The sequence below is a fragment of the Vibrio amylolyticus genome (genome assembly GCF_023145695.1).
Taxonomy (GTDB): Bacteria; Pseudomonadota; Gammaproteobacteria; order Enterobacterales; family Vibrionaceae; genus Vibrio; species Vibrio amylolyticus.
On sequence record NZ_JAJHVV010000019.1, the window covers coordinates 1 to 46,993 of the forward strand.

A 46,993-nucleotide genomic window follows, 5' to 3' on the forward strand; every position below is an offset into this window, starting at 1 on the left:
TACTTATCAAACTCGCATTAGTTGGCGCTTATATAGAAAGGAAATTTATAAGATTTCTTATGAAAGCACTACTATCTTGCTTCTAAGTCGTAGTGAATAAGTCTTGATGAGGCTTCTAGAGCACTTTATAGGGGATATATTTCAGATGCACTAGAGTCATTCTACGTAGACTGTTGATACATTTTTTGCAACATAGAGGTGCAAGCAGACGATTTATTATTAGATCTGGCCTATTTGTTGGGTGTTGTTGCGGATTTACTGAATAGGTTCAATTGGGTCTAAAGTAAATAGAGTGCTTAGACTTTATTGGCAGCTCTTTCGTTTGCCTTATCTGACAGGAATTAGAAATAAAAAAAGACCAGCATTATAAGCTGGCCTATTAAGATTAAAAGCGACGACTTAGATTTGATGCACGAGTTTCAACGCTTTTTTCGAAACTTCATGAGCAGCCTTAGAGAGATCTTGTTTTTCTAAGGCATCTGCTAAATAAGCATAATCTGAAACACTTGAGCGAATAGATAACGCTTTTTCTAGGTGCTCTTGTGCCTCTTTCCATTGGCTTTCTCTCAGATAAAACTGAGCTAGAGCACTATGAGCAGCAGCATTGCCATCATCCTTCGTTAATGTTTTCTTTAATAGCTCGGTTGGCGGGTGACTGTCTGAAAGATTGATCTCTGGAAGTAGCGAATAGAGTTCAGGATCTGGATTTTTCTTCAGAGCCTCTTTTAGTACCGTATAGGCTTGGTTATCTGCTTTACGGGAAATGAGCTGTCTTATGAAGCAACTAATAAGATGAGTCTCTAATTTTATCTTCTTAGGCAGTTTATCCCAATGATCTATAAGTCCCTCACTGCCTTTCTGCTCAGCAACATCACTTAATAATCCGCATTGGGCTTTTTGTAAAATAGCTTCTTGCTCTTTTACATCGATAAGTTTTTGTTTCGCTAGCTTAGGGATGATCTCCAATAGCGGTTGCCATAACTTTAGCTCTAGGTAGACTGTTTTTAACAAGTTTAGCAAAATAGAGTTTGCTGGATAATCATTCTTTAAGTTAGATAATGTATCAAAAGCGAGTTCATATTCAGCTTCACGAACCTGCTGTTTTGCTTTGGTCAACTCTACCGCAAGGTGTGCGTTCTCTTGTTCGCTTGCTTTACTTAAGTAATGGTCACGCTTCTTTTTATCGCCCATGCCTTGAGCGGCTTCAGAAGCGACTAAGTAACAGAGTAGAGGCATGTCATGATGATTAGCCCATCGAGTTACTTTTTTTTCTGCAACCTTCCAGTCCCCCTCTAATAACTTGATGATACCTTCATTAGTATAGCGGCGAGAGCGTTTCAACTTTCGAACGCTAAACCAATTCCAAGTGGTTGAACTGGTGCGGAGTGCCTTTTTAATTAAAAACTCAAGGGAAAACAACGCTGCTAATGTGACGATGATGAATATAATCAATGTAGTCACACTCATTTCAATGGTTTTATTAGCCACTGAAATTAGTACGTAACCTTGTTGTCCTGCAAATTGTGTCCCTGCAAAGAGTCCAAGTCCGAGAATGACAAAGAGAAAAATCGATCTAAACATTACTTATCCTCCGTCACAAGCGTCGTAACCTCACGACGTAAACGTTCGGTTATTACATCAGATAAAATATTCTGTGTTTCCAGCTTTACTGGATATTTAACTTGAATGTTCTGTTTGCCTAAAAATTCAATAGACGCAGTGAACTCTTTTACACTGTTTTCTTCTGCATTGAAAAATGAGCTAGACCATTGATGGGCGGTTGTTAAAGCTGTGCTATAGATTTCTTGTTGTTCAACGTATGTTGCCTTAATCGCCGTTTCTAACTTAGCTTTAACGTTCTCGCGTAAATAGAAATCTTGTTTCGGTGAAAGTAGCGGGATAACGTTGCCATCACGAGTGCGGTACGTAATGAAGTTCTCGGAAAAATCTTTAAGAGAGGTTATTAGGTTTTGCTGCCAATCATAGACATCGTTAGTGACCACTTGCTTTTCTTGTACTTGAGCTTCTGGAAGGATTGCATTCGCCAGTGGCAAAGTATCAACTTGCTGCTGTAGTGAGGTAAGGCGCAAGATCAGTCCATCTCGGTCAATAATAGGCACGGACTTTAAATGGGTGATGTCATTAGCCATAGCCTTACGCAGAGGAACTAAGCTTGGGTCGTTAAGAGAAGCGATACGTTGGTCGGCGCTCTCCATTAATTTTGTCGCACTCACGACATCTTGCTCCAAAAATAGCTTTCTTCCCGCCAATTTCACCAAGTAGTCTGCTTCAGCGAGTAGCCAATCATTAGGTCTTCGGCCTTTTACATCTGCGATAGCGAGCTGCAAGCTTTCAATACTTTTATGCTGTTGATTAAGAACCACTTCACTGCGATTAACAATTTTAGAGGTTTGATTAATCGTCTCTTCTTGAATGGACTCTATCCGTTCAATGAGGTCGGATTGAGACTGTTTTAACTCACTTTTTAACGCTTCTATCTGTGATAAATGGTCTTGATTTTGCTGCTGAATTTTAAAAGTGAGTGCGCCACCAACAAGTAGCGAGATGATAATGGCAGCAATGCTTAGTTTACGTGATTTCTTTGCTGGTGCTTGGGTCGTCGCTGGCTTCTTACTATTCGTTGATTCGTCTACTTTCTTTTCTATATTCGTGGGAGTTTCTTTTTTATCAGCTTTAGAGTCTTTGGCTTTATCTGATTTTTCATTGGATGCTTTATCAGAGCTCTTCACATCAGAGCCATCAGTTACCACAGCCCCTGTTTTGCTTGGCTTCTGTTTGTTCTCAGGTTCAATATGCTCATTATTGTTTTTACTTGTCATTGCTTATAGTCCTGTTTTTAAGCTGGAGAGCAGCCACTAATTGGTGGTTTGAAGCGCTACCGGTATTAATGACTGAGTGAAATCCTAGTTGTTTTGCTTCGTTAGCGATTCGTTCACTCGGTACAAAAAGGTGTAAGTCCAGTAACCATGAGTGAGATGGTTCAGTTACCTGAGAAGTGAAAAAGTGGAGCTGTCCACTACTAGTAATAACTAGTGAGTCGATGCCTTTTTGCTGCCATTTAGTCACTTGCTGGGCAGATGAGAAAGCAAGGTAATGTCGTTGATAGACTTCTCGATATTCAACGAGTGCATTACGCTCCACTAAGGTGTCATAAATCAGTTCACGCCCACCATTACCCCGCAAAATAACAATACGTTTGTCATCAACAGATTGAAGGACACTAAGCTTTAGAAGGTGTTCACTGTCTCCAATCTCTGGGTAGTGTACTTTTTGTTGAGTATATTTGCTTAAATTGTGTGCGGTTTTTTGACCGACAGCAATATAGGTCGGATGAGCTGGCCAATTTAATGCGTTATTAGAGAGTGATTGATCAGTCATATCAGCAGCGTGTTGGCTTACAACAATCACAATGTCGAAATCATTTAGGTGGCGAGTGAGGTCATCAAGGTTTGGAGCGGGGGTAATAGTAATAAGTGGATGGTGGAGAGAATCAATCCCCACCTCCAATAGTTTTTGGCAAAGCTGAAGCCCTTGTGAACCAGGGCGAGTTACCAATACTGTCATAAATTATTCGTGCTCAGCGTACAACTTAGAAAGAATCTCTTTAGCGCCATCATCGAGTAGTTGATTAGCTAGTGTAACACCAAGCGCTTCAGCTTCTTTTCTTGGGCCCCGAATCTCGCCGCGAACCATTTTAGATCCATCTGGCTCACCGACTAACGCTCTTAGCCAAATTTCATCACCTTCAAGTAAAGAATAGCTACCAATAGGAACCTGACAACCACCTTCTAAAGTTAAGTTCATCGCACGCTCACACAGTACACGATCTGCAGTGTCTGCGTGATTAAGTGGTTCAAGCAGCTTAATTAGACGTTCATCATCTAGGCGACATTCAATTCCTACTGCACCTTGGCCTACAGCTGGAAGAGACTGTTCTGGCTCAATGAAGCTACGAATGCGATCTTCAAGTTCTAAACGCTTTAGACCAGCAGCCGCTAAAACGATGGCATCGTAGTCTCCAGCATCAAGCTTTCCTAAGCGAGTACCTACATTACCACGCAACTCTTTGATGATTAGATCTGGGCGAGCTTCAAGTAGTTGACATTGACGACGTAGGCTACAAGTACCAACAACAGCGCCTTGTGGCAGCTCATCGATATTTTGATAGTGATGTGAGACAAACGCATCGCGCGGATCTTCACGCTCACAGATAGTGACAAGCCCTAGGCCGTCTGGAAAATCGACAGGAACATCTTTCATTGAGTGAACCGCTAGATCTGCACGATCTTCAAGCATCGCAACTTCTAGTTCTTTAACGAAAAGCCCTTTACCGCCTACCTTTGCTAAAGGAGTGTCTAAAATGATGTCTCCTTTGGTGACCATAGTCACGAGTTCTACCTCTAAACCAGGGTGAGCGTTTTGAAGGGCATCTCTAACAAAGTAAGCTTGCCAGAGAGCAAGGGGGCTTTTGCGTGTAGCAATACGAATAGGGGCGGTCTGACTCATGTCTTTCTCAACTGATTGAAGTTTTGCATTTATCCTACCATCCCCAAAGTGAAACTCTTACTACTAGATCGCATGGTTTTAATATTGGCGGTGGGATAGCATAAATAGGTCAAAATTGTGTGATCTGGTTCTCGTTTGTAGCTTGAGCTATTATTAGAAATGCGAGTTAACTACGACACTATGTAAAAAATAAATACCGATGATGATGGTAAAGGGCTTTAAGGGTCATGACATGTTCATTTCTTTACCAAATCGAATAAAAGTGTTAGATTGATCACGTTTCGGTGTTGTGTTTTGCTCGAAAGATGAACGAAATACAAAATTATAATTCAATCAAGGAATTACCTTGCAGGCTTACACACAGACTTTAATCCAACGATTAGATAGCTTAAACCAGCAACGCACCGAGCGTGCGCTGGCGCTAATGGATCTGCAAGGTCAGCGTGTATTCAATCTCATTCCACTGCTTTTTCACTTCAACCATCCCATCATTCCAGGCTATAAAGATTGCAATATTCCTTATGGTATTAACGGCTTTGAGGCGAACTCGATACAGCGCAGCTATATTGAAGATACTGAAAAAACGATCAATCAAACTCTAGAGACTTCAGATACTCCTGCCATTCTTGGTTTGTATACCATGGGTAGCACTTCTTCTATTGGTCAGAGTACCTCAAGTGATCTAGATATTTGGGTGTGCGTTTCGCCAGAGATGAGCACCGAAGATAGAGAGAATCTTACTGGAAAGTGTTTAGGTATCACTGAGTGGGCAAAAACTCAGGGGATTGAAGCTAACTTCTTCTTGATGGATGAGACACGTTTTAAAAGCAATTATTCTGAAGAGATGACTGGTGATAACTGTGGCTCTTCTCAACACCTATTACTTCTAGACGAATTTTATCGCTCAGCAGTTCGATTGGCAGGGCAGCGCTTATTGTGGCAGATCGTGCCGCCAGAAATGGAAGAGTGTTACGAAGATTACATTAAAGATCTCTGCAATAAAGATGAGATCAACTGCGATGAATGGATTGATTTTGGTAAGCTAAACCGAATTCCTGCTGAAGAATATTTTGGTTCCAACTTGTGGCAGCTTTATAAAAGTATTGATTCACCCTACAAGTCTGTATTGAAAGCCATTTTGCTTGAGGCTTATTCTTGGGAATACCCAAATACGCAATTATTGAGCCTTGATACAAAACGTCGCTTCTTTGCTCATGAGCCTGACCTGTATGGTATGGATGCCTACTACCTAATGTTAGAGAAAGTGACTCGCTACCTCGAACGTATCGGTGATGAAGCTCGGCTCGATTTAGTGAGACGCTGTTTTTACTTAAAAACGCACGAAAAACTTTCTCGTGAGCCTGGTGCTGGTTCAGTGGCTTGGCGCCGTGAAGCGTTGACGGAGATGACTCAGAGCTGGAATTGGGACACCTCGGTCATTTCTGAGCTTGATGATCGTCGTCATTGGAAGGTTGAGCAAGTTAAGGTCGTGCATCATGCGTTACTTGACGCCTTAATGCTTAGCTATCGAAACTTAATTCAGTTTGCTCGAAAAAATGATATTACCTCAGCAATCAGCCCGCAAGATATTAGTATTCTCGCACGTAAGTTGTATGCCGCCTTTGAAATACTACCAGGTAAAGTCACGCTCCTGAATCCACAGATTTCTCCTGATTTACATGAATCAGATCTGACATTTATAGAAGTTCAAGGCAGCCGCTCAAATTTACCGGGTTGGTATTTGTACAAGCAACCATTGATTCCCCATCGCATTATTGGTCAGCCTAGCCTAGAGCACCATGAGTATCTAAGTAAGCTAGTAGCATGGGCGTTCTTTAATGGCATGATTACAGAATCGACACGCTTACACTCTGTCGTGCGCAGAGCACAGCTTGATATCGATAAGTTTTACCAAATGGTGAGTGATTTACGTAATACGTTCTCTTTGCGTAAACGTCGCCCAAGCATGCAAGCATTGGCTAGCCCATGTGAGATTAGCCAGCTCGCTATGTTTATCAACTTTGAGCGTGACCCTACGGCTGATATCAATACCAAGAGTACGCGTATTGATATGAAAGACATCGATATCTTTAGCTTTGGTGAGCAGCAGCAAAGTTTAGTTGGAAGTGTTGATTTAGTTTATCGAAATTCTTGGCATGAAGTTCGAACTCTGCACTTCCAAGGTGAGACGGCAATTTTAGATGCATTGAAAACCGTATTAGGAAAAATGCACCAAGATGCGATACCACCAGAATCTGTGGATGTTTTTTGTTATGCAAAAAACTTTCGTGGTGTGATTCGAAATACCGTGTACCAATTACTTGCTGAGTGTATCGAGTTACGATTGAAGCCGATTGAGCAAGAAAAGCGTCGTCGCTTTAAAGCCATGCGTATTGGTCAGCAAATGTATGGACTGTTTTTTGAACGACGAGGTGTGTCAGTTCAAAAACTCGAAAATTCCATCGACTTCTATCGCAGCATTTCAACCAATAAACTTAATGGTTCACCTCTGCTCATGCTTGATAAAGAGCAGGACCTTGAACTGCCAGAGGTTATTGACGGCTTTGCAAGTGAAGGTTTAGTTCAGTTTTTCTTTGAAGACACTGCCAACGGCTTCAATATTTATGTATTGGACGAAAGCAATCAAAGTGAAGTTTATCATCAGTTCAGTGGCGAAAAAGATGAGATGATAGCGAGTGTCAACAGCTTCTACACTTCTGCTAAGGATGAAAATGTGGTGCCTTCAAACAGGATTAACTTTAATCTTCCACAATATTACCAAGTGGTGCATCCAGAAGAGGGCGAGAGCTATGTTGTGCCATATCGTAATGACAACACAACGTATTCCAAGCCATCGCGAGCAGTAAACGCCTAAGATTATGTGAATATAAAAAAGAGTACCTTTAAGGTACTCTTTTTTTGATCATGAAGCAAAAAATCTAGAGTAAAGGCTACGGCCACTCGATGGCTTCACCAGCGTGCTTTTCACACTCTTGCTTAACCATTGAAAAGAACTCTTGCCCAGTTTTAGAGCATATCCATTGGTCATCGATGTGTTTAAAGTGAAAGCCGCCCGATTTTGACGCTAACCAAATCTCATGCATAGGCTCTTGGCGGTTAATAATGATCTGGCTTCGGTCATCAAACTCAAGAGTTAGCACATTGCCTGAGCTTTCAAAATCAATATCTGCACCTGACTCATCTATCGCATCTTCAATGCATTGCATTTGTAAATCGACGATCTGATGAAATTCCGTATCGTTCATCTCTTCTATCCTATTGCTTTTCTTGATTGTGGTGCGATTATAGGGGGCATTGAATCAATAATCACGAGATGCAAAATGAAAAAATCGATTGTAGCACTATTTATGCTTTCTATTTTTACACTTGCAGGCTGTGGGCAGACTGGCGGTCTTTACATGCCAGAAGAAGCAGCACAGAATGAACAAGCTCAATAACCAATAAAGATTATAGAAAAAGATCAGTCAAACTTAGTAAGGAAAACACTTTGGATTATTTCAACTACCAGGAAGATGGCCAGCTATGGGCTGAAGATACAGCGCTAACTAGCTTAGTTGAGCAATACGGCTCACCTCTATATGTTTATTCTCGAGCAACGCTTGAGCGCCATTGGAACGCATTTGATAAATCCGTTGGTGAGCATCCTCATCTGGTCTGTTACGCCGTTAAAGCAAACTCAAACCTCGGTGTGCTCAATGCACTTGCTCGCATTGGCTCAGGCTTTGATATCGTCTCAGGTGGTGAATTAGAGCGTGTTATTGCTGCGGGTGGCGATCCAAAGAAGGTGGTTTTCTCAGGTGTTGGCAAAACTGAAGCAGAGATGCAGCGTGCATTAGAGCTTGGTATCAAGTGTTTTAATGTAGAATCTGAGCCTGAATTAAAGCGTTTAAACAAGGTGGCAAAGTCACTTAATGTGATTGCTCCAATTTCTTTACGTATTAATCCCGATGTTGATGCCAATACGCACCCATACATTTCTACGGGTTTACGTGATAATAAATTCGGTATCGCATTTGATAGAGCCCCTGCAGTTTACAAGTTTGCTCAAACTCTTGAGAATCTAAACATTCAAGGTATTGATTGCCATATCGGTTCTCAACTGACTGACCTTGCCCCATTTATTGATGCAACGGACCGTCTACTTGCTTTGATTGACCAATTGAAAGCGGATGGCATTAACATCGAGCATCTCGATGTTGGTGGTGGCTTGGGCGTTGTTTATCGTGATGAGCAGCCACCTCAACCATCAGACTATGCGAAAGCACTGCTTTCTCGTTTATCGAATCACCCTGATATTGAACTTATCTTCGAACCAGGTCGCGCGATTGCTGCCAACGCTGGGATTCTGCTGACTAAAGTTGAATTCCTGAAGCATACCGAACATAAAAACTTCGCTATTATCGATGCAGCGATGAATGATCTGATGCGCCCGGCACTGTATCAAGCGTGGCAAGATATTGTCCCTGTAGTACCAAAAGAGGGTGAAACTCAAGTGTACGATATCGTCGGGCCAATATGTGAAACGGGCGACTGTCTTGGTAAAGATCGTAGTTTAGTACTCGCAGAAGGCGATTTACTTGCGATTCGCTCAGCAGGTGCATATGGTTTTGTTATGTCATCAAACTACAACACGCGAGCTCGCGTTGCTGAAGTTATGGTGGATGGAGACAAAACACATTTAGTTCGCAAGCGTGAAGAGCTATCGAGCCTATGGGCTCTTGAAAACATCTTACCGGAGTAACGGCAGCACTATGCATTTCCACTTTTCTAAAATGCACGGATTGGGTAATGACTTTATGGTCGTTGATTGCATTACCCAAAACATCTTTTTCTCACCGGACTTGATTCGTCGTCTATCGAATCGCCATACGGGCGTCGGTTTTGACCAGCTGTTGGTGGTCGAGGCACCCTATGATCCTGAAACGGATTTCCACTACCGTATCTTTAACGCGGATGGCAGTGAAGTAGAACAATGCGGTAATGGGGCACGCTGTTTTGCACGTTTCGTCAGAATGAAAGGATTGACCAACAAATTTACCGTTAGTGTCAGTACTAAAAAAGGCAAAATGGTACTTAACCTTGAAGAGGATGATCAAGTCACCGTCAACATGGGTGAACCAGTCTTTGAACCTGGGCAGATCCCCTTTAAAGCGAAGCAGACAGAGAAAACCTACATCTTACGCACAGAAGAGCACACACTCTTCTGTGGTGCGGTGAGTATGGGGAACCCTCATGTCGTGACTGTGGTGGATGATGTTGATACGACTGACGTGGAAACGTTAGGTCCTTTACTAGAGTCCCATGAGCGCTTTCCTGAGCGTGTTAATGCTGGCTTTATGCAAGTGGTTAATCGTGATGAAGTTCGTTTACGTGTTTACGAGCGTGGTGCGGGTGAAACGAATGCATGTGGAAGTGGGGCGTGTGGAGCGGTTGCCGTTGGCATCACTCAAGGTCTGCTCGATAGTTTTGTCACTGTTCACCTACCTGGTGGTGCATTACAAATAGAGTGGCAGGGACCAGGGCATCCTCTTTATATGACAGGCCCAGCAACGCATGTCTTTGATGGCCAACTCTCTTGTTAATAAGAGGGTTTAAATACCCTCATTAACACCGTTATTTTTAATTAAGGAATAATTTTGTCACATATTGAAGCGGACGCCTTAACCGCTGAAGTGGTTGCCGAGTATTTACAAGACAACCCAGATTTTTTTCTACAACGTCGTAATCTCGTCGATCGCCTCTCTTTGCCACATCAAGAGCAAGGCGCAGTATCACTTGTCCATGTTCAGCTAAATCGACAGCGAAACCGCATTGAAGAACTTGAAGAAGAGATCACGACATTAATGTCACTTGCTGCGAAGAATGATCGTACCTTCCATGAGTTTATGGACCTGCAAGAACAAGTATTGAAATGCGCCGACCTCGATAGCGTGTTTGCTGCGATTGAACAGAAAGCTAAATCTCTCTCTTTACTCGCTTATATACGTTTGATTGATTCGCCGACCGCCACTTATGGAATTAGTCAGGAATCAATTCAACGATTTTCTGTGAATCATTTGAATGGTAAAGAGGCTTACTTAGGACGCTTGCGCAAAGCCGATAGAGCGGAATTATTAGGTGATGATACACGAGCGCCTGAGCTAGGCTCCTATGTTGTGCTGCCTTTAGTTCAAGATAAGACAGTGGGTGTGCTGGCGTTTTCTAGCGAGGATGGTGGTCATTTCCAGCCTCATATGGATACTCTATTTTTGCGTCATTTAGCGTTAGTGGTTTCTCACTTAATGCTCTCTCTTCCATGGCAAGCCGTCGATAATGAACGAGTCTACAGCAACACTTCCAAATAGCTTACAAAAGCCCTTAGACCGTTTCTATGAATTCCTTAGAAGCGAAAAAGGGCTGAGCCTACACACTCAGCGCAACTATAAACAGCAGCTCGAAGCGATGGCAGAGCACTTAGTCTCTATGGGGCTAGATGACTGGCAAAAAATCGATGCAGGCTGGGTAAGACAACTTGCGAGTAAAGGTATGCGTGATGGTATGAAAGCCAGCAGCATTGCCACTCGACTCTCTTCTTTAAGAAGCTTTTTTGATTTCCTTATCCTAAGAGGGGAGCTGAGTGCAAACCCTGCTAAAGGTGTTTCTGCGCCGCGTAAGCAAAGGCCTTTGCCAAAGAACCTTGATGTCGATGAAGTCGGCCAGCTGTTGGAAGTGGATAGTGATGATGACCCGCTTTCAGTCCGAGATCGCGCGATGATGGAGCTGATGTATGGTGCGGGACTTCGTTTAGCTGAACTTGTGGATATTAATCTAAAAGATATTCGTGCTGGTGCAGGTGAAATTCGCGTTGTTGGTAAAGGGGACAAAGAAAGAAAAGTCCCTTTTTCTGGTGAAGCGAAAGAGTGGGTAGGAAAGTGGCTTAAATACCGCTCAGATCTTGCGAATAGTGGCGAGAAAGCGTTGTTCGTATCAAAACAAGGCGTTCGAATCTCACATAGAAACGTACAGAAACGGATGGCTGAATGGGGACTAAAACAGGGGGTTGCTAGCCATATTAGCCCGCATAAATTGCGTCACTCATTTGCTACTCACATGCTGGAATCGAGCAATAACCTGAGAGCGGTTCAGGAGCTTCTTGGGCATGAAAATATCTCGACCACGCAGATCTATACCCATTTAGACTTTCAGCATCTTGCTCAGGCTTATGATCAAGCTCATCCAAGAGCAAAGAAAAAAGAGGATAAATAGATGCGTTTCTATCGTGGTATCTCTCCTATTAAGGCCATGACCTTTGATCTTGATGATACGCTGTATGATAACAGACCGGTTATACAACGAGTCGAGCAAAAGATAACGCAATGGCTCCATCGTCATCACCCTGTAAGTGCCACACGCAACTATGGCTGGTGGCAACAGGTTAAAAGAGACGCTGCTATCGCAGATCCCATGTTGAAGCACGATGTGACACGTTGGCGCTTTGAGCAGATCCTTCAAGGCTTTTTACAACTCGGTTATAGTGAAGAGCAAGCAAGTCGGACTGCGCAGCAAACGATAGAAGAAGTTTTAGTGCTTCGTAGCCAATTTGATGTCCCTGAAGAGTCGCATCGAGTATTAAGCTTATTGAGTGAACGTTACCCATTGGTGGCGATTACCAACGGTAATGTGGATGTGGGCAAGATAGGATTAGAGCAGTACTTTTCCTTAGTCTTAAAGGCTGGGCCTGATGGGCGAGCAAAGCCTGATGCCGACCTTTATATCAAGGCGGCTAGCTTCCTTGAATTAGCACCTCAAAGCATTCTGCATGTTGGCGATCATTTAGTGACCGATGTGGCAGGAGCAAAACGTAGTGGGTTTCAAGCGTGTTGGTATAACAATCAAGACACGGACTTGATTCGACACTCGCGAAGTAAAACGCTGCCGGATATAGAAATTGACCGGCTGGACTCGCTACTGTTACTTTAATTATAGAATGATGTTGATACCGAGCGATTCATCTTAGTCGCTCGAGTTATCGTTATTTGCTGGCGCGGTATTGATGACCACATTTATCGGCGTGAAAAACGTTCATATAGTGATTGAGAAATTCATTGAGTTGCGCCGCCTCTTTTTCCTTGCCAACCTTTTTAAGCAGCTCAGCACCGACCTCAAGCGTGCATAAGTGCCCGTCAGCTTGGTTTCTTCTTAGTTGATAATGAGAGCGAGAGTCAGGCGATAGATGGATATGCTGACACCCATCTAGCCACGGGATCTTATTGGCCATTTTCTTCGCTTCTTGCCATGTGCCATCCAATATAATAAATACAGGAATTGTCTCACTGGACTTATCCAAACCGGCCTTTTTCTGTTGGATATTGGCGATGGCCTCTTCAGCACTGATGCTCTGCTCACTAGGAAATAGAAGCATAGGAACAACATTAGGCTGCTTGATTAGTTCAATCAGTGATGCAGTTGGGGACTTTCGCTGCCATACATGGGATGAACACTGATCCAAAGCTGCGAGTAGCCACTGACCCGTGTTTGTCTCTCTTCTTAATTCATTCTCATGCATTAGTAGTGCGATATGGATAGGTGACTTAATCTGTGGAATTAAGTCACAAACGCAATGAAGCGTTAAATGGCAGCGAAGACAAGGGGCTGGATGAGTCATAGAAGGCGATTACTCAGCAGGCGAGATTGAATAAAGAGTAAGTCCACCATTAGCGATTGGATACACAACATCGCCAATCTTTTCATGAGTAGCATTGAGCTGCTGAGTATCTTGCGTATTATCACGGGTAAAGATTCTTTCCGAACGTAAAACCTGTCTTTGATGGTGCGTCATAACAACTTGTACTTGATCAGGGTTTAGCTGTTGCCAGAAACCGGCTTCAACGATTGCAGGTTCCCCATTGTTGTAGTCATATCGGGTTGTGGCCGTATGATCTGAAAAAAGCGCCATCTCGACACTGAAGTTAGTACTTTGAGTGGAGGTTGCGTGATAAACCCCACTCCAGCCTTGAGTCGCATCTTTATTTGAAAGGGTTGCACACCCTTGATAATGCTGTTCCCCAATGGTCAGGTTAGCTTTCCAACCGTAAAGGCTATCGCTCATGGTGTCATTGCAGAGTGACTCTTCAAGCAATAGGTGACCGTTGTCGAGGTGATATTCTCGTTGCTTTACTGAGATGGTGCTGCTTTCAATCTTCATAGATTGAGCATCGAAACCCATTCGTTGAAAAATAAATGCGTTATTTTTAAAACTGCCAGACCAGTTTGGTTCCAAGCCAAAAACGCGGGTTGGTTTAATTGGTTGATCGCATCGGTTAGGGTTTTCTGCGGTTAGAAAATTAATTTGGTCGACGACAAAGCGAGCATCAAAATCCGAATCAAACCCATACTGATTTGGGGTAACAAGGTGACCAATAACTTCACCGTACAGTGGTTGATAGGGTGAACGCACCAATTGACTTGCTTGTGGGTTTTGCGTTTGATCTAATGCTAACCACAGTTGTTTGTTACTCCCACATGGCTTGATACTGCTGACTTCATGTCCGAGTACGACCTCACCACGCAGTACAAACGTTTGTGGTTGAATCGTTTCTGGCTTTTCCAGTGTTGCTTTAATTGGTTCTACCGGTTCAGGTGTAATTGAGTTGGTGGAGCACGCTTGTAAGGCCGCAAGAGATAAGAGTAGAGCGGAAAGTTTGAATGCATTCATGCGATTGTCACCTGTTAGGAAGTCAGTGCTGCATTATGGCATATCGAAGATTAAAAATAGAGGTAGGATGTTAGGGCAGTGAGTGACCGCCCTAATGTACATTTATTGACGAAAAATTGATGCAGCTAAGTCCTAATAGCGATAAATATCTGTTTAGAGTTAAGGCTTAGCAAGGTACTTTAAATATGCACCTTAAATTAGGTGTTCTTTCAAATAGTGCGCAACGGCATCATCGGCGTTACTGCCAATAACTGGATTGTCAGGTAGCGCTTTCATCACCTTATGGTGAGAGGTTCCCATGACAAGACCAAGCCCTGCCATTGAAAGCATCTCAACATCATTCATGCCGTCCCCAAACGCGATACAGTTATCAAGCTGAAGATCAATGGATTGAGCGACAACGTTGAGCGCTTCTCCTTTCGAAACTTCAGCGGCCATCACCTCTAAGCACCAAGGTGTAGAGAAGGCGATATTTGTTTCTTCGCCAAACAGTTCATTCAGCTTGTCTTCAAATTGCACTAAGTAGTCATGATCATGTTCAGGGTGGGTGAAGAAGATCTTTGCAATACCATCAACAGGCGCATTATCCACATCAAATACTGTGTAGGTAAAGCCAGACTCATCGTGGAAATTCTTTAGAACTTTGTCTTCTTTATTCAGTAGCCACTCATCATTTTGGTAGAGGTGGATCATAATGTCAGGGTCTTGCTTAATAACATCAATCACTGGCTGAACCAGATGTTCAGGGACATTTTTACTGTACATCAGTTTGTCATTTTGGTCGTGCACACGAGCGCCATTGGAAGTGACCATATAAGCTGGAATACCAACCTGTTCGCGAATACCTGCAACATCAACATGGTGTCGGCCCGTAGCAAAGACAAACGTCAGTCCTTTTTCGTGCAACTGTTTTAAAGTTTGCTTAGTGAAGTCACTGAGTTTGTGGTTAGGGGCGAGCAAAGTGCCATCGAGATCGGAAGCAACAATTTGAAACTGTGAATATTGGTTAGCGGTAGTCATAGTACCCTCATAATGCGGTAAGTGGGTCGTTCACGTTTTTATAGGCTTAGTTTACGTCAAAAATAAGGAAAAAAAGAGGGTAACTTGATTCTTCTGTTTTTCCTCATTTAACCCTCATTAGTTGATAAGTTAGTGCTGAGAGAAGAACTCAAGCGTCGCGTCTAGGGCTGAATTTCGATGGCAATCTTGCTCAAACAGCAGCTCATGCTTAGAACCATAAACAATTTTGAGTGCGCACTGTTTATTGCTTCGAGCGAGTTTTTTAATAAATCGGATCTGGGCGTTATTATCGACAATGCTTTCTTCACCCGCTTGCAAGAGCAATAAAGGCAGCTTTATCTGTCTGGTTTGCTGAATACATTGCTTTGCAGCCATTAAGCCTTGACCAACCCAATGGTGGCTAGGCCCCCCGAGTTTGAGTTCTGGTTTGTCTTCATAGAGATCACGGAACCAGTGATAACGAGACTTACTTTGAGTCAATGGATTAACGTCAAAAGGCTTAGGATAATACCCTTGCTGTCCTGGAGCATAGCGAGGTTGAGCAGACGCCATGCTCATGACTTGAGCGAAAGGTATCGCAATTGGGCGAAGCAAGGTAGACATATTGACGCCAAACATAGGAGCGCTTAATGCAATGGCATCAAATGGGTGGTCTGATTGCGTTTGTATATAGCGAGTGGCGATAGCGCCTCCCATGGAGTGAGCAAGAAGAAATCGTTTCTCATAATTATCGAGTGAGAAAGAATCTACGATTAACGCCATATCGTCGATGTAGTCATCAAACTGTTCAACATAGCCCATCTCTTTGTTCTCAATCAGCCGATCTGACATTCCTTGACCTCGATGGTCAAAAGAGTAGATGTCATAGCCTTGATAGAAGAGATCATGGAAAAGTTCTTGATACTTCCAAGCGGATTCGATTCGTCCATTAACAACCACGATCGCTTTGGTATGCTTGGGATCGGTTATCTTGCACCAATAGAGCTGTCGTTTATCTTTAGCGGTGAGGTAACCCTCTTCCCTAAATTGCCAAAGTTGAGAGATATTGGTATTGATCGCTTGCTCAAAGGAGGACTCTTGAGTATAAGATGAGTTATTCGAGCTCGATTGATTCATAGCATCCCTAGTCAGTATTCACGTATTGCAGTGATGTAAATTATGTGGGGCTAACTTCATTTAGTCGAGGAAAATTCTATGGATATGCATATTTGGCTAGCGTATGTCGTTACGGCAATCGTATTTAGTTTGGCACCAGGGTCTGGTACGGTTAATTCAATCAGTAACGGTTTGAATTACGGAACAAAAAAATCATTAGCAGCGATTGCTGGCCTACAACTTGGTTTGGCTTTTCATATCATTTTAGTTGGAGCTGGCATCGGAGCGCTTGTCGCCCAGTCAGCACTCGCATTTACCATTATTAAGTGGGTAGGTGTGGTTTATCTTATCTGGCTTGGTATTCAAAAATGGCGCGACCAATCGAGTTTAGAAGCTCGAGCTGATAATGCTGAACTGTCTAACCTCGTGTTAATGCGTAATGCCGTTTTAATTAACCTAACAAACCCTAAGTCTATCGTCTTCTTAGTGGCTCTATTTCCTCAGTTCATTGATCCAACTAAAGACCAATTTACTCAGTTATTGGTCTTAGGTGTTACCACCGTCATTATTGATAGTATTGTGATGCTGGGTTATACCTCTGTGGCCGCTAAAATGGGGCGTTTTATCCGTTCTGAAAGTGTGATGGGTAAGGTAAATCGTGTGTTTGGGTCGATGTTTATGGGATGTGGCGCGCTGTTAGCAACGTCTAAATTATGATGAAATGCACTATTCGCTCATAGATTAAGAATGACTATGAATAATATATATGTTGCTCGTCAGCCAATTTTGAATTCAAAGCGGCAGACTTTAGGGTATGAGCTGCTGTTTCGTGATGGGGAAAACAACGCTTTCCCTGCACATATTGACTCTAACCGAGCAACGTATCGTCTCATTGCTGAAAACTTCCTCTCTATTGGTACTAACCCTTCTGTTGAGCGTTCACGCTGTTTCATCAACTTTCCCTACTTAAGCCTTATAAATGGTCTTCCGTATACTTTGCCAAAAGATAAAGTTGTCATTGAAGTATTAGAAAGCTGTGAGCCGTCTAATGAGCTATTAGAGGCGATTAAAGGTCTCAATGCCAAAGGCTACTTGATCGCACTTGACGACTTTGTTTACCAAACTCAGTGGCGGGCATTTTTACCTTATGTACAGATAGTAAAAATTGACATTATGGCGATGGGACTGGCAAAAGCGTGTTTGATGGTTAAAGAACTTAAGGCGAGCAATAGCCGCTTGAAGTTTCTAGCCGAACGTGTAGAAACAGCCGATGAATTTTATGCCACACGCTCCGCTGGGTTCACTCTTTTTCAAGGCTACTTTTTTAGTAAGCCGGAGATTGTTAAGCAACGCTATGTGAGCCCCGATCAAATTATAGCGATGGAGCTGTTCCATGAGGTGTGCAAGCCCGTTGTCGACTTTGACAAGGTGGAGCGAATCATCGCAAAAGACGCCAAGCTCTCTTATAAGTTGCTTAAGTTTGTGAATACCATGTCGGAACGTTTAACCGTTCCGATATCCTCTTTTCGTCAGGCGCTATTATATCTAGGGCAAGATAAGCTGAAGTCATTTGTCTCACTGACGGTGGCCTCCTTTGTTTCTCGGCACAAACCTCAAGAGCTCACTAAGCTTTCACTTCAACGAGCCCAATTCTGCCTATTGATGTCGAGGCACCCATTGTTTGCTGCTTATCGCGACCAAGCTTTTTTGATCGGCTTATTCTCAATGCTCGACGCTCTGCTCGACTTATCCTTAGACGACCTTATGGAACAGCTTCCGCTTTGTGATGGCGTCAAAGGGATACTACTGGAGCGAAGTGGCCCATATGGCTCACTTCTGCATTTGGAAGAGTGTTTTGAGAATGCAGATTGGCAAGGGTTACAGAGCTTTTGTCATACGTTAGAGCTCAATGTGGAGGAAGTGATTGTTGCGTTATCATCCGCTCAACAGTGGAGCCAACAGGTCAATCAAATCTCCTAGCCATTCCTTGCTTCCTTCTTCTATAACTCGGTTAATTGAGCTTTTGATACATGATGTGCTAAAAGCTTTCATCGCTATCGATAACGCACTTGCATCAGACTCGATATGATTGATTCAGCATTGATAAATCATCGTTCATATTTATTATCGACAATACTATTATTTAACTGAAAACTGACGAGTGTGTTACATCGTCGATGTTTTTATTGCTATATTCAGTTAGTTACCAAAGTGAATAAGGATATAGTGGTGAGAGAGCGCGTTCAGTTTTTTGATTTATTACGTTGCGTAGCGGCGGTGGCCGTGATCGCTATCCACGTGCTTGCCCCTTATCGTCATGAGCTCGGGAGCATCCCATTTGATCAGTGGGTGACAGCGATAGGGGTTAATGGTATTTCTCGCTGGGCGGTACCTGTATTTATATTGATAACAGGTGCTCTGATGTTAAGTGATCAGCGGCCATTTGATGCGAAGTACTATGTGAAGCGGCGACTAGGTAAGGTACTGCTTCCCTTTATCGTATGGTCACTCTTCTACGCTTATCTATCTGGGTGGACAGCTGGTGGTTATGATTCAGAGGTGACCTCTCAAGTACTATCAGAAAGCTTAACTCACTCTACCTATTACCACTTAGGTTTTTTCTATTACTTTATTCCTCTCTATTTTGTTATTCCGCTACTGCAGATTTTTGTGCGCCGTACTAGCGATGAAGCCGTTTATGCGTTGGTGGTCGTTTGGCTTTTCACTTCAGTACTGTATTTATATAAAATTGATGGCCCATGGAGTAATCAGTTCTGGCTCTACTCGGGTTATTTGCCATTGGGCTATCTGCTTTTTAAGAAAGTACCATTAAACAAGACGACAGTGGGTGTATTCACTGGGTTCGGGGCTACTGCACTATTAATGACCGTGATTTCGGTAATAAATCTTAGCCTTGAAGCGAATGAATACACGGTTGCTCGGTGGCTCTCGTATAAAACGTTTAACGTCATCTTAGCGGCTAGTATGGTATTTATGTTGTGTCGCTATTTTGGAGAAGGTCTATCAGAACGTACTCGTAAAGTCGTTGGTTTGATTAGTCAAAATAGCTTGGGGATTTATATCCTTCATCCCATTTTTTTATGGCCAATGAAAGAGTTTGGTTGGTATCAGGGGCACCCTGTTTGGGTGATTCCTGTATGGATAGTGATAAGTGGTGCTGGGGCATTGTTATTGAGTTGGCTATTTTCTCGATCGGAAAAAACCCAATGGTTGCTGCCATAAGCGAATCTTTGTCGTGAAGGCATTAGCGGCCTTAGAGGTATTACAAATTAATGATGTCACTATTTAGTACCGCTAATCCATTCATAGTGACATTAAAGACGCTATCGCTTAAGAGCAAAGTGAAGAAACTTATCGCCTTGATAGGTCAGTTTGCCTTTATCTCCTGGGTTAAGCGCATGGTAATAGTGAACGCCTATTTGAAATTCACGTTTTGGACCAACAGGGCCTCGTTGAACGTAGATCCAATACTCTTCCTCTTCTCCAGGCTCCGCATCAGGAACTTGGATGGCCTGTTTATCCAAAATAGTAACATTGACAGATTGCTCAGGAGCATTTTCTCCTTGCATATGCTTTCTATAAAACCTGACAAACACCCAGCCGGCAATTAGTGCCAGTAGGGCAATAGCAAAAAACATTGAAACAGGCATGATGCTCTCCATAGTATCGACGCGATATTGTAACGTTGAGATTGATGCGGTTTCCTAATGGAGATCATGAATCGTGACCTAGGTATGAATCTAGTCATTAATTTGTATAGGTGATTATCTTTTCAATGAGTTATGGATCTATATTTGTCACTTTTTCAGCAATAAACCTCGAAAAAGTGATCCTTATATAGAAGAATGGAAGTGTGCCTGTCTACAATAAATCATGGAGGAGTGAGATGTCGGATATTGAAAAAGTCGTTCTACGAACGCGTAAGCTTGAATCATTGCTTCGAGGCCAATATCACGCAAAGGGTAAAGGGCTGCATCAGCTAATTACCAGTTGTGAAGAGCGTCTACCGCATGATGTGATTAAAAAGCTGAGATACATAGCGACGATTCGTAATAAAATCGTTCATGAAGATGAATATGAGCTAGAAGACCGTAAGGCTTTTTTATTAACTTGTGATGAATGTGAACAAGAGCTCACACCAAGAAGCAGCCGTTTTATTTGGCGAGTAGCGATTACACTGATGGCTCTGATCACGTTAGTTGCGTTAGGTTTCTATTACGTTCATTGGGATGAGCTATCTAAACATTTATAATAAATATTAATCAGTTAGCTTTGAATTTTAGTAAGGCTAATTGATAGACATTACAAATAAACAAAAGGGACGCAATTGCGTCCCTTTTGTTTATTTGTAAGTTTAGTAATACATCATAGGTAGTATCATTAAGCCTGTTACTACAGCGATCATTACAAGTCCTTGTTTTTGTGAAGAAGTAATCATAACTTTGCTCCTATATTCTGATGTTAGTTACTATGCTTATTAGAATAGCACTACTTTAAAGGTTTGATCAAGCTCAACTTGCCCTAGCTTGCAAAATACTAACTTTAATGGTGTTTATTTGACGTGATTTAGGGGTTTATTGATGATGTTTGTTGGTGGTTTTAAATTGAGCGTATTGTTCTATTATTTGTCTATTTATTCTTAAGTTATTGTTTTTTAGGTATAAATATTGGGTTGTTTTTTGTTCTCTTAATGGCTTGTTGTGTTTGTGGTGCTTTCGTTGCTCAGTCTTCTTCTGTCTCTTTAAATCTGGTTTTTAATCTATGTTATTCTGCAATTTTTAAGTAACTGGTCGTAACATTTGCACCATGCAATAGTGTTGGTTGCTATTTTATCAATAATTAATCCGTTGGGATTGACGGGATCGCTCTATCTTTATTATGTACTTTTATGTTCCGTATCTTTTTGTATTTTAGTGTTTTTGTGTTTTTGTTTTATTGGGTTGCTTAGTGATCAGTTAAGGGTTTTTGCTAAGTTTTGGCTTTAACTGGTTAGACTAATGAGCAGTCTATAGGCTCAACGACGAGTAGACCTGATTTCTTAAATGTTTGTTCAAACTAGGTAAACAACGGACGATATTCCTAATAAAGGAATCACTATCCAGATCCAAGTTTTGTTACACGCCTCTAGACAACATTGATTACAAGCCTAAACTGGCGGCGTAATAAATAGAGGTAATGGTATGTGGAGTTGGGTGTCTGTCGCCTTGGCAGGCTTTGTAAGCATTTCAGCAAATGAGAATAGTAATAGTCGACAAGCTATGGTTTTTAGAGCCGTGAGCTTCGCGTTTCTATTGGTTATTTTATACCAGCAAAATACAGAGCTGAGTGAAGTTCAATTTTGGGTTGCTCTTGGGCTAGGCGTATCGATGATCGCCGATACGCTTTATTTGCTTAAAAAAAATGGCCGCCTTTGCTTTGCGAGCTTTCTAATCGCACAGATCTGTTTAAGTAAATCATTTTGGGTGCAGTTATACGGTGGTATTGAGTGGTGGCTCCCGGCATTCTTACTCGCTGCGAGTGTTGTGGCGTTCTTCTTATTATTACCTCAAATCGATAGACTCATTTTTCCTGTCACGATAATGGGGCTTGTTCTTATCCAGCTCGCGTGGGCTGCAGGTGCTGTATGGCTACTGGAGTCAACCGCTCTGAGCTTATTAGGGTTTATTGGCTCACTGATGCTGATTATCTCTGCGGCACTTCTTGCTATCCATGATTATCGTCGCCCGATAATTGGTGGGCGTTACTTGATCTCTGGTGCTTATTTACTGGCGTATTCGCTCATCACCGCGTCAGCTGTAGTATAATTCGGCTTAATTCTATTGTTAGATAATTAAAGGAAACCCTGATGTCGAAAGAAATCCATGCGCACGCTATTCTTAATATGTTACGTGAACAGTCGATGACGGAAGAAGCATTACGAGAAGCGGTGATGAAAGAGTACGGAAGTGACGTTAAGTTTCGTACCTGTAGCCAAAATGGTTTTGATTTAGAAGCGTTGCTCGCATTCTTCCAGCAGAGAGAGAAAGTATTTGTTGCTGATGGTGTTTGGACATTAAACGCTGAGCGTGTGTGTAGTCACTAATCGCACTCGTTATTCCGGGTAAATTAAAGCTGGTTTCTTAAACGCGTTGAAGTCGCTATACTGCGCCAACTATTTTTAAGAGATCAGTTTGTTATGGAAATTTTATCTGCTGCGACCATGTTATTTCTTATCATGGATCCCCTTGGCAACCTTCCTATTGTTCTTTCTATACTCAAACACCTAGATCCAAAGCGTCGTCGTAAAGTCCTATTTAGAGAGCTTTTATTTGCTCTTGGTATCTTGCTGCTTTTCTTGTTTGCTGGCCAAAGCATCATGAATTTCTTGCAGGTAGAGCCTGAAACATTAAGTATTTCTGGTGGTATTATTCTCTTTATCATCGCGATTAAAATGATCTTCCCAAGTGCAGGCAGCATCACAGGTCTGGCTGCAGGTGAAGAGCCTTTTATTGTTCCAATGGCGATTCCAATGATTGCTGGGCCTTCAGTGATTGCCGCATTGCTTTTGTTATCCAGTCAGCACCCAGACAATATGCTTGAGCTTTCTGCAGCGGTGATGCTGGCTTGGGGAGCCACCTTCTTCATTCTCATGTTCTCAGGCTTTTTCCATAGAATATTGGGCGAAAGGGGGCTTAAAGCCATTGAACGCTTGATGGGGCTCTTACTCGTGATGATCTCTACCCAGATGTTCCTTAACGGTGTCAAAGGTTATATGACCGTCGTTAGTTAAGACAAAAGTAAGTTAATAACAAAAACAAGTTAAGCAGAAATAGATATAAAAAAACGCTCATTAATGAGCGTTTTTTTGTTTGAAAGAGTGGCGGTTATCGCTATACAACAAGTTAAGTTTAAACCTGCTCTTCTGAAGTGTCTTTGCCTTTCTCTACTTCAGGAATAACCCGTTTGTTACGAATATCAATTAACGCACATACACCAAAAACAAGAATCGATAACTTATCACCAAGGGTAAGTTTCAGCTGTTTTGAAAAAGCCGCTGAGAAAATAACGGTTTGCAGAATATGGGTAAACAGTAAGAACCCCATAATGATATAGAGCACTAAATTGAGCGGGTAATGAAAAGGAGCAATAAGATTGTAGATTAGTACCCCCCACACAACAGCAATTACTGCTTTGGCGATTATAATGCCAGCATTCATAGCGTTCTCCTTGTATTCATGAACTTATCCTTCAATTTGAGTCGTTGAAATCATAGTCTGTAGCAGTGAACTATTGAGCCTTTCGAGTAAATAAGCGGTAACTCAACTGCCCTGTCGTTTTTTCCCTGTAGGTATGCCAATGAGTCGGGATCCCTTCCAAAGTAAGCTCTTTCTCTGTTTCTACATAAATTAGTGCGTCTTCACTGAGCCAATTATTCTCTTCAAGTAGAGCAATAGCCTCTGCGAGCATCCCTTTTCTAAAAGGGGGATCGATAAAGACAATATCAAAGGGTGTCCCTGCCTGCTTTAAATAGACTAAGCTGTCGCTATTTACGACGTTGATATTCTTAGCTTTGACAGTCTCTGCATTGGTTTTCAGCTGCCGATATGCCTGATTATTCATCTCAATGAGAGTGACAGATTCTGCTTGCCTAGAAGCCGCTTCAAAGCCCAATCCACCAGAGCCTGCAAAAAGGTCGAGACATTTTGCTTGGGGAACATCTTGAGCCAGCCAGTTAAACAGGGTTTCTTTGACTCGATCTGTGGTTGGCCTTAACCCTTCAAGGTCATGGACAGGCAGTTTTCTCCCTCTCCATAGGCCGCTGATAATACGAACAAAGCCAGTGGAAGGCTTTTTTTGTGATGTGTTTTGCTGGCGACGTCTTACCATAGATTTTTTGACCGCTAATTAAGTGTTACTATACACCGCTACCTTAAATACATCGTTAGGGTGTAAATCTGAATTTAATAATGACAGAGTGTACCAACCTAATTAAAGGTTTTTCACTGCTTTGTCATTTTCTTTTCTATAGAAGTGATAATTCTATAAGAAAAGTGTTGTTGTTAGTTTAGTAGATCTAGGAAATCATCCAGATGACGGAAAAAAAGAAACGCGGCTTACTCTCTTGGCTTGGCTTTGGTGATGAAGAGCAAAAACCACAATCACCACAAACAGACGTAACAGAGCAGCAAGAAGAGCCAGAAACGTTACAAGAATCATCTCTTGATGAGCAGCCTGAAATAGAGAGTATCTCTGAAACAAATGAAGAGTCTGCAGTATCGACGTCTGTTGAAGAGACGGTTGACGTTACCAACGAAACCGATGAGCCTGTTAAAGCAGAAGCAGAAGCAGAAGCAGAAGCAGAACCGCAAAGTAGAGTTGAAGAGCAAGAGAAGCCAACAGAAAGCTTCTTTACTCGTTTAAAGCGCAGCTTGAGCCGTACCAAAGCGAATATTGGGGCTGGTTTCTTTGGTCTGTTTAAAGATAAGCAGATCGACGATGAACTATTTGAAGAGTTAGAAGAGCAGTTGCTAATCGCTGATGTAGGCATGACCACCACAGTGAAGATCATCGATAGCTTAACTGAAAAAGCATCACGCCAAGATCTCAAAGATGGTGAAGCGCTGTATGGGCTACTAAAAGAAGAGATGACAGATATTCTATCTACCGTAGATAAACCTCTTGTTGTGGATACCACGAAAACACCTTACGTTATCTTGATGGTTGGTGTGAATGGCGTTGGCAAAACAACAACCATTGGTAAGCTTGCAAAACAATTCCAAAATGACGGTAAAAAAGTCATGCTAGCGGCTGGTGACACTTTCCGTGCGGCGGCTGTAGAGCAACTTCAAGTATGGGGTGAGCGAAATAGCGTTCCTGTCATCGCTCAGCATACTGGTGCTGATAGTGCGTCGGTGATTTATGATGCGATTGAAGCGGCGAAAGCACGTGGTGTGGATGTCGTGATTGCCGATACGGCAGGGCGCTTGCAAAATAAAGCTAACCTAATGGAAGAGCTGAAAAAAATCGTCCGCGTAATGAAGAAAATTGATGATTCAGCACCGCATGAAATTATGCTGACGCTTGATGCAGGTACAGGACAGAACGCCATTAGCCAAGCGAAGCTTTTCAGTGATGTCGCACCCGTAACGGGCATCACTCTGACGAAATTAGATGGCACAGCAAAAGGTGGTGTTATCTTTGCTATTGCGGATCAGTTTCAAATCCCAATTCGTTATATTGGTGTTGGTGAAGGAATTAATGATCTTCGTCCATTTAAAACTGATGAGTTTGTTGAAGCTCTGTTCAGCCGAGAAGAATAGTCGTCGTTTTATCACAATGGATAAATAGATTGTAAGAGGAAAGACAGGTGATTAGTTTTCAGCAAGTGAGTAAAGCGTATCGTGGTGGGCGTCAAGCACTCCAAAAAGTCGATTTTAGCCTTAAACGAGGCGAAATGGCTTTTTTGGGTGGTCACTCAGGTGCTGGTAAAAGTACCTTGTTGAAACTCATCTGTGCGATTGAACGACCGACCGACGGAAAGGTGAGCTTTAACGGGCACGATATTACTCGTATTCCGAATAAAGATATTCCTTTCCTGCGTCGTAATATTGGTATTGTTTTTCAAGATCACCGACTGCTTATGGATCGCAGCGTTTTTGATAATGTTGCGCTCCCAATGCGTATTGAGTCTATTTCAGAGAACGACATCAAACGCAGAGTGAGTGCCGCGTTGGATAAAACTGGCTTGCTTGATAAGGCTCGTTGTTTACCCAGTCAGTTATCAGGTGGAGAACAACAAAGAGTTGGCATTGCTCGTGCTGTCGTGAATCGACCAACACTACTATTAGCCGATGAACCGACTGGTAACCTTGATCCTGAGCTTTCTAATCGTGTGCTTAGACTCTTTGAAGAGTTTAACCGAGCAGGTGTCACCATCATGCTGGCGACGCACGATATTGGATTAGTGAATACACGTCCACAATACCGTCATCTTGAATTGAACCAAGGCTTTTTAAGTGAGGTTTCAGACTATGAGCGGTAATGTTAGAAACAAGAAAGCAGCGAAAAAACGGACTCAAAGCCCATTTAAAACGGTTGGCTTTTTTCGCGCTCACGTTAATCAAGCCAAAAGCTCTTTCTTTTCAATGTGGGTTAGGCCGTTAGGTAATATCCTGACTTTAGCGGTTATCTCTATGGCACTGGCTATGCCATCGTGTTTGTATTTACTCGGTAAAAATATCGCGGCGGTTGCTGATACGGTTGTGAGCCCCTCACAAGTGAGTGCTTATCTGGTTGAGCAGACGCCCGAAGCGCGCATTATGGTGCTTAAAGATGAAATTGAAAGCCGCGCTGAAGTTGCCCATGTAGAATATATTTCATCTCAGCAAGGGTTAGATGATCTTAGCCAGTATTCAGGCTTCGAACAGGCGATTAGCTTACTGGATGACTATTCATTGCCTAGTGTGCTTGTCATCACGCCAACCGCTGATGAAAAGGCGTTAATTGAAGCAATCGTAGATGGTCTTCAAGAACATAATGAGATAACCGATATTCGTCTAGATGAAGACTGGTTAACTCGGCTTGATGCGATTCAAGCACTTATTACCGTTATTGTCGTTACTCTGTCGGCATTGATGCTGGCTTCTGTTTTTCTTATTGTCGGCAATACTCTGCGCTTCAATGTGCTTGCCAATAAAGATGAAATTCAAACCATGAAGCTGATTGGTGCAACCGATAGCTTCATTTTACGACCTTATATATACTCGGGTATGTGGTTTGGGCTGCTTGGAGCATTATCCGCTTGGGTGCTGACGGCATTAATTACCGTATTGCTTAACGGCACGGTGAAAGATCTTGCGATGCTCTATGATAGTCACTTTAGATTGATTGGTTTAAGTTGGGATGAGTCACTATTACTTGTTATGCTAGGCTTACTTCTTGGTTGCGCTGCAGCAAAAGTGTCAGCAAAACGTCATCTAAAAGAAATTGAACCGGTTTAGCCTGCCATTGTCGTAATAGAGGTAGTTGAGAGTTGGGGCTTAAGGGCATCCAAAATCGACGAATAATGAGAGTCTATTAAGATCGTAACTGTGATAGAAACGGATAAGTGTGATCTTTTTTGACTTGTAACAACGATAGGTTTGTGCATAATAATTGTCCCCTGTTTGAAACCTGTTCACATTTGGTTCAAGTTAAATAGGGTAAACCTATAGTCCAGATCAGAGATTGATGAGGAATTGAATGACAACTAAAGCGTATTCAATGGCGGTCGTATCGCAAGATAGCTTAGATAGCTATATTCGTTCAGCACATAGCTACCCAATGCTAAAGCCGGAAGAAGAGCGAGAGCTCGCGGAACGATTACATTACAAAGGTGAACTAGACGCTGCGAAAGGTCTTATTTTGTCACACCTTCGATTTGTTGTTCATGTTGCTCGTGGATACTCAGGTTATGGCTTACCAATGGCTGACCTTGTACAAGAAGGTAATATTGGTTTGATGAAAGCGGTAAAACGCTTTAATCCTGAAGTCGGTGTACGTTTGGTCTCATTTGCCGTGCATTGGATCAAAGCTGAGATTCATGAGTACGTATTGCGTAACTGGCGTATCGTTAAGATTGCGACCACGAAAGCGCAGCGTAAACTGTTTTTCAACTTACGTAAGTCTAAAAAACGTTTAGGTTGGTTTAATAACGGCGAAGTTGAAACCGTTGCTCGCGAACTAGGTGTTGAGCCTTCTGAAGTTCGTGAAATGGAATCCCGTTTAGCAGCCCAAGATTCGACGTTTGAAATGCCAAATGATGATGATGAAAGTGGTCACTCATACACGGCTCCGGTACTTTATTTAGAAGATCAGACATCTGATCTTGCTGATAATGTCGAAGCGTCTAACTGGGAAACACATACAACGAATCGTTTGAGTTCAGCATTGGCAACCTTGGATGATCGTAGTCAGCATATTGTTCGTTCACGTTGGCTCGATGACAACAAGACGACTCTGCAAGAGCTAGCAGAAGTATACGATGTTTCTGCTGAACGTATTCGACAGTTAGAAAAGAATGCGATGAAGAAGCTTAAAGCAGCCGTCGGCGAGTTTTAAGACGTCAATTTGATGGCGAGTGATATAACGCTCGCAAACTAGAATTAGAGAAAGCCGAGATCAAATGATCTCGGCTTTTTTGTTTTTTTGATCCAGATATCAATATAATTTAGGGGCTTCCCTGTGGGTAACTCTGTGCAAACTTTATTAAGCACCTGTCAGCAAGCGGGGTAAATAAAGGCTCTATGAGTAAAGTGCCCATGGGGATACTTTTGCTTTTACACACAAAAAAATAAAGATCAACACTATATCTAGTGGATCAAAGGATCCAAAACCACGTTATCAACGCAATCCACAGAGTTATGCACAATCTAGATGATTCAACGAGGTAGTGGATAACCCTACCGTATGTTGGTACTTATCAGGCTTGGGATAGGTTACAATCCTCGTAATATGGATTAACGAGATGAAGAGTAAAAATGGACCAGTTTCAAACCATCAATATTGAACAGGCAAAAGAGCTATTACAGCAGCCAGAAGTGATTTTGGCCGATACCCGTGATAGCCAATCCTTTACTAACGAGCATGTTGAAGGCGCTTTTTCATTAAACAACGACACCATTGTTGAGTTTATGAATGAAGTCGAGTTTGAGCAGCCAATATTAGTGATGTGTTACCACGGCATCAGTAGCCAAAATGTCGCACAATATTTAATTAATCAAGGCTACAGTGAAGTGTATAGTGTTGATGGTGGTATTGAAGCATGGCGACGAGCGGGTTTTCCTTTGACTCAATAAGGGCTCGACTCATTTGAGCCTTTAGGATTGAGAAGCAGTACCCAAATTGAAATGCAACGTAGTAGGTAGCAGATGATTCGATTATTGACAGCAAATAACCCGAGAGCGGCTCAAGCCTTCATTGATTATATGGCGTCAAGGGACATCGAAATACGTATGATGCCAGAAGGTGAAGGGCAGTTCGCACTTTGGCTCTTGGATGAGCAATACCAAGTAGAAGCTGAGGCAGAGCTTGAGCATTTCCTCAGCAACCCGACCGACAATAAATACCAAGCCGCTTCTTGGGCAATGGCTGAGACAAGAACGACGGCTTTCTCTTATCACACGCCAAGCTTTATCAATATGATTAAGGCAAAAGCAGGTCCGGTTACCTTAATAGGTATGGTGGTGTGCTTACTTGTGTTTGCGCTATTACAGCTTGGTTTTCAAAATAGCCTGTTTTCACTGCTTCATTTTCCTGCTGAAGATGGCCAGCAAGTCCAAATCTGGCGTTGGTTTACCCATGCAATATTGCACTTTTCTGCAATGCACATTGTGTTCAATATTTTATGGTGGTGGCAGCTAGGCGGTGATATTGAAAAACGGCTTGGGTCATTAAAGCTACTACAGATCTTTGCGATTTCTGCAGCACTATCTGGTGCGGGGCAATATTGGGTTGAAGGGGCAAACTTTGGCGGCTTATCTGGAGTGGTCTACGCACTCGTTGGGTACTTATGGATGGTAGGTGCTAAAGCCCCTCATCTTGGACTGAGCATGCCAAGGCCTATTATTGGATTCATGTTAGTTTGGCTTGTGCTTGGCTTTATCCAACCATACATGGCCATTGCGAACACGGCCCATTTAGTGGGGCTAATGTCAGGTGTTGTGCTTGGGCTGATTGATGCAAGCACTAAGAAGAGTGCTAAGTAGTCGTTATAGTTTACTAGCGAGAAAAGACGAAAGATGAGTTTGAGGCTTACATTCTGGTGTAAGCCTGATTGAAAGAGCTATTCAGCGCTGTAGTGAAGAATTACTGGTATAAGTATTTAGTAAAAAGAAGATCCGCAATAATGGTGCGCCCAGTTTCAGGTAGCAGTGTTGCGTTGAGCTGATCAACTAATATTTTACGTAAATCTTCTCTTCCCGCTAATGACTTTATCGTATCTTCAGATTGCTGACCTAGTAGCTCAATGACCGCGTCTCGAATTAACGGCTGATGTTGCTCAACAATAGGTAAGTCAGCCGCACTTGCGACCATAATATCGATTCGTACCTGAATATAGCCTAGCTTTTTACCTTTTGTATAAAAGTTAGTGGTGAGATCGGGCTCGAGAGTGAAATACGCAAGCTGTGGCGCAGCTTCTTGTTCTGCGTAACTTGGCAGCGAAACAAGTAGACTAAAAATAGCAATAATTTGGACTAGGTAACGTTTAAGCATATTTATGACTTTTCTTTTTTATAATGATGATACTCGTATCTACAGAGTCTTGTTACAATGGAGTATCTGTTTGTAATGAAATGCGGTTTGCATCCCTCGGTTGGTTTTGACCAATCTTTGCAGCTTTATTCTACGATGTTAAAGCTAATAATTGAATACTAGTATGAATCTATCAACTTCGCTCTATCTATCTGCTTTACTTCAAGTAAATTGGCAAGATCCATCAGATTTCGACTATCCGTCCGAGCAATCTAAACAATGGTTGCTAGAGCTTGGGTCTTTATCTCGTTTGCTTGAGCTTCACTGTCAGGAGTTAAGCGTTGACTTGCTGCATAATCGGATAGTGAAGTCGGAGCGACTTAACCAGCAAGAAATTGAACTGCTGTCTCAAGAACAGTGTCTATTGCGTAAAGTGGTTCTTAAAGGAGATAGCATCCCGTGGGTATTGGGACGAACACTCATTCCAAGCTCGTCTATTACGACTCAGCAGCACGACTTAAGTGAACAGGGCGAAATTCCCTTAGGGTTAACCGTATTTAGCACCAATGACGTGAAGCGAGATGCGCTTCAAGTGGGTTGGGCAATCACAGAGCAAGGGCGGTTTTTAGCCAGGCGCTCACGTTTATGGATGAATAATAAACCGATGTTGGTTGCAGAATTGTTTTTGCCAGAGTCGCCGGTTTATTTACAAGAGTGCGAATCATGACGGTAATGAATGGCAGTAGTAAACTGCCTAGCAAGGTGAAAGCTTATTGGCAATTAACTCGAATGAACCGTCCTATCGGTTCACTTCTATTGCTATGGCCAACCCTATGGGCACTCATTGTTGCAGCCGAAGGCCTACCACGTTGGGATGTTGTGGTGGTATTTACCCTCGGTGTAATTTTGATGCGTTCTGCAGGGTGTGTCATCAATGACTTTGCCGATCGTAAAGTCGATGGTCATGTAAAGCGGACAAAGGATCGACCGCTTCCTTCTGGTGCGGTGTCGAGCCGAGAGGCTGTAGGGCTCTTCCTTGTTTTAGGTGTGGTGTCATTTTTACTTGTACTGACGATGAACCCATTAACAATAAAGCTCTCGTTTGCTGGTATTGTCTTAGCTTTTATCTATCCATTTATGAAGCGCTACACCCATCTCCCACAACTCTTTTTAGCGTTAGCATTTAGTTGGGCTATACCAATGGCCTGGGCGGCACAAACCAATGAGCTAGCACTGATGGTTTGGTACCTCTTTGTTATCAATGCGGTTTGGACGATTGCTTACGACACCCAATATGCGATGGTAGACCGAGATGATGATGTCAAAATTGGCATTAAATCGACGGCAATTCTATTTGGCCGCTTTGATAAGATGATCATTGGTGCATTACAGCTAGTGACACTGATTATGTTAATGCTGCTAGGTGACTATTACGCATTAGGGACGATCTTTTACTGGACGCTACTTATCGTCGGAGGGTTATTTGTTTTTCAACAGCACTTGATTCGACACCGTGAGAGATCGTCGTGTTTTACTGCTTTTCTCAATAATAACTATGTCGGTATGGCTATCACGATTGGATTGCTTCTCGGCTTTCTTATTTAGGTCTACTAAAGATCAAAAAAGGCATCCAATGGGATGCCTTTTTCGTCTTTATAGATTGAGCGTTCACTTCTCTACGAGTGAGCATCTGTTTGGTGGATACTCTCTTGGATAGTGAGGCGTACCTCAGGGTAAAGCATGGAGTAAAGAAGCTGTGCTAACTCTTGGCTTCTCTCTTGATCGCATTCTCCATTTTGATCTAAGTACTCTTGCTGCTTAAGGGTATTAAACATACTTGAGAAAACGCCTTTATCAAAAAACTCTGGTGCATTGATGCCATGTAAACGACCAAGGCGTTGGGCAATGTCTTGGCTTCGTTTCTCAAGGTCTGCCTTACCAAGTTCTGGGTCTGCTGAGAGTAGGTTCAATGCGATGGCATAGCGCTGCAGAGTTTCTGTAATCGTTCTACCCAATAGCATCAACACCTGAGTATTGGCCTGATTAATGGCAACATTATCACCATCAATACAGATGTGCCCCTGATTCGACAGTTCTTCGATATAAGCGCTGACGACTTCCGCAAGCTTCTCTTCCTCAATGCTTAAGAAAAGTTCTTGTTTTAGGAATGGGTAAATCTTTGCAACACGATTTTGAATCGTCGCCATTGGCAGCTGTTGGCTGCGAATCAACATCTGTGCAATTAAAGACGGGATGGCCAGTAAGTGAATGATGTTGTTACGGTAATAAGTCATTAATACCGATTGATGGCGGTCAAGAGAGACAATACTGCCCATTGAGTCGCTATCGATCACAAACTTATCCAAAGACTCAGCGTGGGCAACCAACTCTTCAGCGCTCTCAGTAGGCATAGTGAAGGTCGAAGAGTAAGGGACGTTTTTCAAAAGAGATAAATAACTATCAATTTGATTCACTAAGCTGTCACGAGATAAAGCGCGTTGACGAGAAGCGAGTAGGGCGGTTGCACAAAGTGTTAATGCATTCGTCGCAGCCGCATCATTAATATGCGTCATCATCTTGTTGGCCAGTTTATTGACCACAGGATTCATCCATTGTGGTTTATCGCCACCCAGTGGGTCGATGTCTTTGGTCCACTCCGGAGCGTGTTCATTTAGGTACTGGTTTAAAGGAATCGGTTCTCCGAAGTTTACGTAGCCTTTACCAAAATTACGCAGTTTACGAATCGTACGTAAAACCTGCCCTGCATTCTCTTTTTCTTTATCTTTACCACGAAGCTCTTTTGCATAAGTGCTTACTTCCATTACGTGCTCGTAACCAATGTAAACAGGCACTAACGTGACAGGACGGTTCAAACCACGAAGCATGGCTTGGATAGTCATTGCAAGCATTCCTGTTTTCGCTTGAAGTAGGCGACCTGTACGAGAGCGCCCTCCTTCACTGAAATACTCAACCGAATAACCTTTACTAAACAATTCTGCGAGATATTCACGGAAAATTGTGGAATAGAGTTTGTTGCCTTTAAAGCTGCGGCGAATAAAGAACGCGCCACCGCGTCTGAAGATAGGACCCGCAGGGAAGAAGTTTAGGTTAATGCCCGCCGCAATGTGTGGCGGAACCATCCCTTCATTGTAAAGCACATAAGAGAGCAGTAAGTAGTCCATATGACTGCGATGACACGGGACATAAACAATCTCATGGCCATCTTGTGCAAGGCGTCTTATTTGATTGGCATTGGAAATGTTCAGCCCTTGGTAGATGCGATTCCATAACCAGCCAAGCGTCCGCTGCCCAATCTTGATGAGCGAGTAAGAGAAGTCAGCGGCAATCTCTTCCATGATCGCATGCGCTTCTTTACGTGCTTTTTCAATAGGGATGTTTTTTGCTTTTGCTTCGTCTTCAATCGCCTTTTCAATGGCTTGGGAGTTTAATAAGCGTTGGAACAAAGCCTGACGATTAGGCAGATTCGGCCCTGAAGCTGCGAGCTTTTGACGAGAGAAGTGAATACGAGCAACGCGAGCTAATTTATGTGCGATAGACTTATCGGTGCCATGTGAATCCGCCATATAACGCAGTGACACTACAGGGCTAAAACGAACTAAACAATCTCGACCCGACAGGATCACCGCCGCTGCCTTTTGAGGGCCATTTAAGGCTTGAAGGTAAGGCTTAGTATTTTCTTCCTTGCCTGGTTTTCTTCCCCATAAAACAGTCGTTGGAATAATCTGAACATCCAGATTGCTATCAAACTTGTGCAGTTCAAGCAGTGAAGAGAAAAGCTTGATAGAGGTGCTTGGTACATCTTCATTCGATTGAAACAGTGTCGGGCGAGAAGAGGTAAATACGTAACGAGGGAACGACTGACCATTAATCTCAACTGGGCTTAATGGATCAGGAAGACCAAGCGATATTACGTGCTTTTGCAGAGAGAGTAGGTCAACACTCGATCGAAATGGCAGCGCGTACACAATAGGCTTGTCAGTATCAATATTATGATCTTCAATAGGGTTTGAAGGAATTGCGGTCCCTTTTACCAAGATAGATAAAGGTAACTTAAGGAAAGATCGTGCTAGGGATTGTCCTGAAGACATAAAAGTTCACAGCCTCGTGTGTTTCAAATAAGCATAAGCGAATTTCCACTTATTTGTCATTGTAACGCGAAGTGGGAAGTCGCCTAGGCAGGTCACTCAAAAGAGCGGCAAGGATAACAGAAACTGGTCTAACCTTTTAATCATATTGTGGATGATTAAGTCAGATTCGTGCGAATTTTTTATGAATGTTTGTTTTTTAAAGGAAATAACGTGCCAGATAAAGCTGTACATGGATTGAAACGGATACGAAATGCGTTGGGTTATTCCTATAAAGGGCTGAAAGCAGCGTTTAAAAACGAAGCCGCTTTTAGAGAAGAGCTATTATTGGCGATTGTGTTTATTTCGAGCTCTTTTTATTTTGAGGTAACGGATGTCGAGCGAGTGCTTTTGGTGACATCCGTTCTCTTGGTGCTTGTGGTGGAGCTCATCAACAGTGCGATTGAAGCGGTAGTGGATAGGGTAGGAGAAGAGCACCATGAACTCTCAGGACGAGCCAAAGACATGGGCTCTGCCGCGGTATTTATTACCATCCTGCTCGCCATTTATGTCTGGGTTGAGATCATCATTATTTAGCCAAGTGATGAAACATCGAAAAAACAGTCAATTATCTTTTCATTTTATAACTTACTGGATATACTCACAGTTAACTGTATAAAAAGACAGGTGACTTATGAAGCCGTTGACTGCACGCCAACAACAAGTATTTGATTTAATTAAAAGTAAAATTGACGATTGTGGAATGCCACCGACCCGAGCTGAAATCGCTCGTGAGTTAGGTTTCCGCTCTGCGAATGCCGCAGAAGAACATCTTAAAGCGCTTGCTCGTAAAGAAGCAATAGAGATCATTCCTGGTGCTTCTCGTGGTATTCGAATTCTATTAGAAGCTGCCAATGAAGAAGAGGGTCTACCTCTTATTGGTCAGGTTGCTGCGGGTGAGCCTATCCTTGCTCAAGAGCATGTTGAAACCCATTATAAAGTGGATGCTGGTATGTTTAAGCCGCAAGCGGATTTCCTACTTCGTGTAAATGGCGAAAGTATGAAAAACATCGGTATTATGGATGGCGACTTATTAGCGGTACATAAAACTCAAGACGTTCGCGATGGTCAAGTGGTTGTTGCTCGTGTTGATGATGATGTAACGGTTAAGCGCCTAGAACGAAAAGGTGCAACGGTACTTCTGCATGCTGAAAATGAAGAGTTCTCTCCGATTGAAGTGGATCTAACTGCTCAGCACCTTGCGATTGAAGGTATTGCCGTAGGAATTATCCGAAATACTGATTGGATGTAGCTTCTCATAGAGAAAGCTCTCTAATTTGAGAAAAGCAGTCCAACAGATCTCGTTCTATCGAGCAAATTGTACCGCGATGCTCTCAATGGCTTGTAAGTTTAAATGATATTCATTATCATCTTCTTTCTGGACTCATTAGGAAGATGATAATGCCTCAGCTGACCCCTTCTAAAAAACGACGTTATCAAATCCCCGCGAATTTACTTCAACCTTTATGGCTACGTAGCCGTGAAAGTTTTGTTGATGACGGTCTTGTTTATGATCCTATTGCTGCCAATGCTTGCCGCTATTGTCAGGTTGCTCCCGAGTGCCTATCTGGAGATGTTGACCAAAAGCAGTTATTACATGCAACGCTAACTCAACTTTGTGACCTACAAGTGAAAGCTTTTATCGAGCGCTTTCCTGATGCTTGGGTTATTAATGTGGGTGCCGGTCTAGATACTCGCTTTTATCGTGTTGATAATGGTCTCTGTCATTGGGTCGAACTTGATGTCACAGAGAACCTATTGTGGCGACAGAAACTGTTCCACAAAAGTGAACGTTATCTGCATCACTGTGGCAGTGTTGACGATCTACAATGGCTCGATCAACTCCCTGTCCCAGATAGCGCTAATGTCATGATTGTTTGTGAACATGCCTTATTAGACTCAACACAGAGCCAAGTTGCCCAGTTTGTTCAAGCGCTTGGGCGTCATTTTGATTCAGCCACTGCTTGTTTCGTGATTGCTGGAGACAAAACGTCAACGCAACTTGGACAGAAAATGGGTTCTGCCGATTATGCTCATGGTTACTCTCATCCGGGGGAGTCTATTTTAAATTATCTACCTTGGGCGCAGTGGGTGAAAACCTTCTCTCCCCTTGATAAAAATTGTGGCCGTTGGAAATTCTGGCAGCGATGGCTCACTAAATTCCCTTCTTTAAAGCAACGACTGACACCGGTAGTGGTTCAGCTTCGCTGGTGATCCAGTTACACTTCACTTTCTAATAGTGAGGTGACTGTGACTTTCCAACCAATTCAAGCATTACATACTCTTTATTCAACGCTCAGTAATCTGGCTTTGCACAAAAGAGTACTTTTACTTGCCATCCCGATGGTGCTTTCTAATATCACGGTTCCACTGCTTGGGCTGGTGGATGCTGCGGTTATTGGTCACTTAGATCATGCGTGGTATTTAGGTGGTGTTGCCCTCGGCGGCACCATGATCAGTGTGACTTTTTGGTTGCTCGGCTTCTTGCGTATGTCGACCACTGGGCTAGCGGCTCAGTCTTATGGCGCGGATGATAAACAACAGCTTGCTTTAGTGTTTATTCAAGGCTTATTGATGGCGTTTGGTTTTGCCATTGTATTCCTGCTATTTCATGGTGTGCTGTCAGATGTCATTTTTTCGCTAAGCAGTGCGAGTGAAGAAGTGAAGTTCTACGGTGAGCAATATTTTGCGATTCGAGCATGGAGTGCGCCGGCGTCATTAGCCAACTTTGTTATCTTAGGTTGGCTATTGGGGACGCAAAACGCCAAAGCGCCAATGTGGATGGTGATCATTTCCAATCTAACGAATATCGCTCTCGATGTGCTGTTTGTGATGGGCTTTGATTGGAAGGTTGAAGGTGCGGCATTGGCGTCTGTTATTGCTGACTATATGGGGTTCGCATTTGGTTTGTTCTGTGTTTACCGAACTTGGTGTCAGCGCAAGCTCCCTTCCCCTAGAGCAATCATAGCTAAAAGCGGCAATGACATTGGTCGCTTTATAAAATTAAACCGTGATATTTTCCTACGCTCACTTTGCTTACAAGCCACGTTTAGCTTTATGACGTTTCAAGGGGCGAGTCTTGGGGACGACATCGTTGCAGCCAATGCAGTATTGATGAGTTTTCTGATGATGATCTCTTACGGGATGGATGGCTTTGCTTATGCAATGGAAGCGATGGTTGGCAAAGCGATTGGTGCAAAAGACAGAAAAGAACTGAGTCAGTCATTGATTGGCACGTTTTTCTGGAGCCTGGTCATCTGCGTCGGGCTAACCATCGTCTTTTATCTGTTTGGCTCGAGCCTGATCAGTTTGATCACTAATATTCCGAGTGTTCAGAGCAATGCTCATGTGTATTTGCCTTGGTTGATAGCAATGCCTTTAACGGCCATGTGGTGTTTCTTGTTTGATGGGATCTTTATTGGTGCGACCAAAGGAAAAGAGATGCGTAATAGCATGTTTGTCGCGACGTGTTTTTTCTTTGCCATATTCTTTATGGCAAGTTCAATGGGGAATCATGCCTTATGGTTGGCAATGCTCAGCTTTATGGCGATGCGTGGGGTAGGGCTTGGTGTTTTGTTAGTCTACCAATGGCGTAAAGATACCTTCTTAATAATGAAAAAACCGCAGACTTCGAAAATATACTGAAGTTTGCGGTTTCTCTAGTTATCGTAATGTTGGATAACTTGGCCTCGGATGGAGATCTAGAATAGTCGATTTAAACCATTCAGAGCTGCTACACGGTACGCTTCCGCCATCGTCGGGTAGTTAAAGGTCGTATTTACAAAATACTCGATAGTATTCGCTGACCCTTTTTGTTCCATAATGGCTTGGCCGATGTGAATGATCTCCGCCGCACGCTCACCAAAACAGTGAATGCCAAGAATCTCTTTGGTTTCACGATGGAATAGAATTTTCAAACTACCAATGTCTTTACCCGCAATTTGTGCACGAGCCAGATGTTTGAACGACGAACGTCCAACTTCATACGGAACTTTCGCTGCTGTGAGCTCTTGCTCCGTTTTACCAACTGAGCTGATTTCAGGAATGGTGTAAATACCTGTTGGGATGTCTTCAATCAAGTAGCCTGATGCTTGCCCATGAGTAATTGCTTGAGCAACGAATCGCCCTTGATCGTAAGCGGCGCTAGCTAGGCTTGGGTAACCAATCACATCCCCAACGGCATAAACATGCTCAATACTCGTTTGGTAATTACTGTTCACTGAAACTTGTCCACGAGAGTCCGCTGCGAGACCAACCGCATCTAGATTCAGTTTATCGGTGTTACCTGTTCGACCATTTGCATACAGGATGCAATCAGCGCGCATTTTCTTGCCAGATTCAAGATGAACAATTACACCGTCATCGGTGGGTTCAATTTTCTCAAACGTTTCATCATTACGAATGACGACACCACTATTCCAGAAGTGATAAGAAAGTGCATCGGACGTTTCGTTATCTAGAAAAGACAACAGTCGGTCACGGGTATTAATCAAATCGGTTTTCACGCCAAGTCCGCGAAAAATAGACGCATACTCACAGCCAATAACCCCGGCACCATAGATGATGATATGACGAGGGTCGTGCTCTAAACTTAAAATCGAGTCACTGTCGTAAATGCGTGAGTGAGTAAAGTCGACATCAGCGGGTTGATAAGGGCGAGAGCCGGTTGCGATTACAAACTTGTCTGCCGTGTAGGTTTCGATTGTCCCATCTGCTTGAGTCACGTCGATACTATGTTCACCAGAGAATCGAGCGGTGCCGAAAATCAAACTGCATTCATTTCTGTCGTAGAAACCTTGACGAAGGCGAGTCTGCTTATCGATAACTGATTTTGCATGACCTAGGATATTAGAGAAAGTGGAGTGAATACTGCTGTTGTTATTACAAAACAGTGGGTTGCTATTAAATTCAATGATGCGACTAACCGCATGACGAAGTGCTTTGGAAGGAATCGTTCCCCAGTGGGTACAGCCGCCACCGACGCTGCTCTCTTTCTCTATGATCGCGACATTGAGCCCCGCTTTGGTTAAACCCATAGCCGCCCCTTCACCTCCTGGGCCACTACCGATCACAATTACATCAAAGTGGTTACTCTCAGTCATATCGATATATCCTTGTTATATTTTTTTACATTGCTTTAGCGAGATTTTAACGCATATTGCTAATAGGTAAATCAATTCAACACCAGAGAGTCGAGGCGATCACGGACGTAGAGGTAAAAAGAGTGCGTGATCAGTGATCTTACGCTGATTTGCTAAATTGTAGTTATGACCAACGTACGGTTTATCGAAAACATAGGCTTTATGAACAGTGCCGCTTCGCGTTATAGTAGGTAGAGAAGTTAAAGAGCAAAGTAGTCTAATCATGAAATCTATGGGTATTCGCGCACAGCAAAAAGAGAAGACTCGTCGCTCATTAATTGATGCGGCATTCAGTCAGCTTAGTGCAGATAGAAGTTTTTCAAATTTGAGTTTACGAGAAGTTGCTCGAGAAGCGGGGATTGCTCCAACCTCTTTCTATCGCCACTTTAAAGACATGGATGAGCTAGGCTTAACTATGGTTGATGAAGGTGGCTTGCTATTGCGTCAATTGATGCGACAAGCTAGGCAACGTATTGCGACTGAAGGGAGCGTAATACGTACATCAGTCGAAACCTTTATGGAGTTTATTGAGAGCAGTCCCAACGTCTTCCGTCTATTACTTAGAGAACGTTCTGGAACCTCTTTTGATTTTCGTACCGCTGTTGCTCGTGAGATCCAGCACTTTGCAGCAGAGTTAACCGAATACCTAACCAGTACGGGAATGAGTCGCGATGAAGCGCTGACTCAAGCTGAAGCGTCAGTGACGCTTGTTTTTAGCTCCGGTGCTGAAGCGTTAGATTTATCCAAACGTGAGCGAGATGAATTAGCCGAGCGTTTGATTATGCAGTTACGAATGATCGCCAAAGGTGCTTTTTGGTACCGTAAAGAGCGAGAAAGAAAACGAAACAAGGCAGGGTAGATAAATGTCGAATACAGAAAATGTGTCGAATTCAGAAAACAAAGTAGACCAAGATTTTGAGCCAGAAAATAATACTAATGCAGCTCATGACATTAATATAGACAAAGGCTCCGAAAGAAAAACGCTATTGCTTGCTTTAGTGGCTGGCATGTGTGGTGATTCATTACTTTCTTGGATAACGATCAGCTCGGTGAGCTTTTCTATATTTCCCATTATTGCCCTAGTGCTATCGGTTCAAGCGCTTTATCAAGAATACCTGCGCAGCCCGGTATCTGAAGATATCCCACTTGTTGGCTTAGCATGCTTCTTTGTTGGTGGCTTTGGACACTCTGCTTTTATAAAAGCTCAACATCCTGATGCGGGTTCAAACTTTATCGCCATCATTATCGTGATGGCACTCATGCTCTGGATTGGTAAGAAGCTTGGCTTTATAGGCAAAGAAAAATAGCGCCTAGCGATAACCAAGGTCATTATTAGAACGAAAAAACGAGCCAAGAGGCTCGTTTTTTTGGCTTAGTCATTATGGCTAGCGACTATGCCTTTCTCTCTAGCAGAACACCTGCTTCCATGTGGTGGGTATATGGAAATTGGTCAAACAGAGCAAAACGAGTCACGTTGTGAGTTTCGCTTAAAATGTCGAGGTTATCTTTTAGCGTATCAGGGTTACATGAGATATATAGAATGCGCTCGTAACCTTGCACCATTTTGCAAGTATCCACATCCATGCCTGAACGAGGCGGATCGACAAAAATGGTATTGCAGTTGTAGCTCTTAAGATCCACGTTCGCTTGTTTTAAGCGGCGGAATTCACGTTTACCTTCCATTGCTTCAGTAAAGTCCTCTGCAGACATTCGAATAACCTGAACGTTGTCGATGTTATTCGCGGCAATGTTGTATTGTGCGGACTCAACCGAAGGCTTAGCCAGTTCCGTTGCTAGAACTCGATCGAAGTTCTTTGCCAGTGCAAGAGAGAAGTTGCCATTGCCACAGTACAGCTCAAGCAGGTCGCCTTGGCTGTCTTGAGTACAATCGCTTGCCCATTCGAGCATTTTCTCTGCGACCTTTCCGTTTGGTTGAGTAAAGCTATTCTCTACTTGTTGGTAGATGTAGGTTTGGCCATGCACATCGAGCTTCTCAATCACGTATTCGCGATCAAGAACAATCTTCATTTTACGTGCGCGGCCAATGAGGTTGAGGTTAAACCCTTCATCATTGAGACGTTGCTTTAAGATTTTTGCTTGTTCAGTCCACTCTTCATCAAGCTGACGATGATAAAGTAAAGAAACCAAAATCTCGCCACTGAGTGTCGAAAGAAAGTCCACTTGGAAAAGCTTATGACGCAGCGCTGTGTTCTCTTTCATCGCATCGATTAGAAGAGGCATTAAGTCATTGATCAAGCGGCTTGCTGCAGGGAATTGATCGACGCGGTATTTCTCTTTTGTCTCTTGATTAAACATGGCGTAGTACATGTCATCGCCATCATGCCACACACGAAACTCCGCTCGCATACGGTAGTGTTGCTCAGGAGATTCAAACACTTCTAACTCAGGCACATTATAGTGCTCAAACATTTGAGTCAGACGTTCGGTCTTCTCAGCTAACTGCTGTTGATAGTGCTCAGGGTTTACATCAAGAGTCGCCATGGTAGTGCCTTAATCGATAGGGTGCATTCTAAGAAAGAGCGCAGATTTTATTCAATCCTAGCCGCTTGTCCAGTGATGAATGAAACTAGTGAGTTTTCTAGTAAATAAAACTATAGCTTATAGCGATGTTTACTAGACAAAGTATGCCTAGACGAATAGTATCCTGCCTAACTGGTGCCACTATAGAAGTATAGATGGCTGAAAAGGGAATCTGGTGTGAATCCAGAACTGACGCGCAGCGGTAAAAGAGAACGAATGCTCAAGTGACACTGCACTAGAAGGTGTGGGAAGTCGAGCGCTAGGGGGCGAAAGCCATGCTCTTAAGTCCGAAGACCTGCCAGTAGCCGAGAACAACATAAGATAAGAAATCTATGCTCGGTAGGATTTTCGCGATTTAGGACAATACAAATGAACAAATCTATTCTAGCGATCGCTGTAGCATCGCTAACGACGCACGCCTCTCTTTCTTACGCTGAGCAACAAGTCGATGAGACTATGGTTGTGACGGCGAACCGTTTTGAGCAGACTCAACAATCTGTGCTTGCATCCACCAGTGTAATTACTCGTGATGACATTGAAGTAAGTCAGGCCACATCAGCTCTAGATCTATTAAAGACTCTACCGGGAGTAACTATTAACTCTCAAGGAAGCAAAGGTAATATCACGGGAATATATATCCGTGGTACTTCAAGTAAGCATGCTCTGGTTATTGTTAATGGTGTACGCATCAACTCTCCAACTGCAGGTGAAGCATCTATCGGCTTAATTCCAGCGTTTGCGATTGAAAAAATAGAAGTAATTCGTGGCCCTCGTGCTGCTGTATATGGTTCTGACGCAATGGGTGGAGTGATCAGTATTTCTACTGTATCTGGTTCCGAGAATAAGCATCAGTTGTTATTAGGATACGGGGATCAAGGACAAGAACAGCTGGGGTGGAAATCAAGTGGCCAGTTGTCTGAATCTACTAAGGGTTCCTTTGTATTTAACCAAGAGAAAAGCGATGGGTATCGTATCTATGATGGAGCCCCAGTTGATGAGACTCATGGTTTCGATAGTCAAACTGTATTTGGCAGCTTAGAGCACCAACTTACCGATGTTTGGAGCTTGTCTTTTGCTGGTTATACGCAAAATTCAGAGGTGGAGTATGCTGATAAATACACTATTGGAGCACCAAGTCAGCAGACAGATGGTGACTTTTATAGTTTAACTGGTGCGATTCATTACTCCCTAGATAACTTCTCTTCTGCTCTACAAATAGGTACTACAAAAGATCACAATGCTAACGGAGATGCTGCTGGTACTAGTGCTAAGTCAACGCTCACTGGTTATAGCAAGTCCGCAAGTTGGATTAATACTTATACTGGTTTGGATCATGTCGTCTTCAATGGTGGTGTCGATTATCTTGAAGAGCAGGCATATCGTGGTGGTTCTAATACCGATGATTACGATAATTCAAAGAAAGATAATAAAGCAGCATTTGTGACTGCGCTTGGTGAGTTTGGTGATTTTACCGCTGAAGCTAGTGCTCGTCATGATAACGATAGTGTTTTTGGTGGTTACAACACTTGGAATGTAGCCGTTGGTTATTTCTTATTAGATCAATTCCAATTGGTGGCATCATCAGGGACAGCGTTTAAGGCTCCCACCTTTAATGACTTATATTGGCCACAAAGTGGTAACCCAGATCTAAAACCAGAAGAGTCAAGTTCAACAGAGATCGGTGTATACGGTTATCATGATTTCTTTGATTGGAGTTTAGTGGCTTATCGCTCTGAGTTTGAAAACCTAATTGAGTGGGCTCCAACTGGTTCTGGTCAGTATGATCCGTGGGTTCCTCAAAATGTTGCGGAAGCAGAAATTGAAGGGATAGAGCTAGGCGTTAACTTTGCTACCGGTATTGTCGAGCATAGCGTTGGAGCTGAATGGCTAGATGCGATTGATAAATTGTCTAACGAAGCTCTTATTCGTCGACCTAAACACAAGTTTAGCTGGGTTCCTACGGTGAGGTTTGACAAGGTTGATGCTTCACTAACAGTGTTATATACGGGTGAAAGATATGCGTCTAATAGTGAATATCTAGCATCTTATACAACGGTTGACTTAGGTATTGGCTATCGCGCTACTGAGCAGTTGACTCTAGGATTGAGAGCCAACAACCTCTTTGATGAAGAATACCAAACGGCGGTTTCGACTCATTACACCGGTGAGACTCTCTACTATCAAGGTGCAGAGCGTAGTTTCTTTGCAACAGCTACATACCAATTCTAAACATAACTAAAGCCGCCTTCGGGCGGTTTTTGCTTTAAGGTCATAAATAATGAAAAAGAATGTCGTCGTTAGTTGGTCTTCAGGTAAAGACTCCACATTGACATTACTGCGTCTGTTAGACGATCCTAGCTATAATGTCGTTGGCTTATATACCACTCACGTTAAAGAAGATGTACCATTTCAAGCGACGCCACTAGAAGTAGTACAAATGCAGGCCGATCTTATAGGGCTCCCTCTTATTACTATTGAACTGCCAGAAGTCTTTCCAAGTAATAGCATCTATCAAGGTACCGTAATTGAGGGGTTAAAAAGCAGTCAATTACCAATTGAAGCCGTGGCGTTTGGTGATATGTTTTGCAATGGTATCGCTGAATACCGAAGAGGCTATATAGAACCGCAAGGGTGGGAGTGTGTATTTCCTTTACTTGGAGAAGGCTCTGAAGTACTTGCGAGAGAGATATTAAGTAGAGGTATCAACACATCGTTAATCACGATTGATGGTTCCCGTCTTGATAGAGAACTATGTGGAAGACAATACAATGACGAGCTGCTAAAGGATCTACCCGAAGGCATTGACCCATGTGGAGAAAATGGAGAGTTCCATACTTTAGTGGTAGAGGCGCCATGCTTTAACGGTAGAATTAAGCTAGAGCTACTACACGTTGAGCATGATGAGCGATTCAGCTATCAAAGATATCAAGCAACCGCGTTGCCAAATTAGCAAGAGAAGGTATGATTTGCGGGTACTAACTTAGGAATAATTAATAGCGTGTCTAATCAGAGCAATCCTTCAGTTCTAATCTTTGACTCCGGTGTTGGTGGGCTCTCTGTCTATCAAGAAATCAAAGCATTGCTGCCACAAGTAAAGTGTACGTATTTGTTCGATAATGAAGCTTATCCCTATGGTGAGTTATCTCAAGAAGTACTCATAGATAGAGTAGATAGTATCATTTCTTTCTATATCGCTAATTACTCGATAGATGCTGTGGTCATAGCGTGTAATACCGCAAGCACCATCGTTCTTCCTACACTAAGAGAAAAGCTGACTATTCCTGTGGTTGGAGTCGTGCCTGCGATCAAGCCTGCATCGGTATTAGCCAATAAAGCCGTAGGGCTGATCGCGACGCCTGCAACAGTAACTCGTGAATATACGAAAGACCTTGTTCGTGACTTTTCTAACGATACCCATGTTGAAATGCTGGGGTCGACCAAATTAGTTGAAATGGCAGAGGCGAAACTAAGAGGGGAAGAGGTAGACCTTGTCCTTTTAACGCGAATACTTAAACCGCTTATAGACAATATCGATGTAGCCGTACTTGGTTGTACTCATTTCCCATTAATAAAAGAAGAAATAGCACAAGCTCTGGGAAAAAACGTGATTTTAGTGGATTCGGGTGAGGCTATTGCAAGACGCGTACAATCTCTGTTGCAGTTAGAAAGCGGGTCTTTGTATGAAGGAGAGCAGCCAGTTTGGAGTAGTGCACTTCCATCAGATGAAAGCGCACTGAATAAAGCTTTAAAAGAACTGGGATTTAGTTCTGTCCAGATTCTTCGTTTTCAGGATGTTTAGGGTCGTTCGCGACTCTTACTTTTAGAGTGCGTTGCATATAGTCCTGGTCATTTAATGCCTTGATTGTTGATTTCACATCACTAGCTGCGATAACTACAAAACCAAAGCCCCTTCTTTTACCTGTTCGTTTGTCTTTCATTAGGCGAACGGCAAAAACCTCACCGTGTTTAGAAAAAAGCTCCCGCACATGTGCTTCATTTGCTTTATAAGGCAAGTTACCTACATAAAGAGTTTGTGTTGAAGGAGAAGAAGTTTCAGACGTTTCCGTGTCAGTGTTAGAAGGTTTAAGGATAAGGGCAGAAGCACAAACACCGATAAGGAATGCGAATATAGATGGTATTTCTATAAAGTAGAGAGCAATAGCGCCGATAGCTGCAACGGCGATTATCATTGAGATCGATTTATTAGAGTTCATATTGAATACTACATTTCAATTAATAAGAGAGAGTTACGTCTACTGTTAACAAAATAGACACATGAATCTTACGTACATGTTTTGAGTTTTGCCAATAATATGATGTGACATGTCTCAAATGTTGAAATTTTATTCGATATTAGTGAGGTTGGTGGCTTTTTAGGCGAACGAATTTAATTTTATAAAAAAGGCTTGTCATAAAGTTAATCCTCTCTATAATGCCGCCTCACTGACACGGAATGAGACGAGAGTCACATGCAATGTTCAGTAGGAAAAAGAGTTTGAAATTAACTCTTGACTCCAAAGAATCAAAGCGTATTATACGCACCCCTAGCAACGGACGGAAACGAACGAAAGCTAGAA

General features: G+C 42.8%; 48 protein-coding genes and 1 riboswitch. Of the genes, 31 read left to right on the top strand and 17 right to left on the bottom strand.

Features of this window, described 5'->3' with window-relative positions:
- Positions 1-399: 399 nt before the first annotated feature.
- Genes KP803_RS20905 through hemC form a run of 4 tightly spaced genes read right to left on the bottom strand, consistent with a single transcriptional unit; the run spans position 400 to position 4,527 of the window.
- A complete protein-coding gene (locus tag KP803_RS20905; protein WP_248010786.1) occupies positions 400-1,581 on the bottom strand; it encodes a heme biosynthesis protein HemY in 1,182 nt (393 codons plus the stop codon).
- Complete coding sequence (locus tag KP803_RS20910) at positions 1,581-2,840, bottom strand: uroporphyrinogen-III C-methyltransferase (RefSeq protein WP_248010787.1); 1,260 nt, start codon at positions 2,838-2,840, stop codon at positions 1,581-1,583. Before KP803_RS20910 ends, KP803_RS20905 begins: the two co-directional genes overlap by 1 nt.
- Entirely contained in the window at positions 2,830-3,585 is a 756-nt protein-coding gene (locus KP803_RS20915) for a uroporphyrinogen-III synthase (protein ID WP_248010788.1), read from the bottom strand. The genes KP803_RS20910 and KP803_RS20915 overlap by 11 nt, the downstream gene beginning before the upstream one ends.
- Before the next feature lie 3 nt (positions 3,586-3,588).
- Positions 3,589-4,527 (bottom strand): hydroxymethylbilane synthase, encoded by a 939-nt coding sequence (gene hemC / locus KP803_RS20920; RefSeq protein ID WP_248010789.1) that lies wholly within the window; start codon positions 4,525-4,527, stop codon positions 3,589-3,591.
- Between the two features lie 346 nt (positions 4,528-4,873).
- Here hemC and KP803_RS20925 point away from each other — a divergent pair, with 346 nt between their 5' ends.
- The gene (locus KP803_RS20925) at positions 4,874-7,402 is read left to right on the top strand and encodes a class I adenylate cyclase (RefSeq protein ID WP_248010790.1); all 2,529 of its coding nucleotides are present in this window, start codon (positions 4,874-4,876) and stop codon (positions 7,400-7,402) included.
- A 76-nt stretch (positions 7,403-7,478) separates the two neighbouring features.
- Here the strand turns inward: KP803_RS20925 and cyaY are convergent, their stop codons facing one another.
- Positions 7,479-7,793 (bottom strand): iron donor protein CyaY, encoded by a 315-nt coding sequence (gene cyaY / locus KP803_RS20930; protein WP_248010791.1) that lies wholly within the window; start codon positions 7,791-7,793, stop codon positions 7,479-7,481.
- A 75-nt stretch (positions 7,794-7,868) separates the two neighbouring features.
- Between cyaY and lptM the strand changes: the two genes are divergently transcribed.
- The 6 genes from lptM to yigB are packed head-to-tail and all read left to right on the top strand — an operon-like array spanning position 7,869 to position 12,507.
- Positions 7,869-7,985 carry an LPS translocon maturation chaperone LptM gene (lptM, locus tag KP803_RS22040; protein ID WP_427916976.1) on the top strand — a complete coding sequence of 39 codons (117 nt, stop codon included), beginning with the start codon at positions 7,869-7,871 and terminating at the stop codon, positions 7,983-7,985.
- A 50-nt stretch (positions 7,986-8,035) separates the two neighbouring features.
- Positions 8,036-9,289: a diaminopimelate decarboxylase gene (gene lysA / locus KP803_RS20940; protein ID WP_248010793.1), complete on the top strand. Its 1,254-nt coding sequence runs from the start codon at positions 8,036-8,038 to the stop codon at positions 9,287-9,289.
- A 10-nt stretch (positions 9,290-9,299) separates the two neighbouring features.
- Positions 9,300-10,130: a diaminopimelate epimerase gene (dapF, locus tag KP803_RS20945; protein ID WP_248010794.1), complete on the top strand. Its 831-nt coding sequence runs from the start codon at positions 9,300-9,302 to the stop codon at positions 10,128-10,130.
- 54 nt (positions 10,131-10,184) lie between these two features.
- The gene (locus tag KP803_RS20950) at positions 10,185-10,892 is read left to right on the top strand and encodes a DUF484 family protein (RefSeq protein WP_248010795.1); all 708 of its coding nucleotides are present in this window, start codon (positions 10,185-10,187) and stop codon (positions 10,890-10,892) included.
- Entirely contained in the window at positions 10,861-11,793 is a 933-nt protein-coding gene (gene xerC / locus KP803_RS20955; protein WP_248010796.1) for a tyrosine recombinase XerC, read from the top strand. The genes KP803_RS20950 and xerC overlap by 32 nt, the downstream gene beginning before the upstream one ends.
- Positions 11,794-12,507, top strand: a complete 714-nt coding sequence (gene yigB / locus KP803_RS20960; RefSeq protein ID WP_248010797.1) for a 5-amino-6-(5-phospho-D-ribitylamino)uracil phosphatase YigB — start codon at positions 11,794-11,796, stop codon at positions 12,505-12,507.
- A gap of 52 nt (positions 12,508-12,559) precedes the next feature.
- On the opposite strand, the gene KP803_RS20965 is transcribed toward yigB, so the two are convergent.
- The 4 genes from KP803_RS20965 to KP803_RS20980 form a co-directional block, all read right to left on the bottom strand.
- Positions 12,560-13,192: a tRNA-uridine aminocarboxypropyltransferase gene (locus tag KP803_RS20965; RefSeq protein ID WP_248010798.1), complete on the bottom strand. Its 633-nt coding sequence runs from the start codon at positions 13,190-13,192 to the stop codon at positions 12,560-12,562.
- Positions 13,193-13,201: 9 nt separating this feature from the next.
- Entirely contained in the window at positions 13,202-14,242 is a 1,041-nt protein-coding gene (locus KP803_RS20970) for a COG3650 family protein (RefSeq protein ID WP_248010799.1), read from the bottom strand.
- A gap of 192 nt (positions 14,243-14,434) precedes the next feature.
- A complete protein-coding gene (locus KP803_RS20975; RefSeq protein WP_248010800.1) occupies positions 14,435-15,262 on the bottom strand; it encodes a Cof-type HAD-IIB family hydrolase in 828 nt (275 codons plus the stop codon).
- 129 nt (positions 15,263-15,391) lie between these two features.
- The gene (locus KP803_RS20980) at positions 15,392-16,378 is read right to left on the bottom strand and encodes an alpha/beta fold hydrolase (protein WP_248010801.1); all 987 of its coding nucleotides are present in this window, start codon (positions 16,376-16,378) and stop codon (positions 15,392-15,394) included.
- A 78-nt stretch (positions 16,379-16,456) separates the two neighbouring features.
- On the opposite strand from KP803_RS20980, the gene rhtB reads away from it, so the two are divergent.
- The 3 genes from rhtB (at position 16,457) to KP803_RS20995 (ending at position 19,600) form a co-directional block, all read left to right on the top strand.
- Complete coding sequence (gene rhtB / locus KP803_RS20985) at positions 16,457-17,074, top strand: homoserine/homoserine lactone efflux protein (protein ID WP_248010802.1); 618 nt, start codon at positions 16,457-16,459, stop codon at positions 17,072-17,074.
- A gap of 36 nt (positions 17,075-17,110) precedes the next feature.
- Positions 17,111-18,337 carry an EAL and HDOD domain-containing protein gene (locus KP803_RS20990; RefSeq protein ID WP_248010803.1) on the top strand — a complete coding sequence of 409 codons (1,227 nt, stop codon included), beginning with the start codon at positions 17,111-17,113 and terminating at the stop codon, positions 18,335-18,337.
- A gap of 249 nt (positions 18,338-18,586) precedes the next feature.
- Positions 18,587-19,600 (top strand): acyltransferase, encoded by a 1,014-nt coding sequence (locus tag KP803_RS20995; protein WP_248010804.1) that lies wholly within the window; start codon positions 18,587-18,589, stop codon positions 19,598-19,600.
- 101 nt (positions 19,601-19,701) lie between these two features.
- Here KP803_RS20995 and KP803_RS21000 read toward each other — a convergent pair whose 3' ends face one another.
- Positions 19,702-20,028 carry a DUF2500 domain-containing protein gene (locus KP803_RS21000; protein ID WP_248010805.1) on the bottom strand — a complete coding sequence of 109 codons (327 nt, stop codon included), beginning with the start codon at positions 20,026-20,028 and terminating at the stop codon, positions 19,702-19,704.
- 236 nt (positions 20,029-20,264) lie between these two features.
- On the opposite strand from KP803_RS21000, the gene KP803_RS21005 reads away from it, so the two are divergent.
- The 4 genes from KP803_RS21005 (at position 20,265) to KP803_RS21020 (ending at position 23,147) form a co-directional block, all read left to right on the top strand.
- Positions 20,265-20,630, top strand: coding sequence for a DUF4145 domain-containing protein (locus KP803_RS21005; RefSeq protein WP_248010806.1), 366 nt, complete (start codon positions 20,265-20,267; stop codon positions 20,628-20,630).
- Between the two features lie 928 nt (positions 20,631-21,558).
- The gene (locus KP803_RS21010; RefSeq protein WP_248010807.1) at positions 21,559-22,182 is read left to right on the top strand and encodes a lysoplasmalogenase; all 624 of its coding nucleotides are present in this window, start codon (positions 21,559-21,561) and stop codon (positions 22,180-22,182) included.
- Between the two features lie 41 nt (positions 22,183-22,223).
- Complete coding sequence (locus tag KP803_RS21015; protein WP_248010808.1) at positions 22,224-22,460, top strand: YecH family metal-binding protein; 237 nt, start codon at positions 22,224-22,226, stop codon at positions 22,458-22,460.
- Between the two features lie 93 nt (positions 22,461-22,553).
- Positions 22,554-23,147, top strand: a complete 594-nt coding sequence (locus KP803_RS21020; RefSeq protein ID WP_248010809.1) for a YhgN family NAAT transporter — start codon at positions 22,554-22,556, stop codon at positions 23,145-23,147.
- Between the two features lie 118 nt (positions 23,148-23,265).
- On the opposite strand, the gene KP803_RS21025 is transcribed toward KP803_RS21020, so the two are convergent.
- Entirely contained in the window at positions 23,266-23,574 is a 309-nt protein-coding gene (locus KP803_RS21025; protein ID WP_248010810.1) for a DUF1145 domain-containing protein, read from the bottom strand.
- 70 nt (positions 23,575-23,644) lie between these two features.
- Complete coding sequence (gene rsmD / locus KP803_RS21030) at positions 23,645-24,244, bottom strand: 16S rRNA (guanine(966)-N(2))-methyltransferase RsmD (RefSeq protein ID WP_248010811.1); 600 nt, start codon at positions 24,242-24,244, stop codon at positions 23,645-23,647.
- A 203-nt stretch (positions 24,245-24,447) separates the two neighbouring features.
- Between rsmD and ftsY the strand changes: the two genes are divergently transcribed.
- The 6 genes from ftsY to glpG all read left to right on the top strand — a co-directional run bounded on the left by ftsY (position 24,448) and on the right by glpG (position 30,102).
- Positions 24,448-25,677 carry a signal recognition particle-docking protein FtsY gene (ftsY, locus tag KP803_RS21035; protein ID WP_248010812.1) on the top strand — a complete coding sequence of 410 codons (1,230 nt, stop codon included), beginning with the start codon at positions 24,448-24,450 and terminating at the stop codon, positions 25,675-25,677.
- A gap of 47 nt (positions 25,678-25,724) precedes the next feature.
- Positions 25,725-26,399 carry a cell division ATP-binding protein FtsE gene (gene ftsE / locus KP803_RS21040; protein WP_248010813.1) on the top strand — a complete coding sequence of 225 codons (675 nt, stop codon included), beginning with the start codon at positions 25,725-25,727 and terminating at the stop codon, positions 26,397-26,399.
- Positions 26,389-27,357, top strand: a complete 969-nt coding sequence (gene ftsX, locus KP803_RS21045; protein ID WP_248010814.1) for a permease-like cell division protein FtsX — start codon at positions 26,389-26,391, stop codon at positions 27,355-27,357. The genes ftsE and ftsX overlap by 11 nt, the downstream gene beginning before the upstream one ends.
- A 241-nt stretch (positions 27,358-27,598) precedes the next feature.
- The gene (rpoH, locus tag KP803_RS21050) at positions 27,599-28,456 is read left to right on the top strand and encodes an RNA polymerase sigma factor RpoH (RefSeq protein WP_248010815.1); all 858 of its coding nucleotides are present in this window, start codon (positions 27,599-27,601) and stop codon (positions 28,454-28,456) included.
- A 419-nt stretch (positions 28,457-28,875) separates the two neighbouring features.
- Complete coding sequence (gene glpE / locus KP803_RS21055) at positions 28,876-29,193, top strand: thiosulfate sulfurtransferase GlpE (RefSeq protein WP_248010816.1); 318 nt, start codon at positions 28,876-28,878, stop codon at positions 29,191-29,193.
- 72 nt (positions 29,194-29,265) lie between these two features.
- On the top strand, positions 29,266-30,102 hold the full coding sequence (glpG, locus tag KP803_RS21060; protein WP_248010817.1) for a rhomboid family intramembrane serine protease GlpG: 837 nt from the start codon (positions 29,266-29,268) through the stop codon (positions 30,100-30,102).
- Between the two features lie 100 nt (positions 30,103-30,202).
- Here glpG and KP803_RS21065 read toward each other — a convergent pair whose 3' ends face one another.
- A complete protein-coding gene (locus KP803_RS21065) occupies positions 30,203-30,610 on the bottom strand; it encodes a flagellar basal body-associated protein FliL (RefSeq protein ID WP_248010818.1) in 408 nt (135 codons plus the stop codon).
- Between the two features lie 163 nt (positions 30,611-30,773).
- Here KP803_RS21065 and KP803_RS21070 point away from each other — a divergent pair, with 163 nt between their 5' ends.
- Both KP803_RS21070 and ubiA read left to right on the top strand, forming a co-directional pair.
- Positions 30,774-31,316 (top strand): chorismate lyase, encoded by a 543-nt coding sequence (locus KP803_RS21070; RefSeq protein WP_248010819.1) that lies wholly within the window; start codon positions 30,774-30,776, stop codon positions 31,314-31,316.
- Between the two features lie 5 nt (positions 31,317-31,321).
- Positions 31,322-32,194: a 4-hydroxybenzoate octaprenyltransferase gene (gene ubiA / locus KP803_RS21075; RefSeq protein ID WP_248010831.1), complete on the top strand. Its 873-nt coding sequence runs from the start codon at positions 31,322-31,324 to the stop codon at positions 32,192-32,194.
- A 71-nt stretch (positions 32,195-32,265) separates the two neighbouring features.
- Here the strand turns inward: ubiA and plsB are convergent, their stop codons facing one another.
- Positions 32,266-34,698, bottom strand: coding sequence for a glycerol-3-phosphate 1-O-acyltransferase PlsB (plsB, locus tag KP803_RS21080; protein WP_248010820.1), 2,433 nt, complete (start codon positions 34,696-34,698; stop codon positions 32,266-32,268).
- A 210-nt stretch (positions 34,699-34,908) separates the two neighbouring features.
- Here plsB and KP803_RS21085 point away from each other — a divergent pair, with 210 nt between their 5' ends.
- From KP803_RS21085 to dinF, 4 genes are all read left to right on the top strand, one after another.
- Positions 34,909-35,271, top strand: coding sequence for a diacylglycerol kinase (locus tag KP803_RS21085; RefSeq protein ID WP_248010821.1), 363 nt, complete (start codon positions 34,909-34,911; stop codon positions 35,269-35,271).
- Between the two features lie 97 nt (positions 35,272-35,368).
- Positions 35,369-35,986 carry a transcriptional repressor LexA gene (gene lexA, locus KP803_RS21090; RefSeq protein WP_248010822.1) on the top strand — a complete coding sequence of 206 codons (618 nt, stop codon included), beginning with the start codon at positions 35,369-35,371 and terminating at the stop codon, positions 35,984-35,986.
- Between the two features lie 149 nt (positions 35,987-36,135).
- Positions 36,136-36,948, top strand: coding sequence for a class I SAM-dependent methyltransferase (locus KP803_RS21095; protein ID WP_427916977.1), 813 nt, complete (start codon positions 36,136-36,138; stop codon positions 36,946-36,948).
- Positions 36,949-36,984: 36 nt separating this feature from the next.
- A complete protein-coding gene (dinF, locus tag KP803_RS21100; protein ID WP_345791575.1) occupies positions 36,985-38,379 on the top strand; it encodes an MATE family efflux transporter DinF in 1,395 nt (464 codons plus the stop codon).
- 56 nt (positions 38,380-38,435) lie between these two features.
- Here dinF and sthA read toward each other — a convergent pair whose 3' ends face one another.
- Positions 38,436-39,836 carry a Si-specific NAD(P)(+) transhydrogenase gene (gene sthA / locus KP803_RS21105; RefSeq protein WP_248010824.1) on the bottom strand — a complete coding sequence of 467 codons (1,401 nt, stop codon included), beginning with the start codon at positions 39,834-39,836 and terminating at the stop codon, positions 38,436-38,438.
- A gap of 262 nt (positions 39,837-40,098) precedes the next feature.
- Here sthA and fabR point away from each other — a divergent pair, with 262 nt between their 5' ends.
- Together fabR and KP803_RS21115 are read left to right on the top strand one after the other, a co-directional pair.
- A complete protein-coding gene (fabR, locus tag KP803_RS21110) occupies positions 40,099-40,734 on the top strand; it encodes an HTH-type transcriptional repressor FabR (protein ID WP_248010825.1) in 636 nt (211 codons plus the stop codon).
- 4 nt (positions 40,735-40,738) lie between these two features.
- Positions 40,739-41,182, top strand: a complete 444-nt coding sequence (locus tag KP803_RS21115) for a YijD family membrane protein (protein WP_248010826.1) — start codon at positions 40,739-40,741, stop codon at positions 41,180-41,182.
- 85 nt (positions 41,183-41,267) lie between these two features.
- On the opposite strand, the gene trmA is transcribed toward KP803_RS21115, so the two are convergent.
- Positions 41,268-42,377: a tRNA (uridine(54)-C5)-methyltransferase TrmA gene (gene trmA, locus KP803_RS21120; RefSeq protein ID WP_248010827.1), complete on the bottom strand. Its 1,110-nt coding sequence runs from the start codon at positions 42,375-42,377 to the stop codon at positions 41,268-41,270.
- A gap of 155 nt (positions 42,378-42,532) precedes the next feature.
- A riboswitch (cobalamin riboswitch) is annotated at positions 42,533-42,733 on the top strand.
- A gap of 52 nt (positions 42,734-42,785) precedes the next feature.
- Here trmA and KP803_RS21125 point away from each other — a divergent pair.
- From KP803_RS21125 to murI, 3 genes are read left to right on the top strand one after another with little or no spacing between them, the layout of a single operon-like run.
- Positions 42,786-44,645 (top strand): TonB-dependent receptor domain-containing protein, encoded by a 1,860-nt coding sequence (locus tag KP803_RS21125; RefSeq protein ID WP_248010828.1) that lies wholly within the window; start codon positions 42,786-42,788, stop codon positions 44,643-44,645.
- Between the two features lie 49 nt (positions 44,646-44,694).
- A complete protein-coding gene (locus tag KP803_RS21130; protein WP_248010829.1) occupies positions 44,695-45,366 on the top strand; it encodes a Dph6-related ATP pyrophosphatase in 672 nt (223 codons plus the stop codon).
- Positions 45,367-45,414: 48 nt separating this feature from the next.
- The gene (gene murI, locus KP803_RS21135) at positions 45,415-46,215 is read left to right on the top strand and encodes a glutamate racemase (RefSeq protein WP_427916978.1); all 801 of its coding nucleotides are present in this window, start codon (positions 45,415-45,417) and stop codon (positions 46,213-46,215) included.
- Here murI and KP803_RS21140 read toward each other — a convergent pair.
- On the bottom strand, positions 46,178-46,630 hold the full coding sequence (locus tag KP803_RS21140) for an RNA recognition motif domain-containing protein (RefSeq protein ID WP_248010830.1): 453 nt from the start codon (positions 46,628-46,630) through the stop codon (positions 46,178-46,180). The two genes, murI and KP803_RS21140, sit on opposite strands and share 38 nt — an antisense overlap.
- Positions 46,631-46,993: the final 363 nt, after the last annotated feature.

What these genes read in the sequence shown, in the direction of transcription:
- KP803_RS21010 (WP_248010807.1), top strand. Translation starts at nt 21,559, where the DNA reads ATGTGGAGTTGGGTGTCTGTCGCCTTGGCAGGCTTTGTAAGCATTTCA.
- KP803_RS21025 (WP_248010810.1), bottom strand. Translation starts at nt 23,574, where the DNA reads ATGAATGCTGGCATTATAATCGCCAAAGCAGTAATTGCTGTTGTGTGG.
- glpG (WP_248010817.1), top strand. Translation starts at nt 29,266, where the DNA reads ATGATTCGATTATTGACAGCAAATAACCCGAGAGCGGCTCAAGCCTTC.
- KP803_RS20910 (WP_248010787.1), bottom strand. Translation starts at nt 2,840, where the DNA reads ATGACAAGTAAAAACAATAATGAGCATATTGAACCTGAGAACAAACAG.
- hemC (WP_248010789.1), bottom strand. Translation starts at nt 4,527, where the DNA reads ATGAGTCAGACCGCCCCTATTCGTATTGCTACACGCAAAAGCCCCCTT.
- rhtB (WP_248010802.1), top strand. Translation starts at nt 16,457, where the DNA reads ATGGATATGCATATTTGGCTAGCGTATGTCGTTACGGCAATCGTATTT.
- KP803_RS21000 (WP_248010805.1), bottom strand. Translation starts at nt 20,028, where the DNA reads ATGCCTGTTTCAATGTTTTTTGCTATTGCCCTACTGGCACTAATTGCC.
- KP803_RS21020 (WP_248010809.1), top strand. Translation starts at nt 22,554, where the DNA reads ATGGAAATTTTATCTGCTGCGACCATGTTATTTCTTATCATGGATCCC.
- KP803_RS21140 (WP_248010830.1), bottom strand. Translation starts at nt 46,630, where the DNA reads ATGAACTCTAATAAATCGATCTCAATGATAATCGCCGTTGCAGCTATC.
- KP803_RS20980 (WP_248010801.1), bottom strand. Translation starts at nt 16,378, where the DNA reads ATGAATCAATCGAGCTCGAATAACTCATCTTATACTCAAGAGTCCTCC.
- KP803_RS20905 (WP_248010786.1), bottom strand. Translation starts at nt 1,581, where the DNA reads ATGTTTAGATCGATTTTTCTCTTTGTCATTCTCGGACTTGGACTCTTT.
- ftsX (WP_248010814.1), top strand. Translation starts at nt 26,389, where the DNA reads ATGAGCGGTAATGTTAGAAACAAGAAAGCAGCGAAAAAACGGACTCAA.
- KP803_RS21070 (WP_248010819.1), top strand. Translation starts at nt 30,774, where the DNA reads ATGAATCTATCAACTTCGCTCTATCTATCTGCTTTACTTCAAGTAAAT.
- KP803_RS21125 (WP_248010828.1), top strand. Translation starts at nt 42,786, where the DNA reads ATGAACAAATCTATTCTAGCGATCGCTGTAGCATCGCTAACGACGCAC.
- KP803_RS21115 (WP_248010826.1), top strand. Translation starts at nt 40,739, where the DNA reads ATGTCGAATACAGAAAATGTGTCGAATTCAGAAAACAAAGTAGACCAA.
- dapF (WP_248010794.1), top strand. Translation starts at nt 9,300, where the DNA reads ATGCATTTCCACTTTTCTAAAATGCACGGATTGGGTAATGACTTTATG.
- lexA (WP_248010822.1), top strand. Translation starts at nt 35,369, where the DNA reads ATGAAGCCGTTGACTGCACGCCAACAACAAGTATTTGATTTAATTAAA.
- lptM (WP_427916976.1), top strand. Translation starts at nt 7,869, where the DNA reads ATGAAAAAATCGATTGTAGCACTATTTATGCTTTCTATTTTTACACTT.
- rsmD (WP_248010811.1), bottom strand. Translation starts at nt 24,244, where the DNA reads ATGGTAAGACGTCGCCAGCAAAACACATCACAAAAAAAGCCTTCCACT.
- cyaY (WP_248010791.1), bottom strand. Translation starts at nt 7,793, where the DNA reads ATGAACGATACGGAATTTCATCAGATCGTCGATTTACAAATGCAATGC.
- plsB (WP_248010820.1), bottom strand. Translation starts at nt 34,698, where the DNA reads ATGTCTTCAGGACAATCCCTAGCACGATCTTTCCTTAAGTTACCTTTA.
- trmA (WP_248010827.1), bottom strand. Translation starts at nt 42,377, where the DNA reads ATGGCGACTCTTGATGTAAACCCTGAGCACTATCAACAGCAGTTAGCT.
- KP803_RS20970 (WP_248010799.1), bottom strand. Translation starts at nt 14,242, where the DNA reads ATGAATGCATTCAAACTTTCCGCTCTACTCTTATCTCTTGCGGCCTTA.
- glpE (WP_248010816.1), top strand. Translation starts at nt 28,876, where the DNA reads ATGGACCAGTTTCAAACCATCAATATTGAACAGGCAAAAGAGCTATTA.
- sthA (WP_248010824.1), bottom strand. Translation starts at nt 39,836, where the DNA reads ATGACTGAGAGTAACCACTTTGATGTAATTGTGATCGGTAGTGGCCCA.
- rpoH (WP_248010815.1), top strand. Translation starts at nt 27,599, where the DNA reads ATGACAACTAAAGCGTATTCAATGGCGGTCGTATCGCAAGATAGCTTA.
- KP803_RS20915 (WP_248010788.1), bottom strand. Translation starts at nt 3,585, where the DNA reads ATGACAGTATTGGTAACTCGCCCTGGTTCACAAGGGCTTCAGCTTTGC.
- KP803_RS21095 (WP_427916977.1), top strand. Translation starts at nt 36,136, where the DNA reads ATGCCTCAGCTGACCCCTTCTAAAAAACGACGTTATCAAATCCCCGCG.
- xerC (WP_248010796.1), top strand. Translation starts at nt 10,861, where the DNA reads ATGAACGAGTCTACAGCAACACTTCCAAATAGCTTACAAAAGCCCTTA.
- yigB (WP_248010797.1), top strand. Translation starts at nt 11,794, where the DNA reads ATGCGTTTCTATCGTGGTATCTCTCCTATTAAGGCCATGACCTTTGAT.
- KP803_RS20975 (WP_248010800.1), bottom strand. Translation starts at nt 15,262, where the DNA reads ATGACTACCGCTAACCAATATTCACAGTTTCAAATTGTTGCTTCCGAT.
- KP803_RS21005 (WP_248010806.1), top strand. Translation starts at nt 20,265, where the DNA reads ATGTCGGATATTGAAAAAGTCGTTCTACGAACGCGTAAGCTTGAATCA.
- KP803_RS20990 (WP_248010803.1), top strand. Translation starts at nt 17,111, where the DNA reads ATGAATAATATATATGTTGCTCGTCAGCCAATTTTGAATTCAAAGCGG.
- KP803_RS20965 (WP_248010798.1), bottom strand. Translation starts at nt 13,192, where the DNA reads ATGACTCATCCAGCCCCTTGTCTTCGCTGCCATTTAACGCTTCATTGC.
- KP803_RS21130 (WP_248010829.1), top strand. Translation starts at nt 44,695, where the DNA reads ATGAAAAAGAATGTCGTCGTTAGTTGGTCTTCAGGTAAAGACTCCACA.
- ftsY (WP_248010812.1), top strand. Translation starts at nt 24,448, where the DNA reads ATGACGGAAAAAAAGAAACGCGGCTTACTCTCTTGGCTTGGCTTTGGT.
- ubiA (WP_248010831.1), top strand. Translation starts at nt 31,322, where the DNA reads ATGAATGGCAGTAGTAAACTGCCTAGCAAGGTGAAAGCTTATTGGCAA.
- fabR (WP_248010825.1), top strand. Translation starts at nt 40,099, where the DNA reads ATGAAATCTATGGGTATTCGCGCACAGCAAAAAGAGAAGACTCGTCGC.
- KP803_RS21015 (WP_248010808.1), top strand. Translation starts at nt 22,224, where the DNA reads ATGTCGAAAGAAATCCATGCGCACGCTATTCTTAATATGTTACGTGAA.
- KP803_RS21065 (WP_248010818.1), bottom strand. Translation starts at nt 30,610, where the DNA reads ATGCTTAAACGTTACCTAGTCCAAATTATTGCTATTTTTAGTCTACTT.